The organism is Pseudomonas sp. FG47 (assembly GCF_057809115.1).
Genome location: NZ_JBMDJI010000005.1, coordinates 114,438 through 171,584 on the forward strand (window position 1 = coordinate 114,438; position 57,147 = coordinate 171,584).

At 64.7% G+C, this 57,147-nt stretch carries 50 protein-coding genes and 1 pseudogene (2 of these 51 running past the window's edge); 33 read left to right on the top strand and 18 right to left on the bottom strand.

What is annotated here, in order from left to right:
• Positions 1 to 521, top strand: partial view of a tRNA uracil 4-sulfurtransferase ThiI gene (gene thiI, locus ACODS5_RS06895; protein WP_489108278.1) — the 3' portion only. 934 nt of this gene lie to the left of the window's left edge; the window shows 521 of its 1,455 coding nt (coding positions 935–1,455); the start codon falls outside the window, past its left edge; the stop codon is at positions 519 to 521.
• A gap of 127 nt (positions 522 to 648) precedes the next feature.
• On the top strand, positions 649 to 2,469 hold the full coding sequence (gene typA / locus ACODS5_RS06900) for a translational GTPase TypA (RefSeq protein WP_134691390.1): 1,821 nt from the start codon (positions 649 to 651) through the stop codon (positions 2,467 to 2,469).
• Positions 2,470 to 2,664: 195 nt separating this feature from the next.
• On the opposite strand, the gene ACODS5_RS06905 is transcribed toward typA, so the two are convergent.
• Positions 2,665 to 3,123: a YkgJ family cysteine cluster protein gene (locus ACODS5_RS06905; protein WP_489108279.1), complete on the bottom strand. Its 459-nt coding sequence runs from the start codon at positions 3,121 to 3,123 to the stop codon at positions 2,665 to 2,667.
• 131 nt (positions 3,124 to 3,254) lie between these two features.
• On the opposite strand from ACODS5_RS06905, the gene ACODS5_RS06910 reads away from it, so the two are divergent.
• The 5 genes from ACODS5_RS06910 (at position 3,255) to ACODS5_RS06930 (ending at position 8,633) form a co-directional block, all read left to right on the top strand.
• Positions 3,255 to 5,720, top strand: coding sequence for a glycogen/starch/alpha-glucan phosphorylase (locus ACODS5_RS06910; RefSeq protein WP_134691393.1), 2,466 nt, complete (start codon positions 3,255 to 3,257; stop codon positions 5,718 to 5,720).
• A 279-nt stretch (positions 5,721 to 5,999) separates the two neighbouring features.
• On the top strand, positions 6,000 to 7,010 hold the full coding sequence (locus ACODS5_RS06915; protein ID WP_489108280.1) for a class 1 fructose-bisphosphatase: 1,011 nt from the start codon (positions 6,000 to 6,002) through the stop codon (positions 7,008 to 7,010).
• 3 nt (positions 7,011 to 7,013) lie between these two features.
• Positions 7,014 to 7,610, top strand: coding sequence for a DUF924 family protein (locus tag ACODS5_RS06920; protein ID WP_489108281.1), 597 nt, complete (start codon positions 7,014 to 7,016; stop codon positions 7,608 to 7,610).
• Positions 7,611 to 7,809: 199 nt separating this feature from the next.
• Positions 7,810 to 8,064, top strand: coding sequence for an outer membrane protein assembly factor BamE domain-containing protein (gene bamE / locus ACODS5_RS06925; protein WP_011536093.1), 255 nt, complete (start codon positions 7,810 to 7,812; stop codon positions 8,062 to 8,064).
• Positions 8,061 to 8,633: a lipocalin family protein gene (locus tag ACODS5_RS06930; RefSeq protein ID WP_489108282.1), complete on the top strand. Its 573-nt coding sequence runs from the start codon at positions 8,061 to 8,063 to the stop codon at positions 8,631 to 8,633. The genes bamE and ACODS5_RS06930 overlap by 4 nt, the downstream gene beginning before the upstream one ends.
• 146 nt (positions 8,634 to 8,779) lie before the next feature.
• On the opposite strand, the gene ACODS5_RS06935 is transcribed toward ACODS5_RS06930, so the two are convergent.
• Positions 8,780 to 10,144 (bottom strand): formimidoylglutamate deiminase, encoded by a 1,365-nt coding sequence (locus ACODS5_RS06935; RefSeq protein ID WP_489108283.1) that lies wholly within the window; start codon positions 10,142 to 10,144, stop codon positions 8,780 to 8,782.
• Between the two features lie 144 nt (positions 10,145 to 10,288).
• On the opposite strand from ACODS5_RS06935, the gene hutC reads away from it, so the two are divergent.
• The 7 genes from hutC (at position 10,289) to hutG (ending at position 18,581) form a co-directional block, all read left to right on the top strand.
• Positions 10,289 to 10,999, top strand: a complete 711-nt coding sequence (gene hutC, locus ACODS5_RS06940) for a histidine utilization transcriptional repressor HutC (RefSeq protein ID WP_167659468.1) — start codon at positions 10,289 to 10,291, stop codon at positions 10,997 to 10,999.
• Positions 10,996 to 11,568 carry a HutD/Ves family protein gene (locus ACODS5_RS06945; protein ID WP_134691398.1) on the top strand — a complete coding sequence of 191 codons (573 nt, stop codon included), beginning with the start codon at positions 10,996 to 10,998 and terminating at the stop codon, positions 11,566 to 11,568. Before hutC ends, ACODS5_RS06945 begins: the two co-directional genes overlap by 4 nt.
• 150 nt (positions 11,569 to 11,718) lie before the next feature.
• Positions 11,719 to 13,413 (top strand): urocanate hydratase, encoded by a 1,695-nt coding sequence (hutU, locus tag ACODS5_RS06950; protein WP_489108284.1) that lies wholly within the window; start codon positions 11,719 to 11,721, stop codon positions 13,411 to 13,413.
• An 87-nt stretch (positions 13,414 to 13,500) separates the two neighbouring features.
• Entirely contained in the window at positions 13,501 to 15,033 is a 1,533-nt protein-coding gene (hutH, locus tag ACODS5_RS06955) for a histidine ammonia-lyase (RefSeq protein WP_134691400.1), read from the top strand.
• Between the two features lie 105 nt (positions 15,034 to 15,138).
• Complete coding sequence (locus tag ACODS5_RS06960) at positions 15,139 to 16,542, top strand: amino acid permease (RefSeq protein ID WP_134691401.1); 1,404 nt, start codon at positions 15,139 to 15,141, stop codon at positions 16,540 to 16,542.
• 19 nt (positions 16,543 to 16,561) lie between these two features.
• Positions 16,562 to 17,767 (top strand): imidazolonepropionase, encoded by a 1,206-nt coding sequence (hutI, locus tag ACODS5_RS06965; RefSeq protein WP_489108285.1) that lies wholly within the window; start codon positions 16,562 to 16,564, stop codon positions 17,765 to 17,767.
• A 10-nt stretch (positions 17,768 to 17,777) separates the two neighbouring features.
• Positions 17,778 to 18,581 carry an N-formylglutamate deformylase gene (gene hutG / locus ACODS5_RS06970; RefSeq protein WP_489108286.1) on the top strand — a complete coding sequence of 268 codons (804 nt, stop codon included), beginning with the start codon at positions 17,778 to 17,780 and terminating at the stop codon, positions 18,579 to 18,581.
• An 81-nt stretch (positions 18,582 to 18,662) separates the two neighbouring features.
• Here the strand turns inward: hutG and ACODS5_RS06975 are convergent, their stop codons facing one another.
• A complete protein-coding gene (locus ACODS5_RS06975) occupies positions 18,663 to 24,233 on the bottom strand; it encodes an NEL-type E3 ubiquitin ligase domain-containing protein (RefSeq protein ID WP_489108287.1) in 5,571 nt (1,856 codons plus the stop codon).
• 156 nt (positions 24,234 to 24,389) lie between these two features.
• Between ACODS5_RS06975 and pip the strand changes: the two genes are divergently transcribed.
• The 7 genes from pip to ACODS5_RS07010 all read left to right on the top strand — a co-directional run bounded on the left by pip (position 24,390) and on the right by ACODS5_RS07010 (position 33,153).
• Positions 24,390 to 25,361, top strand: coding sequence for a prolyl aminopeptidase (gene pip, locus ACODS5_RS06980; RefSeq protein WP_489108288.1), 972 nt, complete (start codon positions 24,390 to 24,392; stop codon positions 25,359 to 25,361).
• Positions 25,358 to 25,795 (top strand): D-aminoacyl-tRNA deacylase, encoded by a 438-nt coding sequence (gene dtd / locus ACODS5_RS06985; RefSeq protein WP_489108289.1) that lies wholly within the window; start codon positions 25,358 to 25,360, stop codon positions 25,793 to 25,795. Before pip ends, dtd begins: the two co-directional genes overlap by 4 nt.
• Before the next feature lie 262 nt (positions 25,796 to 26,057).
• Positions 26,058 to 27,791 (top strand): glucan biosynthesis protein G, encoded by a 1,734-nt coding sequence (locus ACODS5_RS06990; protein ID WP_134691407.1) that lies wholly within the window; start codon positions 26,058 to 26,060, stop codon positions 27,789 to 27,791.
• Complete coding sequence (gene mdoH, locus ACODS5_RS06995; protein ID WP_489108290.1) at positions 27,784 to 30,351, top strand: glucans biosynthesis glucosyltransferase MdoH; 2,568 nt, start codon at positions 27,784 to 27,786, stop codon at positions 30,349 to 30,351. The genes ACODS5_RS06990 and mdoH overlap by 8 nt, the downstream gene beginning before the upstream one ends.
• A gap of 236 nt (positions 30,352 to 30,587) precedes the next feature.
• Entirely contained in the window at positions 30,588 to 31,385 is a 798-nt protein-coding gene (locus ACODS5_RS07000) for a transporter substrate-binding domain-containing protein (RefSeq protein WP_167659469.1), read from the top strand.
• A 78-nt stretch (positions 31,386 to 31,463) separates the two neighbouring features.
• Entirely contained in the window at positions 31,464 to 32,426 is a 963-nt protein-coding gene (locus ACODS5_RS07005; protein WP_134691410.1) for an amino acid ABC transporter permease, read from the top strand.
• The gene (locus tag ACODS5_RS07010) at positions 32,419 to 33,153 is read left to right on the top strand and encodes an amino acid ABC transporter ATP-binding protein (RefSeq protein ID WP_134691414.1); all 735 of its coding nucleotides are present in this window, start codon (positions 32,419 to 32,421) and stop codon (positions 33,151 to 33,153) included. The genes ACODS5_RS07005 and ACODS5_RS07010 overlap by 8 nt, the downstream gene beginning before the upstream one ends.
• Before the next feature lie 88 nt (positions 33,154 to 33,241).
• Here the strand turns inward: ACODS5_RS07010 and ACODS5_RS07015 are convergent, their stop codons facing one another.
• The 3 genes from ACODS5_RS07015 to ACODS5_RS07025 form a co-directional block, all read right to left on the bottom strand.
• Positions 33,242 to 33,961 carry a phasin family protein gene (locus ACODS5_RS07015; RefSeq protein WP_489108291.1) on the bottom strand — a complete coding sequence of 240 codons (720 nt, stop codon included), beginning with the start codon at positions 33,959 to 33,961 and terminating at the stop codon, positions 33,242 to 33,244.
• Between the two features lie 10 nt (positions 33,962 to 33,971).
• The gene (locus ACODS5_RS07020) at positions 33,972 to 34,394 is read right to left on the bottom strand and encodes a phasin family protein (protein ID WP_134691412.1); all 423 of its coding nucleotides are present in this window, start codon (positions 34,392 to 34,394) and stop codon (positions 33,972 to 33,974) included.
• A 169-nt stretch (positions 34,395 to 34,563) separates the two neighbouring features.
• Entirely contained in the window at positions 34,564 to 34,839 is a 276-nt protein-coding gene (locus tag ACODS5_RS07025) for a polyhydroxyalkanoic acid system family protein (RefSeq protein ID WP_134691415.1), read from the bottom strand.
• A gap of 125 nt (positions 34,840 to 34,964) precedes the next feature.
• On the opposite strand from ACODS5_RS07025, the gene ubiE reads away from it, so the two are divergent.
• The 12 genes and pseudogenes from ubiE to ACODS5_RS07085 all read left to right on the top strand — a co-directional run bounded on the left by ubiE (position 34,965) and on the right by ACODS5_RS07085 (position 45,152).
• Complete coding sequence (gene ubiE / locus ACODS5_RS07030; RefSeq protein WP_134690476.1) at positions 34,965 to 35,735, top strand: bifunctional demethylmenaquinone methyltransferase/2-methoxy-6-polyprenyl-1,4-benzoquinol methylase UbiE; 771 nt, start codon at positions 34,965 to 34,967, stop codon at positions 35,733 to 35,735.
• Positions 35,735 to 36,361 (top strand): ubiquinone biosynthesis accessory factor UbiJ, encoded by a 627-nt coding sequence (locus ACODS5_RS07035; RefSeq protein ID WP_489108292.1) that lies wholly within the window; start codon positions 35,735 to 35,737, stop codon positions 36,359 to 36,361. Before ubiE ends, ACODS5_RS07035 begins: the two co-directional genes overlap by 1 nt.
• Positions 36,358 to 37,971, top strand: coding sequence for a ubiquinone biosynthesis regulatory protein kinase UbiB (gene ubiB, locus ACODS5_RS07040; RefSeq protein ID WP_134690472.1), 1,614 nt, complete (start codon positions 36,358 to 36,360; stop codon positions 37,969 to 37,971). The genes ACODS5_RS07035 and ubiB overlap by 4 nt, the downstream gene beginning before the upstream one ends.
• 72 nt (positions 37,972 to 38,043) lie before the next feature.
• Positions 38,044 to 38,436: a phosphoribosyl-AMP cyclohydrolase gene (gene hisI / locus ACODS5_RS07045; RefSeq protein ID WP_134690470.1), complete on the top strand. Its 393-nt coding sequence runs from the start codon at positions 38,044 to 38,046 to the stop codon at positions 38,434 to 38,436.
• 2 nt (positions 38,437 to 38,438) lie between these two features.
• Entirely contained in the window at positions 38,439 to 38,774 is a 336-nt protein-coding gene (locus tag ACODS5_RS07050; protein ID WP_134690468.1) for a phosphoribosyl-ATP diphosphatase, read from the top strand.
• 128 nt (positions 38,775 to 38,902) lie between these two features.
• Positions 38,903 to 39,175: a twin-arginine translocase TatA/TatE family subunit gene (locus ACODS5_RS07055; RefSeq protein ID WP_110994127.1), complete on the top strand. Its 273-nt coding sequence runs from the start codon at positions 38,903 to 38,905 to the stop codon at positions 39,173 to 39,175.
• A 3-nt stretch (positions 39,176 to 39,178) separates the two neighbouring features.
• Positions 39,179 to 39,544 (top strand): Sec-independent protein translocase protein TatB, encoded by a 366-nt coding sequence (gene tatB / locus ACODS5_RS07060; protein ID WP_134690466.1) that lies wholly within the window; start codon positions 39,179 to 39,181, stop codon positions 39,542 to 39,544.
• Positions 39,541 to 40,332 carry a twin-arginine translocase subunit TatC gene (tatC, locus tag ACODS5_RS07065; protein ID WP_134690464.1) on the top strand — a complete coding sequence of 264 codons (792 nt, stop codon included), beginning with the start codon at positions 39,541 to 39,543 and terminating at the stop codon, positions 40,330 to 40,332. The genes tatB and tatC overlap by 4 nt, the downstream gene beginning before the upstream one ends.
• A complete protein-coding gene (locus tag ACODS5_RS07070; protein WP_134690462.1) occupies positions 40,329 to 41,036 on the top strand; it encodes a 16S rRNA (uracil(1498)-N(3))-methyltransferase in 708 nt (235 codons plus the stop codon). Before tatC ends, ACODS5_RS07070 begins: the two co-directional genes overlap by 4 nt.
• Positions 41,037 to 41,135: 99 nt before the next feature.
• Positions 41,136 to 43,052: a HAMP domain-containing methyl-accepting chemotaxis protein gene (locus ACODS5_RS07075; protein WP_489108293.1), complete on the top strand. Its 1,917-nt coding sequence runs from the start codon at positions 41,136 to 41,138 to the stop codon at positions 43,050 to 43,052.
• 156 nt (positions 43,053 to 43,208) lie between these two features.
• A pseudogene (locus tag ACODS5_RS07080) lies at positions 43,209 to 44,297 on the top strand (methyl-accepting chemotaxis protein); the annotation flags it as partial.
• The gene (locus ACODS5_RS07085; RefSeq protein WP_489108311.1) at positions 44,289 to 45,152 is read left to right on the top strand and encodes a methyl-accepting chemotaxis protein; all 864 of its coding nucleotides are present in this window, start codon (positions 44,289 to 44,291) and stop codon (positions 45,150 to 45,152) included. The pseudogene ACODS5_RS07080 and the gene ACODS5_RS07085, both read left to right, overlap by 9 nt.
• Before the next feature lie 219 nt (positions 45,153 to 45,371).
• On the opposite strand, the gene ACODS5_RS07090 is transcribed toward ACODS5_RS07085, so the two are convergent.
• From ACODS5_RS07090 to ACODS5_RS07145, 12 genes are all read right to left on the bottom strand, one after another.
• On the bottom strand, positions 45,372 to 45,986 hold the full coding sequence (locus ACODS5_RS07090) for a TetR/AcrR family transcriptional regulator (RefSeq protein WP_134690456.1): 615 nt from the start codon (positions 45,984 to 45,986) through the stop codon (positions 45,372 to 45,374).
• A gap of 4 nt (positions 45,987 to 45,990) precedes the next feature.
• Positions 45,991 to 47,655 carry a class II poly(R)-hydroxyalkanoic acid synthase gene (gene phaC, locus ACODS5_RS07095; protein WP_134690454.1) on the bottom strand — a complete coding sequence of 555 codons (1,665 nt, stop codon included), beginning with the start codon at positions 47,653 to 47,655 and terminating at the stop codon, positions 45,991 to 45,993.
• A 64-nt stretch (positions 47,656 to 47,719) separates the two neighbouring features.
• On the bottom strand, positions 47,720 to 48,571 hold the full coding sequence (gene phaZ / locus ACODS5_RS07100) for a poly(3-hydroxyalkanoate) depolymerase (RefSeq protein WP_134690452.1): 852 nt from the start codon (positions 48,569 to 48,571) through the stop codon (positions 47,720 to 47,722).
• 62 nt (positions 48,572 to 48,633) lie between these two features.
• Positions 48,634 to 50,313, bottom strand: a complete 1,680-nt coding sequence (gene phaC, locus ACODS5_RS07105) for a class II poly(R)-hydroxyalkanoic acid synthase (RefSeq protein WP_134690450.1) — start codon at positions 50,311 to 50,313, stop codon at positions 48,634 to 48,636.
• Positions 50,314 to 50,649: 336 nt separating this feature from the next.
• Positions 50,650 to 51,027, bottom strand: a complete 378-nt coding sequence (locus ACODS5_RS07110) for a gamma-butyrobetaine hydroxylase family protein (protein ID WP_134690448.1) — start codon at positions 51,025 to 51,027, stop codon at positions 50,650 to 50,652.
• A 142-nt stretch (positions 51,028 to 51,169) separates the two neighbouring features.
• Entirely contained in the window at positions 51,170 to 52,513 is a 1,344-nt protein-coding gene (hslU, locus tag ACODS5_RS07115) for an ATP-dependent protease ATPase subunit HslU (protein ID WP_134690447.1), read from the bottom strand.
• A gap of 76 nt (positions 52,514 to 52,589) precedes the next feature.
• The gene (hslV, locus tag ACODS5_RS07120) at positions 52,590 to 53,120 is read right to left on the bottom strand and encodes an ATP-dependent protease subunit HslV (protein WP_134690445.1); all 531 of its coding nucleotides are present in this window, start codon (positions 53,118 to 53,120) and stop codon (positions 52,590 to 52,592) included.
• A 255-nt stretch (positions 53,121 to 53,375) separates the two neighbouring features.
• A complete protein-coding gene (locus tag ACODS5_RS07125; protein WP_489108294.1) occupies positions 53,376 to 54,647 on the bottom strand; it encodes a dihydroorotase in 1,272 nt (423 codons plus the stop codon).
• A complete protein-coding gene (locus tag ACODS5_RS07130) occupies positions 54,644 to 55,648 on the bottom strand; it encodes an aspartate carbamoyltransferase catalytic subunit (RefSeq protein ID WP_134690441.1) in 1,005 nt (334 codons plus the stop codon). The genes ACODS5_RS07125 and ACODS5_RS07130 overlap by 4 nt, the downstream gene beginning before the upstream one ends.
• Before the next feature lie 12 nt (positions 55,649 to 55,660).
• Entirely contained in the window at positions 55,661 to 56,179 is a 519-nt protein-coding gene (gene pyrR, locus ACODS5_RS07135) for a bifunctional pyr operon transcriptional regulator/uracil phosphoribosyltransferase PyrR (RefSeq protein ID WP_489108295.1), read from the bottom strand.
• 53 nt (positions 56,180 to 56,232) lie between these two features.
• Positions 56,233 to 56,658, bottom strand: coding sequence for a Holliday junction resolvase RuvX (gene ruvX / locus ACODS5_RS07140; protein ID WP_134690437.1), 426 nt, complete (start codon positions 56,656 to 56,658; stop codon positions 56,233 to 56,235).
• Positions 56,658 to 57,147 carry the 3' portion of a YqgE/AlgH family protein gene (locus ACODS5_RS07145; RefSeq protein WP_134690435.1) on the bottom strand. Its footprint extends 80 nt past the window's final position, so 490 of the gene's 570 nt are visible here — the last part of the coding sequence; its start codon lies beyond the right edge, outside the window — the gene reads right to left on this strand; it ends in the stop codon at positions 56,658 to 56,660. The genes ruvX and ACODS5_RS07145 overlap by 1 nt, the downstream gene beginning before the upstream one ends.

The window sequence follows — 57,147 nt, forward strand, 5'->3', positions numbered from 1 at the left end:
AGTTGGTGCTGCGCCCGCTGCTGGCTAGCCACAAGCAGGACATTATCGACCAGGCCAGCGAAATCGGTACCGCCGACTTCGCCAAGCACATGCCCGAATATTGCGGCGTGATCTCGGTGAACCCGACTACCCATGCCAAGCGTCACCGCATGGAGCACGAAGAAAAGCAGTTCGACATGGCCGTGCTGGAGCGCGCCCTGGAGCGTGCCAAGTTCATCTCCATCGACCATGTGATCGACGAGCTGGGCAAGGACATCGAAATCGAGGAAGTGGCCGAGGCGCTGCCAGGCCAGATCGTCATCGACATTCGTCACCCCGACGCCCAGGAAGACGAACCTCTGGTGCTGGAAGGCATCGAAGTCCAGGCCATGCCGTTCTACGCCATCAACAGCAAGTTCAAGCACCTGGACCCCACGCGCCAGTACTTGCTGTATTGCGACAAGGGTGTGATGAGCCGTCTGCACGCACACCACCTGCTCAGTGAGGGACATGCCAATGTGCGTGTTTATCGTCCGACATAAGACGCCAGGGCTGTATGGCGGCAGCATCCGCCATCGCCCTCCCGACCACCGGGCCCGCTGAGCCGCAAACCGTACATATTCGCCGCCTACACTGGTGGCAACCGAATCCTCTGCTCGAGATACAGTTGTGATCGAAAATCTGCGTAACATCGCCATCATCGCCCACGTTGACCATGGTAAAACCACCCTGGTCGACAAACTCCTGCGCCAGTCCGGCACCCTGGAGCGTAACGAGCTCAACGACGAGCGCGTCATGGACTCCAACGACCAGGAAAAAGAGCGCGGCATTACCATTCTGGCGAAGAACACCGCCATCAACTGGAACGGCTACCACATCAACATCGTCGACACCCCCGGCCACGCCGACTTCGGTGGCGAGGTCGAGCGTGTAATGTCGATGGTCGACTCCGTGCTGCTGCTGGTCGACGCCCAGGACGGCCCGATGCCGCAAACCCGCTTCGTGACCAAGAAGGCTTTCGAAGCTGGCCTCAAGCCGATCGTCGTGATCAACAAGGTCGACCGTCCGGGCGCACGTCCTGACTGGGTTCTGGACCAGATCTTCGACCTGTTCGACAACCTCGGCGCCACCGACGAACAGCTGGACTTCAAAGTCGTCTACGCCTCGGCCCTGAACGGCATCGCCGGTCTGGACCACACCGAAATGGGTGAGGACATGACCGCGCTGTACCAGTCGATCATCGACAACGTACCAGCACCGTCTGTTGACCGTGACGGCCCGTTCCAGATGCAGATCTCGGCACTGGACTACAACAGCTTCCTCGGCGTTATCGGCGTTGGCCGTATTGCCCGTGGCCGCGTCAAGCCGAACACCCCGGTTGTCGCCATCGACACCGAAGGCAAGAAGCGCAACGGTCGTATCCTCAAGCTGATGGGCCACCACGGTCTGCACCGTGTCGACGTCGAAGAAGCCCAGGCTGGCGACATCGTCTGCATCAGCGGTTTCGACGAGCTGTTCATCTCCGACACCCTGTGCGCTCCGGATACCGTCGAGGCGATGAAGCCGCTGACCGTTGACGAGCCAACCGTTTCGATGACCTTCCAGGTCAACGACTCGCCGTTCTGCGGTAAAGAAGGCAAGTTCGTCACCAGCCGTAACATCAAGGACCGCCTGGACAAAGAGCTGCTGTACAACGTTGCCCTGCGCGTCCAGGAAACCGACTCCCCAGACAAGTTCAAGGTCTCGGGCCGTGGTGAGCTGCACCTGTCCGTTCTGATCGAAACCATGCGCCGTGAAGGCTTCGAGATGGCCGTGGGCCGTCCTGAAGTGATCATCCGCGAAGTAGACGGCGTCAAGCAGGAACCGTTCGAGAACGTCACCATCGATATCCCTGAAGAATCCCAGGGCAAGGTCATGGAAGAGATGGGTCTGCGTAAGGGCGACCTGACCAACATGGTTCCGGATGGCAAGGGCCGTGTGCGCCTGGAGTACAACATTCCAGCCCGTGGTCTGATCGGCTTCCGTAACCAGTTCCTGACCCTGACCAACGGTGCAGGCATCCTGACCTCGATCTTCGATCGCTACGACACCATGAAGTCGGGCCAGATGTCTGGCCGTCTGAACGGTGTTCTGGTTTCGGTCGAGACCGGCAAGGCGCTGACCTACTCGCTGGAAACCCTGCAGGCTCGCGGCAAGCTGTTCGTCGAGCACGGCCAGGAGATCTACAACGGTCAGATCATCGGCCTGAACAGCCGTGACAACGACCTGGGCGTGAACCCGACCAAAGGCAAGAAGCTCGACAACATGCGTGCTTCGGGCAAGGACGAAGTCATCGCCCTGGTACCGCCAGTTCGCCACACCCTCGAGCAGGCCCTGGAATTCATCCAGGACGACGAGCTGTGCGAAGTGACGCCGAAGTCGATCCGTCTGCGCAAGAAGATCCTCGACGAAGGCGAGCGTACCCGCGCTGCCAAGAAAGCCAAGAACTGATTGAGTTCAGGCTGAAATGAAAACGCCCCCGGTCGCAAGGCCGGGGGCGTTTTTGTTTGCCTTGAGAATGTGGGGCCGCTTTGCGGCCCATCGCGACGCAAGGCCGCTCCTACAGGAGATCGCGGCCCCCTGTAGGAGCGGCCTTGCGTCGCGATGGGCTGCACAGCAGCCCCAGGATTTCAAGCAAAAACAGCTTCAGCGCCCGACCATCTTGGGCTTATAGGCGCAATACCCCGGCCGCGGCCCGACCTTGGGGTGGTTGCGGCAGGTATCCGGACGCTTGTCGTAAATGGTGCACAGCCGGCTCTTGCGATCCAGGTACATGCAGTCGTCGTTGCTCATCCGGGTCAGGGTGAAGATCCCTGACTTCTGGTTGAAGCGCTCGATGATGCCTTCCTTCTGCAGGCGCTTGGCCACGTTCTTCGGCGGTTCGTCTTTCTCGAACTCGTCCACCACGCCAATGCGGATCAGATCCTTGATCTTCACCTCCACCGGCAGGGTGCAGCAGGTCGAGTGGCAGCCACCGCACATATGGCTGGCATAGCGCTGCCAGGTCTCCAGGCGGTCGACTTCGGCGGCGGCGATCAGGGTCGTTTTCATGGTTATGGGGTGAATCACGGTCTTGGGGCGCGCGATCATACCGGAGTTGTTCATTTTGTGAACAACCTTTTGCCCGATTCCCCTGGCGGTTGATGAAAAGCGCGAACGCTCGCTGTCGCTGTGTGTCAGAGCGTCTAGGCTGAACACTCTCCCTGCGCTTTCGCCTACTTGCCCGAGGATGCCGCATGTCCCAGGAAAACAAGGCCCGTGAGGCCAAAGCTCATACCGACGAGGTGGCCGCGTTCCGCGCCGCCGTGCTGGCCAAACTGACCTACGCCGTTGGCAAGGACCCGGAGCACGCCTTTGATCATGACTGGTTCGAGGCCATTGCCCTGGCGGCCCGTGACCATATGGTCGATCACTGGATGGATCACACCCGCCAGGCCTATCGACGCAGCCAGAAGCGGGTCTACTACCTCTCCCTCGAATTCCTCATCGGCCGGCTGCTGTACGACAGCCTGAGCAACCTCGGCTATCTGGAGATCGCCCGCGAAGCCCTCGAAGGCCTGGACGTGGACCTGGAGCGCATTCGCCTGCTCGAGCCCGACGCGGCGTTGGGCAATGGCGGCCTCGGGCGCCTGGCCGCGTGCTTCATGGAGAGCATGTCTACCCTGGGCATTGCCGCCCATGGCTACGGCATCCGCTACGAGCATGGTCTGTTCCGCCAGGCGCTGGTCGACGGTTGGCAGCAGGAGCAGACCGAGAACTGGCTGGATTTCGGCAACCCCTGGGAGTTCGAGCGGGCCGAGGTGATCTACCCGATCAGCTTCGGCGGCAGCGTCGAGACCGTGCACGAAAGCAACGGCCAGCAGCGCCAGGTGTGGTGGCCGGGCGAAACGGTGCGGGCGGTGGCCTATGACACGCCAGTGGTCGGCTGGCGCGGTGCCAGTGTCAACACCCTGCGCCTGTGGCGGGCCCGGGCCCTGGAAGAGCTGCACCTGGAGCGCTTCAACGCCGGCGATCACCTGGGCGCCGTGGCCGAGGTGGCGCGGGCCGAGAGCATCTCGCGGGTGCTGTACCCGGCCGACAGCACCGAGGCCGGCCAGGAGCTGCGCCTGCGCCAGGAGTACTTCTTCGTCTCGGCCTCGTTGCAGGACCTGCTGCGCCGTCACCTGAACATGCACGACAACCTGCTCAACCTGCCGGACGCCGCGGCCATACAGCTCAACGACACCCATCCGTCGATCGCCGTGGCCGAGCTGATGCGCCTGCTGGTCGACCAGCACGAGATCCCGTGGGATACCGCCTGGCAACTGACTGTCGGCACCTTGGCTTACACCAACCACACACTGTTGCCCGAAGCCCTGGAAACCTGGCCGGTGGCGCTGATGGAGCGCATGTTGCCGCGGCACATGCAGATCATCTACCTGATCAACGCCTATCACATCGACGCTCTACGTGCCAAAGGCCTGCATGACTTCGACGTGCTGCGCGCGGTGTCGCTGATCGAGGAAGACAACGGCCGTCGGGTACGCATGGGCAACCTGGCGTTCCTCGGCTCGCACAGCGTCAACGGCGTGTCGGCGCTGCACAGCAAGCTGATGAAAAGCACGGTGTTCGCCGATCTGCACAAGCTCTACCCGCAGCGGATCAACAACAAGACCAACGGCATCACCTTCCGCCGCTGGCTGTACCAGGCCAACCCGGCGCTTACCGCGATGCTGGTCGAAGCCCTCGGCCCCGACGTGTTGGACAACCCCGAAGGCAGGCTCAAGGCGCTGGCGCCGTTCGCCGACAAGGCCAGCTTTCGCAAGCAGTTCGCCGCCCAGCGGCTGCACAGCAAGCGGGCCCTGGCCAGCATCATCCAGGACCGCCTGGGCGTCACGGTCAACCCTGAGGCGCTGTTCGACGTGCAGGTCAAGCGCATCCACGAGTACAAGCGCCAGTTGCTCAACCTGTTGCATACCGTGGCGCTGTACCAGGCGATCCGCAACGACCCGAGCACCGACTGGGTGCCGCGGGTGAAGATTTTTGCCGGCAAGGCGGCGGCCAGCTACCACCAGGCCAAACTGATCATCAAGCTGGCCAACGACATTGCCCGGGTGGTCAACAACGACCCCACCGTGCGCGGCCTGCTCAAGGTGGTGTTCCTGCCTAACTACAACGTCAGCCTGGCCGAGAGCATCATCCCGGCGGCCGATCTTTCGGAGCAGATCTCCACCGCCGGCTACGAAGCCTCCGGCACCAGCAACATGAAGTTCGGTCTCAACGGCGCGCTGACCATCGGCACCCTGGATGGCGCCAATGTCGAGATGTGCGAGCAGGTGGGGGCCGAGAACATGTTCATCTTCGGCCTGACCGCTCAGCAGGTGGAGGCCCGCGGGCGCGCCGGCGATTTTGGCGCCAGTGCGGCGATCGCGGCTTCCAGTCGCCTGGGCGATGTGCTGCAAGCGATCCGCAGCGGGGTGTTCTCGCCGGACGATCCGGCGCGCTACGCCGGGCTGGTGGACGGCCTGGTCGGCCATGACCGCTTCCTGGTGTGCGCCGACTTCGACGCCTACTGGGACGCCCAGCGGCGGGTCGAGGAGCTGTGGCATGCGCCCCAGGACTGGTGGCGCATGGCGGTGCTCAATACCGCGCGGATGGGCTGGTTCTCGTCGGACCGGACCATTCGTGAATATGCCGGCGAGATCTGGAAGGCGCTGGATTGATGTAGATGCTTGCGCAATCGTTGTAGGAGCGGCCTTGTGTCGCGAAAGGGCCGCAGAGCGGCCCCATCAATATGTGCTTGATGCGCAAATCATGGGGGCGCTTCGCACCCCTTTCGCGACACAAGGCCGCTCCTACAAAGTCCGCGAAGCGTATGGGAGAACCGACCATCGGCCGGGCGCTGGCTGAACTCAAGCCCGGAAGTCGAGTCTCTTTGCTCGCTAGCCCGCAACTCTCCCTGTAAACTGCGGGGGTTTTTCCTATCCCTTTCGGAGCCACACATGTCCCGCGTTACCCTGAGTCGCTATCTGATTGAGCAGACCCGCAGCAACAATACCCCTGCCGATCTGCGCTTCCTGATCGAGGTGGTGGCGCGCGCGTGCAAGGAAATCAGCCACCACGTGTCCAAAGGCGCCCTCGGCGGCGTGCTGGGCAGCATGGGCACCGAGAACGTCCAGGGCGAAGTGCAGAAGAAGCTCGACGTGATCTCCAACGACATCCTGCTCGAGGCCAACGAGTGGGGCGGCCACCTGGCCGGCATGGCATCCGAGGAAATGGACAACGCCTACCAGATCCCGGGCAAGTACCCCAAGGGTGCCTACCTGCTGGTCTTCGACCCGCTGGACGGTTCGTCGAACATCGACGTCAACGTCTCGGTCGGCACCATCTTCTCGGTACTGCGTTGCCCTAACGAGTACCTGAGCCAGAACGAAACCCTGAACGAAAAAGCCTTCCTGCAGCCCGGCACCGAGCAGGTCGCCGCCGGCTATGCCATCTACGGCCCGCAGACCATGCTGATCCTGACCCTGGGCAACGGCGTCAAGGGCTTCACCCTGGACCGCGAGCTGGGTAGCTTCGTGCTCACCCACGAGAACATCCGCGTGCCGGAGAGCACCGCCGAGTTCGCCATCAACATGTCCAACCAGCGCCACTGGGAAGCCCCGGTACAGCGCTACGTGGGCGAACTGCTGGCCGGTGAGACCGGGCCGCTGAAGAAGAACTACAACATGCGCTGGATCGCCTCTATGGTGGCCGACGTGCACCGCATCCTGACCCGTGGCGGCCTGTTCATGTACCCACGCGATGCTCGCGAGCCGAGCAAGCCGGGCAAGCTGCGCCTGATGTACGAGGCCAACCCGATGTCGTTCATCATCGAGCAGGCCGGCGGCGCTTCCACCAACGGTTACGAGCGGATCCTCGACATCAAGCCGGAGAGCCTGCACCAGCGCGTGTCGGTGATCCTCGGCTCGAAGGAAGAGGTCGAGCGCGTCACCGCCTACCACAAGGAGTAAGTCATGCTCGCACCTTGGCAGCCGTTGCTGGAGTGGTGGTTCGGTTGGGGCAAAAGTGCCCAGGCCGTGGCTGACGAGAAGAACACGCTGTGGTTCGGCAAGCATCACGACGCCGATGCCCAGGCGCTGTTCGGCGATCTGGTCGAGCAAGCCCTGGCGGGTGGGCTCGACGAGTGGCAGCAGAGCCCGCAGGGCTGGCTTGGCCTGCTGATCCTGCTCGACCAGCTGCCGCGCATGATCCACCGCGACACGCCGCGCGCCTTCGAGGGCGATCGGCGGGCGCAGGTGGTGGCCATGCAGGGCCTGCAGAAGGGCTGGGACTACCAGCTGCTGCCGATCCAGCGGGTGTTCGTGCTGCTGGTGCTGGAGCACGCCGAGGTGCTGGACTGGCAAAACCTGTGCGTCGAGCGTTACCAGACCTTGCTGGACGAGCAGCCCGAGGCCAACCGTCGGTTGTTCGAAGGCTTCCTCGACTATGCCGAGCAGCACCAGCGGGTGATCGCCCGCTTCGGGCGCTTCCCGCACCGCAACCTGGTGCTGAGTCGCCCGAGCACCAGTGAAGAGATGGACTTCCTGCTGGAGCCCGGTTCGCGGTTCTGATGCCCGATCCGCCGTGCAGGGGCATGCGCTCCTGCACGGCCTGCCTGGCGCGCCAGCGCCGCACGTTCCTGGCTGGCGGGCCACCCGACCAATGGCGTACAGGGAAAGCACCTGCGCCAGGGAACCGAAACGGCTTTTTTCCTTCTAAGCTCCTGGCAGGTCCTCGCGCCTGTGTATCCCTCTCCAGGAGTGTCCCTTCATGTCGTTGCGTTCTCTCGCCCTGTTGTCCTTGTGCGTCGTCCTGACCGCTTGCAGCAAGATCAACCAGGAAAACTATTCCAAGCTCAAGGCCGGCATGAACAAGGCCGAAGTCGAGCAACTGCTCGGCACGCCGAAGGAGTGCTCCGGCGCCCTGGGCATGAGCAGTTGCACCTGGGGTGATGAGAAGAGCTTCATCAGCGTGCAATATGCCGCGGACAAGGTGCTGATGTATTCCGGGCAGGGCCTCAAATGAGGCGTCTGCACCTGCTGCTGGGCGTGTGCCTGGTGATGCTGCTCGGTGGCTGCGCCACTTCGGCCACCGACCCGCTGGCGCCGAAGACCGCAGGTGCGGTCGACCTCAAGCGTTACCAAGGCAAGTGGTTCGAGCTGGCGCGCCTGCCGATGAAGTACCAGGACGGCTGCGCCCAGTCCGAGGCCCACTACAACCTCAAGCCCGACGGCACGGTCGGCGTGCTCAACCGCTGCCGCACCCTGGGTGACGAGTGGTTGCGCGCCGAAGGGCACGCGTCGGCGCAGGAACCTGGGCATGCCGACAAGCTGTGGGTGGAGTTCGACAATTGGTTCACCCGCCTGGTGCCGGGAGTGGCCAAGGGCGACTACTGGATCCTGTTCGTCGACGAACGCTATCGCACGGCCATCGTCGGCAGCCCGGACCGCAAGTACCTGTGGATTCTTTCGCGCACGCCGTCGTTGCCGGCGTGGGAGCGCGAGAACCTGCTGGCCAAGGCGCGGCAGCAGGGCTATGACACCAATCGACTGATCTGGCGCACGCCCGACAAGCAGATCGTGGTTCGGCATTGAGCTTCAGGCCGGCGCGATACCTGTAGGAGCGGCCTTGTGTCGCGAAAGGGGTGCGAAGCGCCCCCAGGATTTCAGCATTTGCACATATCGCCGGGGCCGCTATGCGGCCCTTTCGCGGCGCAAGGCCGCTCCTGCAGGGGCCGCGTTCAGGCTAGGAGCTGGCGCAATACCTCGACAAACGCCACCGCGCTTTCCTCTTCCTGCCCATGCCGCCCCTGGCGCACCACCCACTGCCCATTGACCATCACATCGCGCACCTGGCGATCGCTACCGGCGAACAGCCAACGGTTCAGGATCGCATCGCCGTCGGCCACGGCCAGGTAGGGATCCTGCCCGTTCAGCACCAGCCAGTCCGCGCGCTGGCCGACCGCCAGTTCACCGATCGGCTGGCCCAGGGCCTGGGCGCCGCCGCGCAGGGCCGCGTCATACAAGGTTCGCCCGACCATCGGCTGATCGGTCCGATATAGCCGGTTACGTCGTTGGTCGCGCAGGCGCTGACCGTATTCCAGCCAGCGCAGTTCCTCGACTACGCTCAATGACACATGGCTGTCCGAGCCAATCCCCATGTGCCCGCCCTGAGCCAGGTAATCCACCGCCGGGAAGATACCGTCGCCAAGGTTGGCTTCGGTGGTCAGGCATAGCCCGGCCACGGCGCCACTGCGGGCCATGGCGCTGACCTCGTCGGCTTCGGCGTGGGTGGCATGGACCAGGCACCAGCGCTGATCTACATCGACATGCTCGTACAGCCACTGCAGCGGACGGCGGCCACTCCAGGCCAGGCAATCGTCGACTTCCTTCTGCTGTTCGGCGATATGGATATGGATCGGGCAGGCCTTGTCGCTGGCGCCCAGCACGTCGGCGATCTGCCCGGGGGTGACCGCGCGCAGGGAGTGGAAGCACAAGCCCAACCGTTGCGCCGGCTGGTGTGCCAGCAGCGGTTGCAACTGCTGCTGCAGGCGCAGGTACTGCTCGGTGCTGTTGATGAAGCGGCGTTGCCCGTCGTTGGGCGCCTGGCCGCCAAAGCCCGAATGGCTGTAGAGCACCGGCAGCAGGGTCAGGCCGATGCCGCTGGCGGCGGCGGCGGCGCTGATGCGCCGTGACAGCTCGGCGGGGTCGGCGTAGGCCTGGCCGCCCTGATCGTGGTGCACATAGTGGAACTCGGCCACCGAGGTGTAGCCGGCCTTGAGCATCTCGATGTACAGCTGGCGGGTGATCACCTGCAACTGCTCGGGGGTGATCCGGCCGACCAGGCGGTACATCAGGTCGCGCCAGGTCCAGAAGCTGTCGTTGGGGTTGCCGGCCACTTCCGCCAATCCCGCCATGGCCCGCTGGAACGCATGCGAGTGCAGGTTGGGCATGCCTGGCAGCAGCGGGCCGGCCAGGCGCTCGGCGCCAGTGGCGTCGGCATCGGCCATGACCGCGGCCAGTCGGCCATTGGCGCTGACCTCCAGGCGGACATTGCGGGCCCAGCCCGAAGGGAGCAGGGCGCGTTCGGCGAAGTAGGCGGGCATCGGTGAAATCCTGTTATTGTTAACTTGTATATACATATACAGCCGTTTGCCTGCCGGGTAAACTCCGGCAAGCTACCGTTCACTCCAACCGCACAAGGATTAAACGCCGTGCCGACACTTCCTGTCTCCGCGCTGGTTGCCCAGATGGGCGAAGGGCCGGCGCCGCTCTACGCCCGGGTGAAACAGATGATCATCCAGCAGATCGAGAGCGGCAGCTGGCCGCCCCATCACCGGGTGCCATCGGAAAGCGAGCTGGTCAGCGAGCTGGGCTTCAGCCGCATGACCATCAACCGCGCCCTGCGCGAACTCACCGCCGAAGGCTTGCTGGTGCGCATGCAGGGCGTCGGCACCTTCGTCGCCGAACCCAAGAGCCGCTCGGCGCTGTTCGAGGTCAACAACATCGCCGACGAGATTGCCGGACGTGGCCACCAGCATAGCTGCCAGGTGATCAAACTCGCCGAGGAAGCCGCCGGCTCCGAGCGCGCCCTGGCCCTGGACATGCGCGAAGGCCAGCGGGTTTTCCACTCGCTGATCGTGCATTACGAAAATGGCGTGCCGGTACAGATCGAGGACCGCTACGTCAACGCTGCCATCGCTCCGGATTACCTCAAGCAGGATTTCACCCGGCAGACGCCCTACGCCTACCTGTCGCAGGTGGCGCCACTCACTGAAGGCGAGCACGTGGTCGAGGCGATCCTTGCCGAACCTGAGGAATGCAAGCTGCTGCAGATCGAGCGAGGCGAGCCGTGTCTGTTGATCCGCCGTCGTACCTGGTCGGGGCGCCAGCCGGTCACCGCTGCGCGCCTGATCCACCCCGGTTCCCGTCACCGTCTGGAAGGACGATTCAGCAAATGACCCAGTTGCAGCTGTTGCGTGCCCAGGATTATCCGCGCATGCCCTGGAAAAACGGTGGCGGTTTCACCGAAGAGATCACCCGCGACGCAGGCGATAGCCTGGACGGTTTCGGCTGGCGCCTGTCGATCGCCGATATCGAGGAGTCTGGTGGTTTTTCCAGCTTCGCCGGGTACCAGCGGATCATCACCGTGTTGCAGGGCGATGGCATGCGCCTGCTGGTCGATGGCCAGGCCAGCCGGCCGTTGCTGCCGTTCGACGCCTTTGCCTTCAATGGCGAAAGCCAGGTGAGCTGCAAGCTGTTGGGCGGGGCGATTCGCGATTTCAACCTGATCTATGCGCCGCAGCGGTATCGGGCGCGGTTGCAGTGGTTCGATGGCACCAGCCGGCTGTTCAGCTCGGCCTCGACGGTGTTGTTGTTTGCGGCGAGCAGCCATGTAGAAGTCGGGCTGGTGGGGCGGGAGACCCAGCAGCTGGGCCGGTATGACTGCTTGCGCCTGGAAGGTAACGAAGGATTGTTGGAGCTGGATGTGCAGGGGCGGTTCTGCCTGATCGAGCTGATGCCACGCTGAATTGGAGTTCTGTGAATAGGGGGCGCGCAGCGGCCCCTTCTGCTTTCTGAAATCTTCTGAGGAACGGTCTGATTATTTTGGTTGTCCATGCTTGTACATACAAGTAAAGATGTGTTTGTATAGCACCACGACACAAACACACGCCGTCGCATGACCGCAGAGGACATCCCCGTGACTGACAACAACAAGTACCGTGACGTAGAAATCCGTGCCCCGCGTGGCAACAAGCTGACCGCCAAGAGCTGGCTGACCGAAGCGCCGCTGCGCATGCTGATGAACAACCTCGACCCACAGGTCGCCGAAAACCCGAAAGAGCTGGTGGTGTACGGTGGCATCGGCCGCGCCGCGCGCAACTGGGAGTGCTACGACAAGATCGTCGAAACCCTGACCCGCCTGGAAGACGACGAAACCCTGCTGGTGCAGTCGGGCAAGCCGGTCGGCGTGTTCAAGACCCACAGCAACGCCCCGCGTGTGCTGATCGCCAACTCCAACCTGGTGCCGCACTGGGCCAACTGGGAACACTTCAACGAACTGGATGCCAAGGGCCTGGCCATGTACGGCCAGATGACCGCCGGCAGCTGGATCTACATCGGCAGCCAGGGCATCGTCCAGGGCACCTACGAAACCTTCGTCGAAGCCGGCCGCCAGCACTACAACGGCAGCCTCAAGGGCAAGTGGGTACTGACTGCCGGGCTCGGTGGCATGGGCGGCGCCCAGCCACTGGCGGCAACGCTTGCCGGCGCCTGCTCGCTGAACATCGAGTGCCAGCAGAGCCGCATCGACTTCCGCCTCGAGACCCGCTACGTCGACGAGCAGGCCACTGACCTGGACGACGCCCTGGCGCGCATCGCCAAATACACCTCCGAAGGCAAGGCCATCTCCATCGCCCTGCACGGCAACGCCGCCGAGATTCTGCCTGAGCTGGTCAAGCGTGGCGTGCGCCCGGACATGGTCACCGACCAGACCAGCGCCCACGACCCGCTCAACGGCTACCTGCCGGCCGGCTGGACCTGGGAGCAGTACCGCGACCGTGCTGTGACCGACCCGGCAGGCGTGGTCAAGGCCGCCAAGCAGTCGATGGCCGTACATGTACAAGCCATGCTCGACTTCCAGAAGCAGGGCATCCCGACCTTCGACTATGGCAACAACATCCGCCAGATGGCCAAGGAAGAAGGCGTGGCCAACGCGTTCGACTTCCCAGGCTTCGTCCCGGCCTATATCCGCCCGCTGTTCTGCCGCGGCGTCGGCCCATTCCGCTGGGCCGCGCTGTCCGGCGATGCCGAGGACATCTACAAGACCGATGCCAAGGTCAAGGAGCTGATCCCCGACGACGCCCACCTGCACCGCTGGTTGGACATGGCCCGCGAGCGCATCAGCTTCCAGGGCCTGCCGGCGCGTATCTGCTGGGTTGGCCTGGGCCTGCGCGCCAAGCTCGGCCTGGCCTTCAACGAAATGGTGCGCAGCGGCGAGCTGTCGGCACCGGTCGTCATCGGCCGTGACCACCTGGACTCGGGCTCGGTATCCAGCCCCAACCGTGAAACCGAAGCCATGCGCGACGGCTCCGACGCGGTCTCCGACTGGCCGCTGCTCAACGCCCTGCTCAACACCGCAGGCGGCGCCACCTGGGTTTCGCTGCACCACGGCGGTGGCGTGGGCATGGGCTTCTCCCAGCATTCGGGCATGGTCATCGTCTGTGACGGTACCGATGAAGCCGCCGAGCGCATCGCCCGCGTATTGACCAACGACCCGGGCACCGGCGTGATGCGCCACGCCGACGCCGGCTACCAGATCGCCATCGACTGCGCCAAGGAGCAGGGCCTGGACCTGCCGATGATCACCGGCTGACCGCCGCGCTTTGGATCGCACCCGCCAAGGGTGATACTGAACAACAAGAAGGGGCCCCGCGTGGCCCCAAGCGATTGGAGTAGCGAAGTGACCGAATTGACCCTCAAGCCCGGCACCCTGACCTTGGCCCAGCTGCGTGCCATCCACGCCGCCCCGGTGCACCTGCAACTGGACGCCAGCGCCGCGCCGGCCATCGACGCCAGCGTCGCCTGCGTCGAGCAGATCATCGCCGAAGACCGTACCGCCTACGGCATCAACACCGGTTTCGGCCTGCTGGCCTCGACCCGCATCGCCAGCCATGACCTGGAGAACCTGCAGCGTTCGCTGGTGCTGTCCCACGCCGCCGGTATCGGCGCGCCGCTGGACGACGACCTGGTGCGGCTGATCATGGTGCTCAAGATCAACAGCCTCAGCCGTGGTTTCTCCGGCATCCGCCGCAAGGTCATCGACGCGCTGATCGCCCTGGTCAACGCCCAAGTCTATCCACATATTCCGCTCAAGGGCTCGGTCGGCGCCTCCGGCGACCTCGCGCCGCTGGCGCACATGTCGCTGGTGCTACTGGGCGAAGGCAAGGCCCGCTACAAGGGGCAGTGGCTGTCGGCCACCGAAGCCCTGGCCGTCGCTGGCCTGGAGCCGCTGACTCTGGCCGCCAAGGAGGGCCTGGCCCTGCTCAACGGCACCCAGGCCTCCACCGCCTATGCCCTGCGTGGCCTGTTCCAGGCCGAAGACCTGTACGCCGCGGCCATCGCCTGTGGCGGCCTGAGCGTCGAGGCGGCGCTGGGCTCGCGTTCGCCGTTCGATGCGCGCATCCATGCCGTGCGTGGCCAGCGCGGCCAGATCGACACCGCCGCCTGCTTCCGCGACCTGCTGGGTGATTCCAGCGAAGTGTCGCTGTCGCACAAGAACTGCGACAAGGTCCAGGACCCGTACTCGCTGCGCTGCCAGCCGCAAGTCATGGGTGCGTGCCTGACCCAGATCCGCCAGGCCGCCGAAGTGCTGGGCATCGAGGCCAACGCGGTGTCGGACAACCCGCTGGTGTTCGCCGCCGAAGGCGACGTCATCTCTGGTGGTAACTTCCACGCAGAACCCGTGGCCATGGCAGCCGACAACCTGGCCCTGGCCATCGCCGAGATCGGCTCGCTGAGCGAGCGCCGCATCTCGCTGATGATGGACAAGCACATGTCCCAGCTGCCGCCGTTCCTGGTGGAAAACGGCGGGGTCAACTCCGGCTTCATGATCGCCCAGGTCACCGCCGCCGCGCTGGCCAGCGAGAACAAGGCGCTGTCGCACCCGCACAGCGTCGACAGCCTGCCGACCTCGGCCAACCAGGAAGACCACGTGTCGATGGCCCCGGCCGCTGGCAAGCGTCTGTGGGAAATGGCCGAGAACACCCGTGGCGTGCTGGCCATCGAATGGCTGGGCGCCTGCCAGGGCCTGGACCTGCGCAAGGGCCTGAAGACCTCCGCCAAGCTGGAGCAGGCGCGCCAGGCGCTGCGTCGTGAAGTGCCGCACTATGACCGCGACCGCTTCTTCGCCCCGGATATCGAGGCAGCCTCGTCGCTGCTGGCCAAAGGCACGCTGACCGGCCTGCTGCCGGCTGGGGTCCTGCCTAGCCTGTGATACCGCATTCGCCGGCAAGCCGGCTCCTACGGGGTTATCTGTAGGAGCCGGCTTGCCGGCGAACGGCCCCCATACTCACGACCAGAACAACAATAAGGACGTGACATGCAACAAGCTCAAGGTCTCAAGCGCGGGCTATCGGCCCGGCACATCCGTTTCATGGCGCTCGGTTCGGCAATCGGTACCGGGCTTTTCTACGGTTCGGCCTCGGCCATCCAGATGGCCGGCCCGGCCGTGCTGCTGGCCTACCTGATCGGCGGCGCCGCGGTATTCATGGTCATGCGCGCCCTCGGCGAAATGGCCGTGCACAATCCGGTGTCCGGTTCCTTCGGCCACTACGCCAGCACCTACCTCGGCCCCATGGCCGGCTTCATCCTCGGCTGGACCTACGCCTTCGAGATGGTCATCGTCGCCATCGCCGACGTCACCGCTTTCGGCATCTACATGGGCTTCTGGTTCCCGGAGGTCGCCCGCTGGATCTGGGTACTCGGCATCGTGTTCCTGATCGGCGGCCTGAACCTGTGCAACGTGCGGGTGTTCGGCGAGATGGAGTTCTGGCTGTCGCTGCTAAAGGTCGGCGCCATCGTCGCGATGATTCTCGCCGGCCTCGGCATCATGGCTTTCGGTTTCAGCCAGGTTGGCAGCGGGCACGCGGTCGGGGTGAGCAACTTGTTCGACCACGGCGGCTTCATGCCCAACGGTGTCAGCGGCCTGATCGCTTCGTTCGCGGTGGTGATGTTTGCCTTTGGTGGCATCGAGATCATCGGTGTCACCGCCGGTGAGGCGAAAGACCCGCAGCGGGTGATCCCCAAGGCGATCAACGCCGTGCCGCTGCGCATCCTGCTGTTCTACGTGCTCACCCTGTTCGTGCTGATGTGCCTGTATCCCTGGCCGCAGATCGGCAGCCAGGGCAGCCCGTTCGTGCAGATCTTCAGCAACCTGGGGATTGGTTCGGCGGCGGCGGTACTTAACATCGTTGTGATTTCAGCAGCCATTTCCGCGATCAACAGCGACATTTTCGGCGCTGGCCGGATGATGTACGGTCTGTCCCAGCACGGCCAGGCACCGCGCGGCTTCGGCAAGCTGTCGAAACACGGCGTACCGTGGATGACCGTGGTGGTGATGGGCGCGGCGCTGCTGATCGGCGTGCTGCTCAACTACCTGATCCCGGAGAACGTATTCCTGCTGATCGCGTCGATCGCCACCTTCGCTACCGTGTGGGTGTGGCTGATGATCCTGGTCACCCAGGTGGCCATGCGTCGCAGCATGAGCCGCGAACAAGTCGCCCAGCTCAAGTTCCCCGTGCCGTTCTGGCCTTATGGTCCGGCGATGGCCATTGCTTTCATGTTGTTCATCTTCGGTGTGCTGGGTTACTTCCCGGATACCCAGGCGGCGTTGATCGTCGGCGTTATCTGGGTCGTGTTCCTGGTCGCTTCCTACCTGCTGTGGTGCAAACCGCGCGCAGGCGACGGCGAGCCGGTCCGCGAGCCTGCCGAGCTGCACCGTTGAGTCTTACAAGGAGATCCTGATGAGAACCCTCTGGCAGCACTGCCATGCGGCAACCATGGCCGAGGGCCGCTACTCGATCATCGAGGACGCGGCGATCGTCACCAGCGCAGGCCTGATCGAATGGATCGGCCCGCGTGACGAGGTGCCGCCAGTGGCGGCTGATCGCATCGTCGACTTGGGCGGCGCCTGGGTCACCCCGGGGCTGATCGACTGCCACACCCACGCGGTGTTCGGCGGCAACCGCAGCGGCGAGTTCGAGCAGCGCCTGCAAGGCGTCAGCTATGCCGAGATCGCGGCTCAGGGCGGCGGCATCGCCAGCACCGTGCGGGCTACCCGTGCCGCCAGCGAGGACGAACTGCTGGTCAGTGCCCGTCAGCGCGTCCAGGCGCTGATGCGCGACGGCGTGACCATGATCGAGATCAAGTCCGGCTACGGCCTGGACCTCGAAAGCGAGCGCAAGATGTTGCGTGTCGCCCGGCGCCTGGGCGAGGAACTCCCCGTGACCGTGCGCAGCACCTGCCTGGCGGCCCATGCCCTGCCGCCGGAATATGCGGGGCGGGCAGACGACTACATCGCCCATATCTGCGACGTCATGCTCCCGGCGTTGGCCGCCGAAGGCCTGGTGGATGCAGTGGATGCCTTCTGCGAACACCTGGCATTCTCCCCGGCCCAGGTCGAGCGCCTGTTCATCAAGGCGCGTGAGCTGGGCCTGCCGGTCAAGCTGCATGCCGAACAGCTGTCGTCGCTGCATGGCTCGAGCCTGGCAGCCCGCTACCAGGCGCTGTCGGCTGATCACCTGGAATTCATGACCGAAGAGGACGCCGTTGCAATGGCCGAGGCTGGCACGGTCGCCGTGCTACTGCCGGGGGCGTTTTACTTCCTGCGCGAAACCCAGCTGCCGCCGATGGATGCCTTGCGCCGGCATGGGGTGAAGATCGCCCTGGCCAGCGACCTCAACCCCGGCACTTCGCCTGGGCTGTCGCTGCGCCTGATGTTGAACATGGGCTGCACGATGTTCCGCATGACCCCGGAAGAAACCCTGGCCGGCGTCACCGTGCATGCCGCCACGGCGCTGGGCCTGGGCGATAGCCATGGCTCGCTGGAAGAGGGCAAGGTCGCGGACTTCATCGCCTGGCAGATCGAACGCCCCGCCGACCTCAGCTACTGGCTCGGCGGCGACCTGCCCAAGCGCGTGGTGCGCCTGGGCCATGAGATATCCAACTGAGCGAGGGCATATGGACAAGGTATTGAGTTTCCACCAGGGCCGCCTGCCACTGCTGATCAGCATGCCCCATGCCGGGCTGGGCCTGACCGACGCGGTGCGCGACGGGCTGGTGGACCAGGCGCGCAGCCTGCCGGACACCGACTGGCACATCCCGCGCCTGTACGACTTCGCCCGCGACCTGGGCGCCAGCGTGGTGGCGGCGGAGTATTCGCGTTTCGTCATCGACCTGAACCGGCCGGATGACGACAAGCCACTGTATGCCGGTGCCACCACCGGTCTGTACCCGGCCACGCTGTTCGAGGGCGAGCCGCTGTTCAAGGACGGGCTGGAACCGACTGGCGAGCAGCGCAAACAGTACCTGGAGCAAATCTGGCGTCCTTACCACGACACCATCCGCAACGAGCTGGAGCGTCTGCGCGAGCACTTCGGCTACGCCCTGTTGTGGGATGCCCACTCGATCCGCTCGCTGATCCCGCACCTGTTCGACGGCAAGTTGCCGGACTTCAACCTTGGCACCTTCAACGGTGCAAGTTGCGACCCGGAGCTGGCTCAACGGCTGCAGGGCGCATGCGCTGAGGCGCAGGGCTACAGCCATGTGCTCAATGGCCGCTTCAAGGGCGGGCATATCACCCGGCATTACGGCGATCCGGCGAACGACATCCATGCGGTGCAACTGGAGCTGGCGCAGAGCACCTACATGGATGAAGTGGAGCCTTTCACCTATCGCGAGCAACTGGCACAGCCCACCCAGTCGGTCTTGCGCCGCCTGTTGGAAGCCACCTTGCAATGGGGGCGTGAGCGTTACGGGCGCTAGCCCCAGCACCTGGAGCGATCCTTCGTGGCAGCCAGCAAGGCTGGCTCCCACGGTTTGCAGGCGTGCCAGATCCAAGGTCAACTAGCGGTGATCGGCGCGAATGCGGAAGGTCAGTTCGGCAATCAGGTTTTCGATCTGCTTGTCGCGCTGGGCCTGCAGTGCTCGGGTGGGTGTCTCCAATTCATCCAGGCTGGCCTGGGGCTGGTCGTACTGCAGGTTGTTGACCGCGTGCTGGAACTTGCTCTCGATCTGGGCGAAGGCATCGGCATAGGCCTCTCGTAGATAGTCGGACCAGAACGGTGTATGACCGGCAAATTCGATGAAGTCCTCCCCATCCTCGGCCTCCCAGATGCGCAACGCCGCGTCGGTGGCGTCCGTCGAGCTCACGTCGGCACCGAACATCATTTCATCCGCCGGGCTCAGCAGGTCGAGGCGATCGGCCAGCAGGCGCCGATAGGCCAGGCGAACTTCAGCGGCATCCTGGTGCGCCGACCTGGCGCTGGCGATCTCATCGAGTCGCTGCTGGCGGAACAAGCGGCGTAGCAGGCGATACAAAGCGGATTCCCGGCTCTCGCCTGAAGTCTGCAGCAGCGCCTGGGCAACCAGGTGTTTCTGCTCGATCTGCTGGAATTGCAGGAGCATGCCGTCCGGGCAGGTGCCTTCGGCAATCGCGTCCTCGGCGATGGCATCGAACAGCTCACGCTCTGCCGGATGGTTCGCGGCCATCGCCAATACGCGCCAGACCCGCTCGATGAAGGCGGGCCGGGAGTCGGTATTGCGATAAGGCACCGAGGTCGTGAGCTGGGCCACCAGCTGCAGCAGGTTCTGCGCCTGCGCGCCTTCGCGCAGTTGTTGCCACTGGGCGCTGCGTGTTTGGCGCAAACCAGCGCTGCCTTCGAGCCAGGGTTTGCTGTCCAGCTCGAGCAATGCCGTCCAGGGCGCGTAGCCATGGCTGTGGGCACTGCCACTGCTGGTTGTGCTGCCCAGGCTGCCGACCGAGCTGCCAAAGGCACTGCCTGCTTCGGTGCCCTGCGGCGAGGCCATGAGGATATCCAAGGGTAGGTCCATGTCGAAGGTGAAGCTGCGGTCGTAACGCTGCGACAGGTGCGCGGTGCGCATCGTTTCGCTGGACAGGGGGTTGTCGGTCAGCAGCAGCGCGGTACTGCCATGGACGCTGCGAGGGTTGTCCAGTACTGCCCTTGGCAGTGTGCTCAAGCGGTTCTCCCGCAGGTCCAGGGTGAACCTTGGCATCAGGTTGAATAGCCAGTCTGGCCAGCGCTCCAGCCCCAGGTTGCGCAGGACCAGGCGGTCGAGGCGGGTGGGCGGCGCGCTGAGCGTGCGCAACTGCGCGCTCAGCGAGTTGCCGGAGAGGTCCAGCTCCCGTAGCGCGGGGATGCGTGCAATCAGGCTCATCGCCTGGTTATCGATTTCCAATCCCTGGTCCACCAGGCTGAGTCGATTGAGCGATTGCAGGTGGGTCAGGGCCTCGGGAAGGCTCAGCAAGGGGTGGATATGGCCCTCGAGGACCAGGTGGGTGAGATGCGGGAAACGTCGCAGCCACTGATCGAGTTGCACTGTTGTCAGTTGCACGCGCTCCAGCCTGACGATGTCGACATAAGGCGCGAAGAACGCAGGCAATGAGGGTGGGAAGTCCTCCTGGCGGAACGTTTCCAGCCGCCAGGGCGACAGTGTGTCATCGCGGACCCGGCGCTCCCAGAACACCAGTATCGACTGGGCAATGGCCGCTCTGGCGCGGACCGCCTGCTCGTTCAACGGCTCGGCTGGGCTGGTCCACGGCTCGAGGGCATCGTTCAGGCCCTGGTACTCCTCGATGATGCGCGCGGTCCCGAGGCTGAAGTCAAACCGGTGTAGCGGTCGGTTTTGACTGCGGTACAGGTCCAGGAGTTGGGGCGGGCGCAGCGCGTTGCCATCGAGGTAAACCAAGGTGCGTTCGGCGGTCGCCTCGACGTTGGCCGTCAACGCGTCGGGGACTCGGACCAGGTGGTTGTCACGCAACGACAAGGTGCCGATTCGCAACAGTGCCGGCTCGTCCAGCCAGGCTGGCCATTGATCGAGGCCCATGCGGTCCAGGCCAAGGTGGTCAAGGTACAGGTCGGGGAGGCGGAACGTGGCGAGCGGGGCGAGTCTATTCCCGCTGAGGTCAAGGTGGCGCAGGTGTTCGCGGGTAGCGAAGCGTTCCAGGTCCAGGGGATACAGCGTGAGGTTCTGGTTGACCAGCCTCAGTTCGCTGAGGCGTGGGAAGCGGCTGACGATCAGTGGCAGGCTGTTGGCCAGTTCCGATGTCGCGGCGAGTGCATCATAGTCGCGCTCTATCTCCAGGGCCGACAGCGAGGGGAAGTGCTGGAACAGATTGTTCAGTTGCGCTTCGTACTGTGTCCAGCTCAGGGTGCCGTTGGTTGCGTAGTCGAGCGAGAGGTTGTGCAGTTGCAGGCGGTCGACCCGATCAGCGATAAAGTCTGGTAGCCGCCGGGGGAATTCGGCGATGAACATCCTGGAGAGCCGCAGCGTGCCCGCTGCTTCGCCAAGCTCCGGTACCGCGCTGTGAATCCAGTGCTGCCAGAGCGCCATTTCGATTTCTTGCCGGTTGGCGGTCCGCGCGCCCAATCCTGGTATCTGGCCGGGACCGGAGAACGCCGCATCCAGGCTTTGGCGCAATTCCTGACGCTCGGCGAGTAGTTGCTCGATGCGTGACTGGATCTGCTCGGCTGAGCGTTCGGCGTTTTCCAGCGCGGCCAGGATCCGCTCCGACGATACAGGCAACACCATGTCGTCGAGCTGCGCCAACAGGGCGCTCCTGTTTGGCGTCTCAGGGAGCTTGCCGGCCCCGCTCAGGCGATAGCCCAGGCGGCCATCGGCCAGGCGCATGGGCGAGCGCGGGCCAGGACGTTGCATCTTCAGGGCCTTGCGCAGGGCCCAGCGCGGTAGCAGGGGCGCTTGCTTGATACGTGCGGCCAGGGTGTGACCGTCGCTGATTCCGCTGGGCGCCAGTGCCTGGCGCTGTGTTTCGGGGAGGGCGGCGAACACGGCCTCCGGCAAGGTGTTGTGGGTAGTGTCCGGCCAGTAGGCGGCTTCGGCCGTCAAACGGTAGCCCTGTGGGGTACGGGTGATGATCCTGGCAGGAGTGCCCTGGGCGCCGATGGCGTCGACACGGTTGGCCGGCAGCGTGCCGCGACGCAGCTCGATGGCCGTGGCGTCGGACCAGCCCGGCAAGCGTGAGAGAGAGTGCAGGATCAGGCGATCGGTGTCAGGGTTGTCGACCGATTGCAGATACAAGCCCTCGTAGGCGCGCATGAGACGGACTTGTTGCTGTATGAGGCGGATCTCCTCAGCGATGCGCCTGGGGATTTTCCCCGTGCTCAGGGCGTTCACTTCGCTGGTTGTGGCGTGACGAAGCAGCTCGTCGACAAAGGCGTTGGGCAGATCCTTGTACACCTGCCGCAGTACGGCAGCGCCTGGCGCCTGGGTTACCGGCAACTGGCGGTAACGCGCGGTGAATGTCGACTGGCGCAGGGAGGAGGGCGTATCGCTTGAGAGGTCCGCTGCCGCGCGGTCCAGTCGGAAACGTTCCAGGGTATCGGCGAGCGAGGCTGGGAGCGGGTGGCTGTCACTCACGACCTGACGCAGGGCGGTGTCGTCGGTGCCACTGACGTCAAGAATCCGTATGGCATCCTGATCATCGAACGGCGCCGCGCGATATCCCAGGCGGCGGAACAGTTGCAGGGTTTGCCACTCCCGGGGGCGGTCCAGTGGGTGCAGCCAGGCCCCGTTGCCGTTATGGCGTAGCGTGGGGGCATAAGCGCTTGGTCGGCTGGGATGTTCGATCCTGTAGGTTCCGGTTTCCGGGGCCTGCCTGAGTGAATAGGTCTTGCCTTCAAGCTGTAGCCAGATCTTGCTCTCCTGGCGGTATAGCCCCAGTTCATCGGCATCGACCGATGACGGCGGCCCGGACGGCTGCTCGAAGGGCGTCAGGTCGGGGTTCCACAGGCGGGTGCTGCCATCGGGTAGTTCGACTTCCAGCAACTCTTCGATGAACGACGGCGTCTCGATGGTCGCGGGCGCAGGCACAGGCTGCTGTGGCTCGGGCGCGGCGGCCTCGCGCGCAACGCCCAGCTCGGCCTTGATGGCCTGTCCCGCCGCGGTGCTGGCCACGATGAGCGCGACGTTTTCCGCGACATCCAGCAGATAGGCGAACGCCTGCTCCCGGTCATCGTTGGCCCAGCTTTCGATACCTTCATAGACTTCGTTGCCCAGGTGCAGGATGGTCGCCGCCAGCAGCAGGCTACCGACCTCGGGCACAGCAAACCCCACGATGTTCAGCGCGGCAAGGGCGATCGACTCGAAGTAGGCCAGGCGTTCATGCCGGGACTTGGCGTCCATGGCCAAGGTCGGGACAGCATGGAACCTGGCATCGTCGCGCAGCCTGGTGAAGTTCTGATAGAGCACTTCGGCACGCAATGGCCGTTCGAACGCTCGGGTTTTCAAAGGCAGTTGCGCCTGTGGATCGGGTACCCGTTCGTAGGTGTTTTTCAGGGTGAAGGTCAGGGGTGTCAGACGATCCTGGAGCTTGCCGAGCAGGAGTGTCTTGTGCGCGTCGGGCACGTGCCGGGTGATGACGGTGAGGTCTTTTTGCGCGGCGTCGCGCAGGTGGGTGTTGAGTGCGTCGAGTGACGGGTATTCCTGCAACGACGGCTCGGCGGCCCGGGGGCTGTACAGCACGACACACGGGAGCGACTGGAACTGGATGAGTACCAGCCCGGTCAGCTCGATCTGCCACAGTGTCAGGAAGCTGAACCTGGCGACGGGTGACGAAAGCCGCTCCACGGTTGCCAGCGCGGTGGCCTGAATGGCGTCATAGGCGGCTTTGCCGATCTGCCCCAGTAGAAAGGCGCAGTGCAGGCTCTGTCTGAAGGCCGATAGTTCCACCTGACCCAGGGTCTCCAGCACTGGGGCCTGGATGGCAAAGCGATCTGGCCAGGCCGCTTCGAGGCCCGGTGGTGTTTCTGACGAGGGGTAATAGATGTTGTCGATCAATGCCTGGTACTGGCCGCCGATATCGAGTTTCCGGCTCAGTGCGGCAAAATCGGTAGGGTCTATGGCTATGAAGTTGTCGAACGGAGGACCGTTCCCATAGCCATGGGCGTCGAGAATCACCGACCGCATGTGTGGCGTCTGCACGTCCATCCCACCCGCTTCGGTAGCGCTGCGCTCGAAGTTTTGTAGCGCATGGTGCTTCAGCGATCGGCTGAATTTGCTCGGCTCTGCCGCGCCCAACTGGCGTTGCCGGGCATAACCGACGGCGTCGAACAGGTACGTGGTGTTCACGTCGAGTTGCAGGTCGAACCGCTGCTTGATGGCCGCGCTCAGTTGCTGTGTGGCGAACGCGTCCAAGTCGGGCAGGTTGGCGAACAGCGTGCGTGCCGCCTGGGTGCTGGCGCGGTAGCGCTCATGCTCGCGGGCCAATGCCGCCGCCACCTCGGGGTGTTGCCGGCAGGCCGCGCCTAGCATCGCTGGCGCGTCGCGCAGTGCCGTGCGCAGTTGGTCGAGGGTAGTCGTGGATGCTGTCTTCATCCAGGCGGGCAGTTGGCGCGCGATCAAATTGTAGTGTGCAGGGTGCTTCGATTTCGTCGCCATGTGCAGGTCCTTGCTTGGGTTGAGGCTGCCTGCACTATCTCCGGCGTGGCGCCGGGCAAGTGGTATCTATGTGTGATGGGCGAGACGGGGCATGCTCAAAGCGTGATTCAGGTTTATGATGCCAGCGGCAGATTAAATCCTCACACGGAGTGCGCGATGCAGACCCTCTACCCGCAGATCAAACCCTACGCCCGGCACGATCTGGCCGTGGAAGCGCCGCATGTGCTGTATGTCGACGAAAGCGGCTCGCCGGAAGGTCTGCCGGTGGTGTTCATCCACGGGGGGCCTGGCGCCGGTTGCGACGCCCAGAGCCGCTGCTACTTCGACCCCAACCTGTACCGCATCATCACCTTCGACCAGCGCGGCTGTGGCCGTTCCACGCCCCACGCGAGCCTGGAGAACAACACCACCTGGCACCTGGTCGAGGACCTGGAGCGCATCCGCGAGCACCTGGGCATCGATAAATGGGTGCTGTTCGGCGGCTCGTGGGGCTCGACCCTGGCCCTGGCATACGCCCAGGCCCACCCCGAGCGCGTGCACGGCCTGATCTTGCGCGGTATCTTCTTGTGCCGCCCGCAGGAGATCAGCTGGTTCTACCAGGAGGGCGCCAGCCGTCTGTTCCCCGACTACTGGCAAGACTACATCGCGCCGATCCCTGCGGAGGAGCGCGGCGACCTGGTGCAGGCCTTCCACAAGCGCCTGACCGGCAATGACCAGATCGCCCAGATGCACGCGGCCAAGGCCTGGTCGACCTGGGAGGGCCGCACCGCCACCTTGCGCCCCAACCCGCTGGTGGTCGATCGCTTCTCCGAACCGCAGCGGGCGCTGTCGATCGCCCGCATCGAGTGCCACTACTTCACCAACAATGCCTTCCTCGAAGAAAACCAGCTGATCCGCGACATCCCCAAGATCGCCCACCTGCCGGCGGTGATCGTGCATGGCCGTTATGACGTGATCTGCCCGCTGGACAACGCCTGGGAGCTGCACCAGGCCTGGCCGAACAGCGAGCTTAAGGTGATCCGCGACGCCGGCCACGCCGCGTCCGAGCCGGGCATCACCGATGCCCTGGTGCGCGCCGCCGACCAGATGGCCCGGCGCCTGCTCGACCTGCCCCTGGAAGAAGCATGAAAGGCCTGATCCAGCGCGTGCGTGGCGCCAGGGTGGAGGTCGCGGGCGAAATCGTCGGCGCCATCGACCAGGGGTTGCTGGCGCTGGTGGCGGTCGAGCCTGAAGATTCGCTGGAACATGCCGACAAGCTGTTGCACAAGCTGCTCAACTACCGGGTGTTCAGCGACGAGCAGGGCAAGATGAACCGCTCGCTCAAGGACGTCGGTGGTGGGCTGTTGCTGGTGTCTCAGTTCACCCTCGCGGCCGATACCCGCAGCGGCATGCGCCCGAGCTTCTCGACGGCGGCACCGCCTGCGCTCGGTGCCGAGCTTTTCGACTATCTTCTGTTGCAGGCACGGCGCCAGCACCCGCAGGTAGCGAGCGGTCGCTTCGGTGCTGACATGCAAGTGCATCTGGTCAATGATGGCCCCGTAACATTTATGTTACAAATATGAGGTCAAAAACCCGTTGTTTGTCGAAAAACAAGGGGTTTTGTACGATAAATAGTTTGTTCAGCCTGATGCGTTGTAACGCGACCTGCTGGATAATCGCGCGCTGCATGGGCCTGCGTTCGCAGGCTCGTTTCACTTTGACTCGAGCATTGTCTGGATCCGTTTGGGGAATCATTACGCCCTCACGGGGTCCGAACAGTGCTCGCCAACCCGGCATTGGTCGCTGGCCGTTGGTTTCATGATCTGTTTTCGGCGAGGATTGCTCGTGATTGTAAGCCCCTGTATTGCACCAAGAATCCCAGTTACCCGGCTGCGCAAGGCCCTGTTGGCCGGCGTGGCGCTGGTCGGCCTGATGAGCGCTGGCCAGCTGTGGGCATTCAATCTGGATGATGTTGCAGCCAAGGCAAAGGATCTGGCCGGTCAGAAGTTCGAAGCACCGAAGAGCAACCTGCCACCGGTGTTCCGCGACATGAAGTACGCCGACTACCAGAAAATCCGCTTCCTCCAGGAAAAGGCCGAGTGGGCCAAGGACAAGACGCCGTTCAAACTGTCGTTCTACCACCAGGGGATGCACTTCGACACGCCGGTGAAGATCAGCGAGATCACCGCCAACAAGGTCGAAGAGATCAAGTACGATCCGAGCCGCTTCGACTTCGGTGACGTGCCGCATGACGCCGACACCACCAAGGACCTCGGCTACGCCGGCTTCCGCGTGCTCTACCCGATCAACAAGGCCGACAAGCAGGATGAGATCATGACCCTGCTTGGCGCCAGCTATTTCCGCGTGGTCGGCAAGGGCCACCGCTATGGCCTGTCGGCCCGTGGCCTGGCCATCGACACCGCGCTGCCATCGGGCGAGGAATTCCCGCGTTTCCGCGAGTTCTGGATCGAGAAGCCCAAGCCCAACGACAAGCACCTGGTGATCTACGCGCTGCTCGACTCGCCGCGCTCCACCGGCGCCTACAAGCTGACCCTGCGTCCGGGCGAAGACACCCTGGTCGACGTCAAGTCGCGGGTCTACCTGCGTGACCACGTCAGCCGCCTGGGTATCGCGCCGCTGACCAGCATGTACCTGTTTGGCCCCAACCAGCCGTCGAAGGTGATGAACTACCGCCCGGCCCTGCACGACTCCGAAGGCCTGTCGATCCATGCCGGCAACGGCGAGTGGCTGTGGCGCCCGCTGAACAACCCGAAACACCTGGCCGTGAGCAACTTCAGCGTCGAGAACCCACGCGGTTTCGGCTTGCTGCAGCGTCAGCGCGCCTTCAGCGACTACGAAGACCTCGACGACGAATACGAAAAGCGCCCAAGCGCCTGGATCGAGCCCAAAGGTGACTGGGGCAAGGGCACCGTCGACCTGGTCGAGATCCCGACCGCCGACGAGACCAACGACAACATCGTTGCCTTCTGGAGCCCGGAAAAACTGCCGGAGCCAGGCAAGCCGTTCGAGTACGACTACCGCCTGCGCTGGACCATCAAGGAAGACCAACTGCACTCGCCGGAGCTGGCTTGGGTCAAGCAGACCCTGCGTTCCACCGGTGACGTCAAGCAGTCCAACCTGATCCGCCAGGCCGATGGCACCGTGGCCTTCCTGGTCGACTTCATCGGCCCGAATCTGGCCGCCCTGCCGGCCGATACTGCCGTGCGCAGCCAGGTCAGCGTCGGCGACAACGCCGAGCTGGTCGAGAACAACCTGCGCTACAACCCGGAAACCAAGGGCTGGCGCCTGACCCTGCGGTTGAAGGTGCAGGATCCGAAGAAATCCACCGAGATGCGCGCCGCGCTGCTGCGCGACGTACCGGTCGAGCAGCCCAAGCCTGCCAAGGAAACCAAGCAGGACAAGGCCGCCAAGCACGCCCACGCCAAGGCCGAGAAAGCCAAGGCGGAAAAAGCTGCCGAGCAACCTGCCGCCGATGCGGCATCCACCAACGGGACCCCGGCCACCACCGAGAAAGTGTTGACCGAGACCTGGAGCTATCAGTTGCCTGCCGATGAGTAACTCAAGCGCAAGGCCGGAATCGCTGCGCGAATACCTGGCCCACCTCCCCCTGAGCGACGAGCAGCGCGCGGAACTCGCCAGCTGCGCCTCGTTCAGCGAGCTGCACCAACGTCTGGCGGCCCAACCGGCCGCCGGCACCGCCGAGGCCGTTCAGGCCTCGGTGGGCACCCGTCTGACCGTCGGCAGCGCCGCCGAGCTGGAAGAGGCCGAGATGCTCGGCGTCGATGCCGGTGGGCGGCTGTGCCTGAAGATCGCGCCGCCGATCAAGCGCACCAAGGTGGTGCCCGAGCCGTGGCGCACCAATATCCTGATCCGCATGTGGCGGCGCATGACCGGCCGCACCAATGCCCCGCAGCCGCCCAAGCGCGAACTGCCGCCGGCGCGCTGGCGCACGGTCGGCTCGATCCGCCGCTACATCCTGCTGACCCTGATGATCGGCCAGACCCTCGTCGCCGGCTGGTACATGAAAGGCATCCTGCCGTACCAGGGCTGGTCGTTCGTCGACCTCGACGAAGTCCTCAACCAGCCGCTGTGGGACACCGTGGTGCAGGTGTGGCCGTATGCGCTGCAGACTTCCATCCTGGTCCTGTTCGGCATCCTGTTCTGCTGGGTGTCGGCGGGTTTCTGGACCGCGTTGATGGGCTTCCTCGAGCTGCTCACCGGGCGTGACAAGTACAAGATTTCCGGTAGCAGCGCCGGCAACGAGCCGATCGCGCCCGAAGCGCGCACCGCGCTGGTGATGCCGATCTGCAACGAAGACGTGCCGCGGGTGTTCGCCGGTCTGCGCGCGACCTTCGAGTCGGTGGCCGCCAGCGGCAACCTCGACCGCTTCGACTTTTTCGTGCTCAGCGACACCAACGACACCGACATCGCCGTGGCCGAGCAACAGGCCTGGCTTGACGTGTGCCGCGAGACCAAGGGCTTCGGCCGTATCTTCTACCGCCGTCGTCGCCGTCGGGTGAAGCGCAAGAGCGGCAACCTTGACGACTTCTGCCGTCGTTGGGGTGGCGAATACAAGTACATGGTCGTGCTCGACGCCGACAGCGTCATGAGCGGCGAGTGCCTGAGCAGCCTGGTGCGCCTGATGGAGGCCAACCCGGACGCCGGTATCATCCAGACCGGGCCGAAAGCCTCGGGCATGGATACCCTCTATGCACGCATGCAGCAGTTCGCCACCCGCGTGTACGGCCCGCTGTTCACCGCCGGCCTGCACTTCTGGCAGCTGGGCGAGTCGCACTACTGGGGTCACAACGCGATCATCCGCATGAAACCGTTCATCGAGCACTGCGCCCTGGCGCCGTTGCCGGGCAAGGGCGCCTTCGCCGGTGCGATCCTCTCCCACGACTTCGTCGAAGCCGCGCTGATGCGCCGCGCCGGCTGGGGCGTGTGGATCGCCTATGACCTGCCGGGTAGCTACGAGGAACTGCCGCCGAACCTGCTCGATGAGCTCAAGCGCGACCGCCGCTGGTGCCACGGCAACCTGATGAACTTCCGCCTGTTCCTGGTCAAGGGCATGCACCCGGTGCACCGCGCGGTGTTCCTCACCGGGGTGATGTCGTACCTGTCGGCGCCGTTGTGGTTCCTGTTCCTGGTGCTGTCCACTGCGTTGCTGGCGACCAACACCTTGATGGAGCCGCAGTATTTCATCGAGCCGTTCCAGCTCTATCCGCTGTGGCCGCAATGGCACCCGGAAAAGGCCATCGCGCTGTTCTCCACCACCATCGTGCTGCTGTTCCTGCCCAAGCTGCTCAGCGTCATCCTGATCTGGGCCAAGGGCGCCACCGAGTTCGGTGGGCGCATCAAGGTCACCTTGTCGATGCTGATGGAGATGCTGTTCTCCATGCTGCTGGCGCCGGTGCGGATGATCTTCCACACCCGTTTCGTGCTGGCCGCGTTCCTCGGCTGGGCGGCGACCTGGAACTCGCCGCAGCGTGACGACGACTCCACCCCGTGGAGCGAAGCGGTGCGCCGTCACGGCCCGCAGACCCTGCTGGGCATCGCCTGGGCCGGGCTGGTGGCCTGGCTGAACCCGAGCTTCCTGTGGTGGCTGGCGCCGATCGTCGGCTCGCTGGTGCTGTCGATCCCGGTGTCGGTGATTTCCAGCCGTACGCGCCTGGGCCTGGCGGCCAAGGACGAGAAGCTGTTCCTCATCCCCGAGGAGTACGCCACGCCGCAGGAGCTGCTGGCCACCGATCAGTACACCCACGAGAACCGTTGGCACGCGCTGCACGACGGCTTCGTGCGCGCCGTGGTCGACCCACGGCAGAACGCCCTGGCCTGCGCCATGGCCACCGCGCGTCACGGCCAGGCCGCGCCGATCGAGGCCTTGCGTGTCGAGCGCGTGGCCAAGGCGCTGGAGCTCGGGCCCAAGGGCCTGGATCTGAACACCCGCCTGGCGCTGCTTAGCGACCCGGTGGCGTTGTCGCGCCTGCACGATCGTGTGTGGAGCGAGCACAACGCGGCGTGGATCGATGTATGGCGCGCCTCCATCGACAACGACCCGCACTCGCCGTTGTTGCCGCTGCATCCGCAGAACGAGGCTCAGCCAGCCCTGGCTTGAGCCTGATGCGCCGATAATCGCGGGGCAAGCCCGTTCCCATGCACCGTTGATACGGCGTGGGAACGGGCTTGTCCCGCGATTGTTTTGTCCGCATCGATTTTTGGCCAACAAAGTCCCCACCGGCTCTAGGTCCCGGCCTTCGCATGCGTTAGCATCCCACCCGACATTACGCCTCGGCCCGCCGGGCCGTGCGAACAATAAAATCTGCGTATTTCTTGCTAGGGGACTTGGTGATGATGAAGAAACTCCTGTCGCGACTGCTGGTCGGCGCGACTGCCCTGATCGCGGTATCCGCCGCCCAGGCTGGCGCCATCGATGACGCGGTCAAGCGCGGCACCCTGCGGGTCGGCATGGACCCAACCTACATGCCGTTCGAAATGACCAACAAACGCGGCGAAATCATCGGCTTCGAAGTCGACATCCTCAAGGCGATGGCCAAGTCCATGGGCGTCAAGCTGGAGATGGTCTCCACCGCCTACGACGGCATCATCCCGGCCCTGATGACCGACAAGTTCGATTTCATTGGCAGCGGCATGACCCTGACCCAGGAACGCAACCTGCGCCTTAACTTCAGCGAGCCCTTCATCGTCGTCGGCCAGACCTTGCTGATCCGCAAGGAGCTGGCGGGCGAGATCAAGTCGTACAAGGACCTGAACAACGAGAAGTACCGCCTCACCTCCAAGCTCGGCACCACCGGCGAGATGGTCGCGAAGAAACTGATCGGCAAGGCCAAGTATCACGGCTACGACAACGAGCAGGAAGGCGTGATGGACGTGGTCAACGGCAAGGCCGACGCCTTCGTCTACGACTCGCCCTACAACGTGGTGGCGGTGGAGAAGGCCGGCGCCGGCAAGCTGCTGTTCCTCGAAGAACCCTTCACCTACGAGCCGCTGGCCTTCGGCCTGAAGAAAGGCGACTACGACAGCATCAACTACATCAACAACTTCCTGCACCAGATCAAGCATGACGGGACCTACGATCGTATTCACGACAAGTGGTTCAAGAACAAGGACTGGCTGAAGGAAATGGAATAAGGCCTGGGCCAAAAAACCAAGCGCTGACCTCGACGCGCAGGCAAGCCCTGCGCGTTCGCATTTACGGAAGTACCCCACGTGATCAAACACAAGAAAGCACAGTGGCCCTGGCACGGGCTGACCGCGCTGGTCCTGGTGGGCCTGGCGATCAGCCTGTACCTGGCCACCTCGATGATTTCCTACGAGTGGCGCTGGAACCGCGTTCCGCAATACTTCGCCTACAAGGCCGAGGAAACCCAGCGTGCCGCCAACCCTGGCACGGTCGAGGAGATCGTGGTGTCCGGCAACAACGCCCGGGTCACCCTGAAGGACGAGAGCGGCGACACCCAAGTCGTCGAAGTGGCCAAGGACAGCATGCTGCTGGCCCGCGGCGACGACGTCGCCGAGGGCGATGCCATCGGCGTCACCCGTCACTGGGCCGCTGGCCCTTTGGCCTGGGGCCTGTGGACCACGCTGTGGATCTCGGTCATATCCGGTGCCCTGGGCCTGGTGATCGGCCTGTTCGCCGGGCTTTGCCGGCTGTCGAGCAACCCCACCCTGCGTGACCTGTCCACGGTCTATGTCGAACTGGTGCGCGGCACGCCGCTGCTGGTGCAGATCTTCATCTTCTACTTCTTCATCGGCACCGTGCTCAACCTGTCCCGCGAGTTTGCCGGGGTAGCGGCGCTGGCACTGTTCACCGGCGCCTACGTCGCCGAGATCGTCCGCGCCGGGGTGCAGTCGATCGCCAAGGGCCAGAACGAGGCGGCGCGCTCGCTGGGCCTGAACGCAAGCCAGTCGATGCGCCATGTGATCCTGCCGCAGGCCTTCAAACGCGTGCTGCCACCCTTGGCCGGGCAGTTCATCAGCCTGGTCAAGGACACCTCCCTGGTGTCGGTGATTGCCATCACCGAGCTGACCAAGAGCGGTCGCGAGGCCATCACCACGTCCTTCTCGACCTTCGAGATCTGGTTCTGCGTGGCGGGCCTGTACCTGCTGATCAACCTGCCGCTGTCGCACATCGCCAGCCGGCTCGAGCGGAGGCTTGCGCAAAGTGATTGAAGTCCGTGATCTGCTGAAAGTCTTCGATACCCGTGGCATGGTGGTGCGCGCGGTGGACAACGTCACCACCCAGGTCGCCAAGGGCGAAGTGGTGGTGGTGCTCGGCCCGTCGGGTTCGGGCAAGTCGACCTTCCTGCGCTGTCTGAATGGCCTGGAGCATTTCGACGAGGGCCATGTGTCCATCGACGGCTTGCAACTGGACGACCCGAAGACCGATATCAATGCCTATCGCCGCGAAGTCGGCATGGTGTTCCAGCACTTCAACCTGTTCCCGCACATGACCGTGCTGGAAAACCTGTGCCTGGCGCAGAAGGTGGTGCGCAAGCGCAACAAGGCCGAGCGCGAGGCCAAGGCGCGGGCGTTGCTGGAAAAGGTCGGTATCGCGCAAAAGGCCAACGAGTACCCATCGCGGTTGTCCGGTGGCCAGCAGCAACGGGTGGCTATCGCCCGGGCGCTGGCGATGGAACCGAAGGTGATGCTGTTCGACGAGCCGACTTCGGCGCTCGATCCGGAAATGGTCGGCGAGGTGCTGGACGTGATGAAGACCTTGGCCCAGGAAGGCATGACCATGGTCTGCGTGACCCACGAGATGGGCTTTGCCCGGGAAGTGGCGGACCGGGTGCTGTTCTTCGATCACGGCAAGTTGCTGGAAGACTCGCCGCCAGCGCAGTTCTTCGCCGCGCCGAAGGACCCACGGGCCCAGGCGTTCCTGCGCCAGGTGCTGTGATCCCGACGGCAAGGCCGGCTCCTACCTCTGATCTCAGTTCATTTCGATCCGTAGGAGCCAGCCTTGCTGGCGAACCAGGCGACGCGGTTCAGCCCTGGGTGGCGGCGTTCACCGGTGCCGATGGCGTGTTGCTGGCCGGCGCTGCGCTCGGTGCCGGTGCTGCGGTGGCCGCTGGCGCCGCAGTGGCAGGCTTGGCCGCTGCCGTTTTGGCCGGCGCTTTCTTCACGGGTGGCTTTTTCGCCGCGGCTGGTTTGCTGGCGGGCTTGGCTGCTACCGGCTTGGCCGCAGGCTTGGCCGCCGCGGTTTTCGCCGCAGGTTTGGCGGCGGGCTTGGTCGCAGCCTTGGCCAGTGGCTTGGCCGCCGGTTTGCTCGCGCTCGCCTTGGCCTTGGAGATCGGGGTCACCGACGCACCGGTCAGTTTCTCGATCTGCTTGGTCAGCGAATCGACCTGCTGGTGCAGGGCCTTGATCTCATTGCGGCTGGGCACGCCCAGGCGTGAGATGGCGCTGTTCAGGCGCTTGTCGAAGGCCTCTTCGAGTTCGCTCCATTTGCCCAGCGCACGGTCCTTGACCCCCGACACTCGCGAGTTGGTCGACGACTTGGCGGTTTCGGCCACGTCTTCGGCAGTCTTCTTCGCCTGCTTCTCGGCCTTTTCGCCATCCTTCACCAGCGAATCGAACAGCTTCGGACCGTCCTGGTCGATCTTGGAGTAGATGCCCAGGCCAGCCAACCAGATCTTGCGTGAGTACTTCTCGACGCCGCCGATCCAGGAACTGCCTTCTTTCTCGGTGTTCTTCTTGCCAGCCATCCTGCTCTCCTTATGGTTTGTGCGCGACGCGCTCGAGCAGCTCGTGCAGCTGTTCAAGCTTGATGGACAACGCCTCAACGTCATGTTTAGACGGAATGCCGAGGCGATTCAAGGCGCGACCTACCCGTGCGTCGAAGGCCCGCTCGATTTTATCCAGCTGCGCCTCGACCCGGCCGGGCACGCGGGTGACTTCCTGGGTGGCTTCGTCGAGCTGGGTGTTGGCCGCGTCGACGGCCTTGCCGATGCGCTTCTTGCCGCGTTTCTCGACGCCTTCGCCGGCTTTGACCAGCTCCTTGAAGTAGTCGGAACCTTCCTGGCCGACGCGGGCGTAGGCACCGATGCCTGCCAGCCAGATCTTGCGCGCGTAGCCGCGCACCTCGCCCAGGGTACTGCCTTGGGCGTCGTCTTTTTGCTTGAGATTCACTTTGGCCATGCTCTGCACCTCATGCTCATTTAAGGGAGGGAGGAACTGCCCAGGGTGGTAGGGCTTGAGCGTGAAGGTAGGCGAAAAAATTAGAATCCTCACCCTAAGGTACAGGGTGAGGGCTGTGCGCCGGCATCGTTGCGACCCGTAGGAGCCGGCTTGCCGGCGAACCGTCGTTTCAGGCCAGCGCCTTGTCCAGCGCCCGCTCGATCTCGCCCTTGATGGTGCCGCTCATCATCGACAGCATCATGCCTAGCTTCAATTCGACCCGGATGGTGTCGTCACCGATGTGCACGCTGCCGTTGGCGCCACTGCGTTTCACATCGACACGATCACCGTTCCAGCTGGCCTTGAGGTCGTATTCACGGGTCAGTTTGTCGACCAGCGCTTCGGCCTTGGCGCGGGCGGCCTCGCGGCCGAGGGAGTGTTTGCGTTCGACGCTGATCTGGGTCATGCGGGTGTTCCTGGATATGAAGACAATGGCCGCATTATGCCCCCACCCGCCCGGCGGCACACCCTGCCAAGACAAAACCGCCCATTGCCCATAGAATGGCGGTAATTTTTTTCTGGTGAAGCGAAATGACCGACCAGCGCAAAGGCGACCACGCCGAACCCACCACCCACTTTGGTTACCAGGACGTGCCGGAAAGCCAGAAGGCGAAGAAAGTCGCCGAGGTCTTCCACTCGGTGGCCGCCAAATACGACCTGATGAACGACGTGCTCTCCGGCGGCATGCACCGCCTGTGGAAGCGCTTCACCATCGAACTGTCCGGTGTGCGCAGCGGCAACCGCGTGCTGGACATCGCCGGCGGTACCGGAGACCTGGCGGCCAAGTTCTCGCGTCTCGTAGGCCCGAGCGGACAAGTGGTGCTCGCCGACATCAACGAGTCGATGCTCAAGGTCGGCCGTGACCGCCTGCTCGACCGCGGGGTGTCCGGCAACATCGAGTTCGTCCAGGCCGACGCCGAGAAGCTGCCGTTCCCGGACAATCACTTCGACTGCGTGACCATCGCCTTCGGCCTGCGCAACGTGACGCACAAGGACGCGGCCATCCGCTCCATGCTGCGCGTGCTCAAGCCCGGCGGCCGGCTGTTGATCCTGGAGTTCTCCAAACCGACCAACAAGCTGATGTCCAAGGCCTACGACGCCTACTCGTTCGCCTTCATGCCGCTGGCCGGCAAGCTGATCACCAACGACTCGGAAAGCTACCGCTACCTGGCCGAATCGATCCGCATGCACCCCGATCAGGAAACGCTCAAGAGCATGATGGTCGAGGCCGGTTTCGACCGCGTCAGCTACCACAACATGACCAGCGGCATCGTCGCCGTGCACCGGGGAATCAAGCCCTGATGCTGCTCGCCGGCCTGCTTGCCAGCGTCGAGCACGGGCTCAACCGTGTGCTGCGCATGGACAGCACCGCGTTGCCGCGCCTGGCCGCGCTGGAAGGCAAGGTCATCGAGATCGACTGTGTGCAGCCAGCGCTCAAGCTGTTCGTGCTGCCCGACGACGAGGGCCTGATGCTCGCCGCCCATTGGGAGGGCGAGGTCGACTGCACCCTGCGCGCCCCCGCCGGGCGCCTGGCGCAGTTGGCCCTGGCACAGGACAAGACCGCGGTGCTGCACAGCCCCCAGGTGGCGTTGCATGGCGACAGTGCCGTGCTGCTCGACCTGGTCGGCGTGCTGCAGGATCTCGAGCTGGACTGGGAGTACGAGCTGTCGCGCTGGCTAGGCCCGGTGGCCACCGCGTTGATCGCCGGCCACGTGCGCCTGCGCACGCGCTGGACCCGGCAGGGCTTGAGCCGCTTCAGCCAGAACCTCTCCGAGTACCTGGCCGAAGAATCCCGTACCCTGGTCGGCAAGCGCGAGGCCGAAGCCGCCTTCAGCGAGCTCGACGCCCTCAAGATCGACATCGAACGCCTCGAGGCGCGCCTGCGCCGCCTCGCCGCCCATTCTCCTGATACCAGCGATAACGCATGAAGCTGCTCGCCGTCCGCCGTCTGTTGCGCATCCAGCGCGTCGTGATCCGCTACCGCCTCGATGACCTGCTGTTCGAACAACCCCTGCTGCCCTGGTGGCTGGCCAGCCTGCGCCTGCTGATGCCCTGGCGCTGGTTGCCGCGCAAGCCCTCCGCACTCAGCCGTGGCGCTCGGCTGCGCCTGGCCTTGCAGGACCTGGGGCCGATCTTCATCAAGTTCGGCCAGTTGCTCTCTACCCGCCGTGACCTGCTGCCCACCGACATCGCCGACGAGCTGATGCTGCTGCAGGACCGCGTGCCGCCGTTCGACCCACAACGGGCCGTGGCGCTGATCGAGGAGCAACTCGGCGCCAAGGTCGGTGAAGTGTTCAGCCGCTTCGATGTCGAGCCGCTGGCCTCGGCCTCGGTGGCCCAGGTGCACGCCGCGCGGCTCAAGAGCGGTGAAGAGGTGGTGGTCAAGGTGGTGCGCCCCGGCCTGAAGCCAGTGATCGCCCAGGACCTGGCCTGGCTGTTCCTGATCGCCAAGGCCGCCGAGCGCGCCTCGGCCGACGCCCGCCGCCTGCACCCGGTGGAAATCGTCGGCGATTACGAGAAGACCATCTACGACGAGCTCGACCTGCTGCGCGAGGCGGCCAACGCCAGCCAGCTGCGGCGCAACTTCGAAGGCTCCGAGCTGATGTACGTGCCTCAGGTGTACTGGGACTTCTGTCGGCCCAAGGTGCTGGTGATGGAGCGTATCTATGGCGTGCCGGTCACCGACATGGCCACCTTGGCCGACCAGCGCACCGACATGAAGATGCTCGCCGAGCGTGGCGTCGAGGTGTTCTTCACCCAGGTCTTCCGCGACAGCTTCTTCCACGCCGACATGCATCCGGGCAACATCTTCGTCAGCACGGTCAAGCCGTGGAGCCCGCAGTACATCGCCATCGACTGCGGCATCGTCGGTAGCCTGACGGCCGAGGACCAGGACTACCTGGCGCGCAACCTGATTGCCTTCTTCAAGCGTGACTATCGCCGTGTCGCCCAGTTGCACATCGATTCTGGCTGGGTACCGGCACAGACCAAGGTCAACGAGTTCGAGGCGGCGATCCGCACTGTGTGCGAGCCGATCTTCGAGAAACCGCTCAAGGATATTTCCTTTGGCCAGGTGCTGATGCGCCTGTTCCAGACCGCGCGGCGCTTCAACATGGAAGTCCAGCCGCAGCTGGTGCTACTGCAAAAGACCCTGCTCAACATCGAGGGCCTAGGTCGCCAGTTATATCCCGACCTGGACCTGTGGAGCACCGCCAAGCCGTTCCTGGAGCGCTGGATGCGCGAGCGCATGAGCCCCAAGGCGGTGATCGGCAACCTGTACAGCCAGGCCGAGCAACTGCCGCACCTGGCCGACATGACCCGCGACCTGCTCGAGCGCCTGTCGCAGCCGCACCTGCACGACCCGCAACTGCCCGAGCGCCGCCGCGCCGGTGACAACTGGGCGCTACGCCTGCTCGGCGCCGGCCTGCTTGGTGGTGGCGCGACTCTGGCCGCCGGTGCCGCCAGCCTCAGCGCCCCGGCCGCCTGGCCCGCCTGGTTGATGCTGGCTGCCGGCCTTTACCTGATCGTGCGCCGATAGCCAGCCGCGCGGCTGGCTGGCACACTAGCGCACAGGGGCCCGGTACGGGAGCGGGCCCGTTTGGAGTCGACGATGAAAGACTGGCTGGACGAGATCAAGTGGAACAGCGAGGGCCTGGTACCGGCCATCGCCCAGGACCACAAGACCGGGCGCGTGCTGATGATGGCCTGGATGAACCGTGAATCCCTGGCCCTGACCGCCGCCGAGCATCGCGCCATCTACTGGTCGCGCTCGCGGGGTAAGCTATGGCGCAAGGGCGAGGAGTCCGGCCATGTGCAGAAACTGCACGAAATGCGCCTGGACTGCGACGCCGACGTGATCATCCTGATGGTCGAGCAACTGGGCCATATCGCCTGCCATACCGGCCGTGAAAGCTGCTTCTACCGGGTCTTCGAGGACGGCCAGTGGAAAACCGTCGATCCGGTCCTGAAGGATCCGCACGCCATCTACAGCGCAGGGCACTGAACATGAGCGACACGCTAAATCGCCTCGCCGAGGTGCTCGAGGAACGCAAACACGCGGCGCCAGACAGCAGCTACGTGGCCAGTCTCTATCACAAGGGCCTGAACAAGATCCTCGAGAAGCTCGGCGAAGAGTCCATCGAGACCATCATCGCCGCCAAGGATGCCGCCGCCAGCCAGGATTACCGCGATGTCATCTATGAAACCGCGGACCTGTGGTTTCATAGCCTGGTCATGCTCAGCGCGCTGGGCCAGCATCCGCAGGCGGTGCTCGATGAGCTGGAGCGCCGCTTCGGGCTTTCCGGGCATGACGAGAAGGCGGCGCGGCAGCCGTCTGCCTGAATGATTGCAGGGGCGCGCGTTGCGCCCCTTTCGCGGCGCAAGGCCGCTCCTACAGGGGCCGTGCCGCGATGGGCTGCACAGCAGCCCCAGGGCCCGATAGACCGACACATATTTTTCAGGAGTACGAAATGGGCATTTTTGACTGGAAACACTGGATCGTCCTGCTGGTCGTCGTGGTACTGGTGTTCGGCACCAAGAAGCTGAAGAACTTCGGCAGCGACCTGGGCGAGTCGATCAAGGGCTTTCGCAAGGCCATGAACGAAGAAGAAACCAAGCCGGCCGAGCAGACCCCGCCGCCAGCCCAGCCAGTGCCGCCGGTGCAGAACACCGCGCAACAGGCTCAGGGCCAGACCATCGAGGGCCAGGCCCAGCCGGTCCAAGAGCCGCAGCGGAAAGACTGAGCCATGTTCGGCATCAGTTTCAGCGAGCTGCTGCTGGTCGGCCTGGTCGCCCTGCTGGTGCTCGGCCCCGAGCGCCTGCCGGGGGCCGCGCGCACCGCCGGGCTGTGGATCGGCCGCCTCAAGCGCAGCTTCAACGCGATCAAGATGGAGGTCGAGCGCGAGATCGGTGCCGACGACATCCGCCGCCAGCTGCATAACGAGCACATCCTGCAGATGGAGCAGGAGGCCAAGCGCATCCTCAACCCTCTGGCGCCCGCTCAGCCCCCGGCCAGCACCGAGACGCCCGCCACACCTGCCGCCGAGTCTGCGCCCACGCAGCCAAGCGCAACGCCATCCTCCGAACCGTCACCACCGCCGCGAGCCCCATGAGCGAGAATCCGGAACATGACCAGCCAATGCCGCTGGTCTCGCACCTGACCGAACTGCGCACCCGCCTGCTGCGTTGCGTCGCCGCCATCTTCCTGATCTTCGCTGGGCTGTTCTCCTTCGCTCAGCAGATCTACACCCTGGTCTCGGCGCCGCTGCGCGCGCACTTGCCGGCCAATGCGACGATGATCGCCACCGACGTGGCCTCGCCGTTCCTGACACCGTTCAAGTTGACCATGATCGTTTCGCTGTTCCTGGCGATTCCGTTCATCCTGCAGCAGATCTGGGGCTTCATCGCGCCGGGCCTGTACCGCCACGAAAAGCGCATCGCCATCCCGTTGCTGGTGTCGAGCATCTTCCTGTTCTATGCCGGCATGGCCTTCGCCTACTTCCTGGTGTTCCCGCTGATCTTCGGTTTCTTCGCCAGCGCCACCCCTGAAGGCGTGTCGATGATGACCGATATCGCCAGTTACCTGGACTTCGTCATGACCTTGTTCTTCGCCTTCGGGGTCGCTTTCGAGATCCCGGTGGCGGTGGTGCTGTTGGTGTGGATCGGCGTGGTCGATGTGCAGTACCTGAAAAAGATCCGCCCGTACGTGATCATCGGTTGCTTTGTGGTCGGCATGATCCTCACCCCACCGGATATCTTCTCCCAGACCCTGCTGGCCGTGCCGATGTGGATGCTGTTCGAGGTCGGCGTGCTGTGTGGCAGCCTGATCCGCAAACGCAGCCATGCGCGCGAAGAAGCCGGTAACGACCATAACGACCAGCCGCCAGCGACCCAATCGTGAACCTGTTGCTCCTCGAAGAGGCCGACTTCGTGTCGGCCGACCGCGTCATCCTGGCCGATCGCCGTTTCACCCACATGCAGGAAATCCACCGCGTGGCGGTGGGTGACAGCCTGCGCGTGGGGCGTATTGGCGGGCTCATGGGCAAGGCCGAGGTGGTGCGCCTTGCAGGTCATGAAGCCGAATTGCAGGTGGCTTTCGACCAGCCCCCTCCGGCCAAGTTGCCACTGACCTTGGTGTTGGCCGTGCCACGGCCGAAGATGTTGCGCCGGCTGTTTCAGACGGTCGCCACCCTGGGCGTGCCGCGGCTGATCCTGGTCAACAGCTACAAAGTGGAAAAGAGCTTCTGGCAGACGCCGTTCCTCAACCCCGAGAGCATCCGCGAAAACCTGATCCTCGGCCTTGAGCAGGCGCGTGACACGGTGCTGCCTGAGGTGATCATCGAGAAGCGCTTCAAGCCGTTCGTCGAAGACCGCCTGCCCGCGATCGCCGCCGGCACCCTTGGCCTGGTCGGCCACCCCGGGCCTTATCCCGCCTGTCCGCGCGCTGTTGAGCAAGCGGTGACCCTGGCGATTGGCCCGGAAGGCGGCTGGATTCCCTATGAAATCGACCTGCTGGGCAAGGCAGGGCTGGCGCCGGTACAGCTAGGCGACCGAATCCTGCGAGTAGAAACGGCTGTGACCGCCTTGCTTTCGCGAATTTTCTGACAAGCAGGTCAGCTTTTTCTCATCAAGTTTCCCCGACGCGCGCCGATGGCCTGTGCAAGAAAACAATAATCCGCACTGCCACGCGTCGGGGAGTCGTCTATGTACCGTTGGTTCGCCCAGTCTCTGGGAAATATGAGCGTCAACCGCAAGCTGGGGATAGGTTTCGGCCTGGTCCTGCTGCTGACCCTTGCCATCACCTTCACCGGCTGGCTGGGCCTGGACAGCGTAACCAGCCGTGGCGACAAGCTCGGCAATATATCGGTGATCCACCAGTACACCCAGGACCTGCGCATCGCCCGCCAGCACTATGAGCGTAACCGCGACCAGGCCGGCGTCACCGAGCTGGAGAAGGCCCTGGCCAACCTCGAGCGTCAGGTGCAGTCCATGCTCGACCAGATCGAACTGCCCGCCGACCGCCAGCGCCTGGAGCAGCAGCGCGATGCCGTGCGCCAGTACCAGCAGGCGTTCAACGACCTCAAGCAGGCCGACCAGCGGCGCAGTGCCAGCCGCCAGGTGCTGGGCGACAGCGCCGACCAGGCCGCCGAGCTGATCGACAAGGTCCAGCAGCGCCTGCTGCAGGCCGGCGATATCAGCCAGTACCAGCCCGCCGTGGAAGTCAGCACGCAGTTGCAGCAGGCGCGCTTCCAGGTGCGCGGATACACCTACAGTGGCAAGGCCGAGTTCCAGCAGACCGCGCTGCAGGCCATCGACCAGGCGCTGGCGGTGCTCAAGGCGTTGCCAACCAAGCTACCCGCCGAGTACGCCGCCGGCCTCGACGACGCCGCCAGTGCCTTGGCCGCGTACCGTGATGCCGTGTTGCAGGTGGGTAACGCGCAGGCTGCCAGTGAACAGGCGCTTGCGCATATGGCTGCGCAGGGCACCGTGCTGCTGGACACCAGCCTGCAAATGAGCGCTTCGCAGACCCAGGTTCGCGACCAGGGTACCCAGCAAGCCAAGACCCTGCTCGCCGGTGCCACCGCCCTGGCCCTGCTGCTCGGCGTGCTGGCCGCCTTCGCTATCACCCGGCAGATCATCGTGCCGTTGCGCCAGACCCTCGCCGCCGCCGAGCGGGTGGCCGGCGGTGACTTGCGCCAGGACCTCAAGGCCGAGCGCCGCGACGAACTGGGTCAGTTGCAAGCGAGCATGCAACGCATGACCCAGAGCCTGCGCGAGCTGATCGGTGGCATCGGTGACGGCGTCACGCAGATCGCCAGCGCGGCCGAGGAGCTGTCGGCGGTGACCGAACAGACTAGCGCCGGGGTCAACAACCAGAAGGTCGAGACCGACCAGGTGGCCACCGCCATGAACGAGATGGCCGCCACCGTGCAGGAAGTGGCGCGCAATGCCGAGCAAGCCTCGGAGGCGGCGTTGGCGGCTGACCAGCAGGCCCGTGAGGGCGACAAGGTGGTCGGCCAGGCCATCGCCCAGATCGAGCGCCTGGCAAGCGAAGTGGTGAACTCCAGCGAGGCGATGAATCAGCTCAAGGCCGAAAGCGACAAGATCGGCAGTGTGCTCGACGTGATCAAGGCGGTGGCCCAGCAGACCAACCTGTTGGCACTCAACGCCGCCATCGAGGCGGCCCGGGCCGGCGAGGCCGGGCGCGGCTTCGCCGTGGTCGCCGACGAGGTGCGTAGCCTGGCCCAGCGCACCCAGCAGTCCACCGAGGAGATCGAGGAACTGATCGCCGGTCTGCAGAGCGGCACCGAGCGGGTGGCCAACGTCATGGACAGCAGTCGCGCGTTGACCGACAGCAGCGTCGAACTGACCCGTCGCGCCGGTGGTTCGCTGGCCACCATCACCCACACCGTGTCGTCGATCCAGGCGATGAACCAACAGATCGCCACTGCCGCCGAGCAGCAGAGCGCGGTGGCCGAGGAGATCAACCGCAGCGTGATGAACGTGCGCGATATCTCCGACCAGACCTCGGCGGCCAGCGAGGAGACCGCCAGCTCCAGCGTCGAGCTCGCGCGCCTGGGCACCCACCTGCAAGGCCTGGTCGGGCGCTTCCGTCTGTAAACCGCGCCGTTGCGGGCCGCAGGAATTTTCCTTCAGCCCGCAACGACTTTTCCTACCCGAATTGCAGGCCCCGTCCGGCAGCTTCTCTGTCGATGAGCGATGACCATAGCGGCAAAGTGCCGCTATGGCCTTCTCTCAACTGGACGGAGACCCGCCATGTTCACTTATCTCGACCGCAAACTCGGCAACCTCGGCGTCAGGCACAAGCTCGCCCTGGGCTTCGCCGTGGTGCTGCTGCTCACCCTGGCCACTACCATCAGTGGTTGGCGCGCGCTGGATGGCTCCATCAGCCGCTCGGTACAGCTCAGCGAGATCGGTGCGATCAACGATCTGACCAAGGACCTGCGGGCTGAGCGCATCACCTTTCGCGTGCTCAACGACAACAACAGCAAGGCCCGTATCAGCAGCGTGCTCGACCAGATGCAAAGCCGCCTGAGCACGTTGCATCAACGCAGCAATGTCGACGAGTCACGCCAGTTGCTGGACCAGATGATCGAGCTGTTGCAGCGGCTGCAGGACGACTTCAGCGCCCTGCAGCGCGCCGTCGACAGCCGCGAGGGCCTGCGCACGGCAATGCTGGAGCACCTCGAGACCCTGCAGAAGGTCGTCGACGACCTGCAAACCCAGGCGCTGTTGAAAATGCCTGGCGATGGCCAGCAGGGTAGCGTCCTGGGGTTGATGGACACCCTGAGCCGCCATGTCGAAACGGCTAGCCAGCAGAGCAAGGTGCCGGCTTACTCCTTCGGCCCACGTGAAAGCTTCGCCAAGGTAGGCGATGCCGCGCTGGAAGCGGCGGACACCAGTCTCGAACAGTTGTTGCGCGGTGTCGCGCCGCTGGAGTTATCGACGCAGTTGACCCAACGTCCCGGCACCGAACTTGGCCGTTATCGCACCAGTCTGCAACGCTATCGCACGGTCGCGCTGGAGGTGGAGCGGCTGCAGGACGACATGGAGAAGATGGGCGAGCAATTGCGCGCTGCCAGCCTGCAGCTGGGCGATCGCAAGATCAAGCAACGCGATAGCGAGGCCGTGGCCGACCGCTCGCTACTGACCGGCGTTGCGGTATTGGCATTGCTGGTGGGCGTGATTGCCGGTTGGGTCATCACCCGTCAGATCACCGGCCCGCTGCACCAGGTGCTGGCACAGGCTGCGCGCATTGCCCGGGGCGACCTCAGCAAGGTGGAGACGGTCGAACGCCGCGATGAGATGGGCCAATTGCAGGCCAGCATGCGGGAAATGACCCTGAGCCTGCGCGATCTGCTCGGCGGCATCGACCAGGGCGTTGGCCACCTGTCGCGGGCCGCCGCGGAGCTGGCGACTTCCAGCGTCGACACCCGCGAGCGGATCAACCAGCAGCGTGAAGAAACCGACCAGGTGGCCACGGCGATGAACCAGATGAGCGCCACGGTGCAGGAGGTGGCGCAAAATGCCGAGCAGGCGTCGATGGCCGCGACCACCGCCGATAGCCAGGCACAGTTGGGTGACCAGGTGGTGGCCGAGGCAATCTCACGCATCGAGCAACTGGCCGGGCAGATGGACCACTGTCTCGAGGCCATGGGCCACCTGTCGGGCGAGAGCCAGCGGATCGGCTCGATTCTCGATGTGATCAAGTCGGTATCGGAACAGACCAACTTGCTGGCGCTCAACGCCGCCATCGAGGCGGCGCGGGCCGGTGAGGCCGGGCGGGGGTTCGCCGTGGTCGCCGACGAGGTGCGCGGGCTGGCCCAGCGTACGCAGCAGTCGACCGAGGAAATCGAGCAACTGATCGACAACCTGCATCGCGGTACTGACGAAGTGACCCGCTTGCTCGACAACAGCAAGGACCTCACCAGCAAGAGCGTCGAGCTCAGCCGCAAAGCCGGCGACGCGCTGGGGCAGATCACCGCGACGGTGTCGACCATCCAGGGCATGAACCAGCAGATTGCGACGGCCAGCGAGCAACAGAGCGTGGTGGCCGAGCAGATCAACCGCAGCGTGATCAATGTGCGCGATGTGTCCGATCGAACCAGCGTGGCCAGTGAGCAGACCGCGGTGTCGAGTGGCGAGTTGGAGCAGTTGGGGCAGCAATTACGCGGGATGGTGGGTCGGTTCAGCCTGTGATGCCCGCATCGCATCGCATCGCATCGCGCCGCGGTGATGGGCAGCGGCTGAGCTGGCGCGCCGGCTTGTAGGAGCCAGCCGTGCTGGCGAACCAGACGCTGCGGTGGATGGCACCGACTATGCCGGTGTTCGCCGGCAAGCCGGCTCCTACGCATCTGCGACCTGCCTGCCCGTAGGAGCCAGCCTTGCTGGCGAACCAGGCGCCGCGAAGGCCGCTTGCTACGCCTCCAGGTAGCGCATCGCCAGTTGCTCCGCAGCCTTGCGCGCCGGGGCGTGCAGATGTGGTGCCACCAGCATCATCACCTGGTACACCACCACCCCCACGTCACCCTCGCGGCCCAGTACCCGCTGGTAATCCAGCGAGCACATCAAGGTCAGGGTGATCTGTTCCACCAACTGCCCCAGCGCCTGGGTTTCGCTGGTCACCTGGCCTTGGCTCTTGAGGCTGGCCAACAGCGCGGCGAGGGTGCGCTTGAGCGCGTTGATCAGGCTGCGCATGCCCCGGGCCAGCTTGGGCAGGCGCCCGGTGAGGTTGGACAGGTCCTGGAACAGGAAGCGGTACTGCGCCATGCGCTCGACGATCAGGTGCAGGAACAGCCAGTAGTCCTCGGCGTCCAGGCGCACGTCCAGCGGCGGATCGAGCAGCGGCATCAGCTGCTCCTCGAAGCGCTCGAACAGGCCTATCACCAGCGGCTCCTTGCCGTGAAAGTGGTAATACAGGTTGCCGGGGCTTATGCCCAGTTCATTGGCGATCTCCAGGGTCGAAACATTTGGCTCGCCTTGGCGGTTGAACAGTTGCAAGGCACATTCGAGGATTCGGTCGCGGGTCTTCATCCGGTCAGCGGGCCAGTACGTAGGTGCCTGGCGCGGGGCCCAGCGGTGGATAGGTGGCGTTGCCCAATTCGGGGCGCGGCGCCTTGAGCGTGCCGGAGCGCTGGCTGATCCAGTCCAGCCACAGCGGCCACCAACTGCCGTCGCGCCGCTCGGCGTCGTGGAACCAGGCGCGCGGGTCGCTGGAAAGCTTGGGGTTGTGCAGATAGTAGGCCTTGGGGTTGCCGGGCGGGTTGATGATGCTCTGGATATGTCCGCTGTTGGCCAGGATGAAGCGCCGCTCGCCACCCAGCAGCAGTGCCGAGCGGTACACCGCGTCCCACGGGGTTATGTGGTCGTTGCTACCGGCAACGGTGAAGCTGTCCAGGGCGACCTGCTTGAGGTCGATCGGCGTGCCGCACACCTCCAGCCCGGCAGGGAAGGTCAGCGGGTTGAGCTTGAAGAAGTCCAGCAGGTCGCCGTGCAAGGCCGCCGGCAGGCGGGTGTTGTCGGCGTTCCAGTAGAGGATGTCGAAGGCCGGCGGGGTCTTGCCCATCAGGTAGTTGTTGACCCAGTAGTTCCAGATCAGGTCGTTGGGCCGCATCCAGGCGAAGATCCGCGCCACCTCGCCGCCGTCCAGCACGCCACGCTGGTAGGAGCGGCGCTTGGCCGCCTCGATGGTCTGCTCGTCGGCGAACAGGCTGGCGGGGCTGTCGAACTGGCTGTCGAGCAGGCTCACCAGGTAGGTGGCGCTGCGCACCTTGCGCAGTTGCTTTTTCGCCTGCAGGTGGCCTTGCAGCGCGGCCATGGTCAAGCCACCAGCGCAGGCGCCCATCAGGTTGGGATCGCGGCTGCCGCTGATGCTGCGGCAGGCGTTGAGCGCCTCTTCCAGGGCCTGTACATAGCTCGACAGCCCCCATTCGCGGTGGCGCGGGTCGGGGTTGCGCCAGCTGACCATGAACACCTGCAAGCCCTGCTTGAGCATGTATTGGACAAAGCTGTTGGTCGAGCCCAGGTCGAAGATATAGAACTTGTTGATCTGCGGCGGCACCACCAGCAGCGGGCGGGCATATTGCTTCTCGCTCATGGGTTTGTACTGGATCAGCTCCAGCAGCTCGTTGCGAAACACTACCGCGCCGGGGGTGGCGGCCAGGTTGCCGCCGACCTCGAAGGCGCGCTCGTCCACCTGGCGCGGCAGGCCATCGTTGTGGCGCAAGTCGTCGAGCAGGTGGCTGGCGCCGCGCAGCAGGCTCTGCCCGCCGCTGTTGAACAGCTCCTTGATCGCCAGCGGGTTGAGCAGCGAGTTGCTCGGCGACACGGCATCGCTGACCAGGTTGAACAGAAACTGCGCGCGGGCGCGGTCGTCGTCGCCCAGGCTGCTTTCCTCGATCCACTGGCGGGTCTGCCGCTGCCAGGCCAGGTAGGCTTGCAGGCCACGGCGGTAGAGCGGGTTGTGCTGCCAGGTCGGGTCGCTGAAGCGAGCGTCCCGCGGGTGTGGCTGCAGCGAAGAGTCGCCGATCAGCACCCGGCCCAACTGGCCGCCCAGGCTCAGCAGGTGATGCGCGGTGTGCAGCGGGTTGCGCAGGCCGATCCGGCCGACCTGGCGCAAGGTCGAGATCAGGTCACGACCACGCAGGCCGGTGATGGCGTTCTGCACGTTCATGCTGGTGGCGGGCACCGGTTTGTCTTTCATGCCAACACTCCATCGTTTAGCAATCCGGCCGATCGCGGGGCAAGCCCGCTCCCACGCCAGCTCCTCAGGTGCGCGCAGCGGGTCGTGGGTGCATGACCGCGCGTTGGCGCTCCTGCTGGAGGAATTTCATGATGATCGGGGCGACGGCCTCGGCTCGGGTGATCAGGAACAGGTGGCCGTCGTCGATTATGTGTAGCTGGGCATTGGGAATTCGCCAGGCCAGCAGGCGCATGTTGATCAGCGGGATCAGCGGGTCGTCGTCGCCGGCCAGCACCAGGGTTGGCTGGTGGATCTTGTGCAGCCAATGGATGCTGGTCCAGCCCAGGCCTGCGAACAGCTGCCAGTAGTAGCCCAGCTTGCCGCCGGAGCGCACCTTCGAGGCATGGTGCATGGCCAGGTCCGGGTCGCGGCGAAAGCCTCCACCGTAGATCAGCGGGGCGATGCGGATCACGTGGGAAGGCTGGATATAGCGTCGGGGGCTGGCCATCATCCACAGCACCTTGGGTTTGCCCGGCACCATCACAGCGCCGGCGGCGGTGGCGGCCAGCACCAGCTTCTTGCAGCGCTCGGGGTAGTCGTGGGCGAACTGCTGGGCCAGGGCGCCGCCCCAGGATACGCCGATGACATTGACCTGGCCGTAGTCCAGGTAGTCGAGCATGCGCGCGGTCAGTTTGGCCAGGCCAGGAAAGCGGTAGGGGTGGCGCGGGGTGGACGAGCCACCGACCCCGGGCACGTCGAAGGCGATGACCTCCAGGTCCGGGTCCAGGGCCTCGATGAACGGGAACACCAGTTCGAGGTTGGCGCCGATGCCGTTGAAAATCAGCAGCGGCGTCAGGTGTGGCTTGCCCGGGCGGACCGCGGTACGGATGGACTGCTGGTCCAGCTCGACGGTCCTGAAAATGTACGGTTCCGGCATGCGCGTGACTCTGGGGTGAAAGTAGCGCCGCGCGAGGCCGGTAGGCTGCGCGGCGGTTCAGCTCAACGTTCGTGGACGTAGGTACCGGGTGCGGCTTCGCCTGCGCCATAGGCGCGATTGCCCAGCCGTGCCGGCGCTTTTTTCAGCTCGCCAGCGCGCTCGCCCAGCCAGGTTTGCCAGTGCAGCCACCAGGAGTCGGCGTGCTTGACCGCGTTCTCCTGCCAGGACAGCGGGTCGTCAGGGCGGTCCTCGCCGGTCATGAAGCGCGCCTTGGGGTTGCCCGGTGGGTTGAGGATGCTCTGGATATGCCCGCTGTTGGACAGCACGAACTCGATCTTGCCACCGAACAGGTGCGCCGAGCGGTAGCACGACTGCCAGGGCGTGATGTGGTCGGCGGTGCCGGCCACGCTGTAGATGTCGCACTCGACTTTCTTCAGGTCGATGGCGGTGCCACAGACTTCCAGGGCATCGGAGCGGGTCAGCGGGTTGTTCTTGAACATCTCGATCAGGTCGCCGTGGAAGGCGGCCGGCAGGCGGGTGGTGTCGTTGTTCCAGAACAGGATGTCGAACACCGGCGGTTCGTTGCCCAGCAGGTAGTTGTTGACCCAGTAGTTCCAGATCAGGTCGTTGGGGCGCATCCAGGCGAACACCTTGGCCATGTCGCTCCCTTCGAGCACCCCGGCCTGGTAGGAGTGGCGCTTGGCCGCTTCGAGGGTCTGCTCGTCGACGAACAGCGCCACCTGGGTGTCGACCGTGGTATCGAGCACGCTGACCAGCAGGGTCAGGGCATTGACCTTTTTCTCGCCCAGCGCGGCGTAATGGCCCACCAGCGCGGTGCAGGTGATGCCGCCGGAGCAGGCGCCGAGCATGTTCAGGTCCTTGCTGCCGGTGATCGCCAACACCGCGTCGACCGCTTCCTTGAGGGCGTCGATGTAGGTGGACAGGCCCCACTCGCGCTGGGCCTTGGTCGGGTTGCGCCAACTGATGATGAAGGTCTGCTGCTGCGAGCGCAGGCAGAAGCGCGCCAGGCTCTTCTCCGGACTCAGGTCGAAGACGTAGAACTTGTTGATCTGCGGCGGCACCACCAGCAGCGGGCGGCTGTGCACCTGCTCGGTGATGGGCTTGTACTGGATCAGCTCCAGCACATCGTTGCGGTACACCACCGCGCCTTCGCTGGTGCCCAGGTTCTTGCCCACCTCGAAGGCTTCCATGTTGACCTGGCTGGGCATGCCGCCATTGTTGACCATGTCCTTGGCCAGGTGGGATAGGCCATCGAGCAGGCTCTTGCCGCCGGTTTCGAAGAAGCGCTTGATCGCCGCCGGGTTGGACAAGGTGTTGGTGGGCGCCATGGCCTCGGTCAGCAGGTTGATGACGAACTGGCCGCGGCTGATGTCCTGCGGCGACAGGTCGCTGCTGCCGATCCAGTCGTTGAGCTCCTTGCGCCAGGCCAGGTAGGTTTGCAGGTAGCGGCGATACAGGGGGTTCTGGCTCCAGGCCGGGTCGCTGAAGCGACGGTCGTCGCCCTCCGGTTGCAGGGCCGACTTGCCCAGCAGCACGTTTTTCAGTTCCAGGCCGAAATGCGCCATGTGGCGGGCGCTGTGCAACGGCTGGCGAACGGCCTGGCGCAGCACCGTGCGCGCCGAGGTCAGCAGGTCCTTGCGGCGAATGCCGATGACCGGATTGAGCCCCAGGGTGTTTTCCGAGGCCTGCCGCTGCAACTCATCGTTGTTCTTGTTACTCATCTACGACGCTCCGTTGTCCTGAGACGAGTACCGGCGTGCTGTGACAGCCCGGTACTGCTACTCGGGTGACCAGTGATAAGGAACAGCGGTGCTGCGACCGGATGCGTGGCGGTGATGAGCTGCGGGGGTTGGTGCGTATGAAGACAACCTGCTTTCGCTCGCGACCTGTACATACCGGCCTGGCCCTGCCTGCGTGAAACACAATGCAGGGAACTTGCCAGCCCCATTGGTTACCCGACTTTCGTGTAATGCGCAAGACAGCCAGTCATTGGCTGCCATTTAGGCATTCAAGCAGATGAGATTAGAAAATGCGCTCTAAAGCCTGGTGGCCTTGCGCTAGAGCATCAGTTTAACCACGGATTCGGACGGGTCGCGGGACTTCCCGGCCTTGTGCAGTTCATCGAGATATTCGTCCCACAGCTGTTGCTGGCGCAGGCACAGTTGCTCGAGGTACTCCCAGGTGAACAATCCTGAGTCATGGCCATCGTCGAAGGTCAGTTTCAGTGCGTACTGACCGGCCGGTTCCAGGCCGTTGAGGCCGACGTTGATCTTGCCGAACTGCAGGATCGGGTTGCCGTGGCCCTGGACCTCGGCAGAGGGGGAATGCACGCGCAGGAATTCGGCAGGCAGGTGGTAGACCTCGCCGGGGGCGTAGGTGAGGGTGAGGGTCTTGGAGGCTTTGTGCAGGTTGATGGCGGTGGGCAGGCGGGCCATGGGTTATCTCTCTTGAGCGTCAAGCTGCAAGCTTCGAGTGATTCCAGGCATTGTGCAAGGGGGCTGCTCCTACAGGGAAACGCGATCCTCTGTAGGAGCGGCCTTGTGTCGCGAAAGGGCCGCAAAGCGGCTCTCTGCGGTCTTACAGGATGTAGCGCGACAGGTCTTCGTTCTGCGCCAGCTCACCGAGGTGGCTGTTCACGTACGCCGCGTCGATGTTGATCGGCGTCTCTTCGTGGGCGCTGGCCAGGTCACCGGCGCTGAACGACACCTCCTCGAGCAGGCGCTCGAGCAGGGTGTGCAGGCGGCGGGCACCGATGTTCTCGGTTTTCTCGTTGACCTGGTAGGCGATCTCGGCCAGGCGCTTGAGGCCCTCGTCGGCGAACTCGATGTGCAGGCCCTCGGTCTTGAGCAGTTCGCGGTACTGTTCGGTCAGCGAGGCGTGCGGCTCCTTGAGGATGCGCTCGAAGTCTTCCGGGGTCAGGGCCTTGAGCTCGACACGGATCGGCAGGCGACCCTGCAGCTCGGGCACCAGGTCGCTCGGCTTGCTCAGGTGGAACGCGCCGGAAGCGATGAACAGGATATGGTCGGTCTTGACCATGCCCAGCTTGGTATTGACGGTGCAGCCTTCGATCAGCGGCAGCAGGTCGCGTTGCACGCCTTCACGGGATACATCGGCGCCGCCGACGTTGCCACGCTTGGCCACCTTGTCGATCTCGTCGATGAACACGATGCCGTGCTGCTCGACCGCTTCCAGGGCCTTGGCCTTGAGGTCTTCGTCGTTGACCAGGCGGCTGGCTTCTTCGTCGCGGACCATCTTCAGGGCATCCTTGACCTTCAGCTTGCGCGCCTTGCGCTTGCCCTTGCCCATGTTGGCGAACAGGCTCTGCAGCTGGTTGGTCATCTCTTCCATGCCGGGCGGCGCGGCGATCTCGACGCCCACGGCATCGGCGACTTCGATCTCGATTTCCTTGTCATCCAGCTGGCCTTCGCGCAGGCGCTTGCGGAACAGCTGGCGGGTGTTGGAGTCGCTGCTCGACTGCTGGGCTTCCTCGCTGAAGCTGCTGACCCGCGCCTGCGGCAGCAGGACGTCGAGGATGCGGTCTTCGGCGGCGTCCTCGGCGCGGTGGCGCACGCGCACGATCTCCTGCTCGCGTAGCATCTTCAGCGCGGCATCGGCCAGGTCGCGGATGATCGATTCGACATCACGGCCGACATAGCCGACTTCGGTGAACTTGGTCGCTTCGACCTTGATGAACGGTGCGTTGGCCAGCTTGGCCAGGCGCCGGGCGATTTCGGTCTTGCCGACCCCGGTGGGGCCGATCATCAGGATGTTCTTCGGGGTCACCTCGGCGCGCAGCTCGGCCGGCAGCTGCATGCGCCGCCAGCGGTTGCGCAGGGCGATGGCCACGGCGCGCTTGGCGTCGTCCTGGCCGATGATGTGACGGTTGAGTTCGTGGACGATCTCGCGGGGGGTCATGGACATGATGAAAATGGTCCTCGAGCAGAGTGATTCAGCGTGGGAAGGCCCCATCACCGGGATGGGGCGCCAGAACAGCTGATCACTCGGCCAGGTCCTGCTCCTCGATGGTCAGGTTGTGGTTGGTGAACACGCAGATGTCGCCGGCGATGTTCAGGGCAGTCTCGGCGATTTCGCGGGCTGAGAGGTCGGTCTTGTTCAGCAGGGCGCGGGCCGCGGCCTGGGCGTAGGCACCACCGGAGCCCATGGCGATCAGGCCATCCTCGGGCTCGACCACGTCGCCGTTGCCGGTGATGATCAGGGACGCGTCCTTGTTGGCCACCGCCAGCATCGCTTCCAGGCGGCTCAGGGAACGGTCGGTACGCCATTCCTTGGCCAGCTCGACGGCGGCGCGCACCAGGTGGCCGGAGTGTTTCTGCAGCTGGGCTTCGAAGCGCTCGAACAGGGTGAAGGCGTCGGCGGTGGCACCGGCGAAGCCAGCGATGACCTGGCCGTTGTACAGGCGCCGGACTTTCTTGGCGTTGCCTTTCATCACGGTGTTGCCGAGGGAAACCTGGCCGTCGCCGCCCATGACGACTTTGCCGTTACGGCGGACAGAAACGATGGTAGTCAAGGGAGAGTCTCCACGCAGCGGGGCGAAAATGCCTGATGCAGACTCATATGGGGGGAGGGGGGAAGGATTTCAACCACAGTGGATGAATGGTTGCTCCCGTCTGGGCTGGACGCGGTCACTGTAGGAGCGGCCTTGTGTCGCGAAAGGGCTGCAGAGCGGCCCCGGCGATTTCCGCATGATGCCGAGATCCGGGGGCCGCTACGCAGCCCTTTCGCGACACAAGGCCGCTCCTACAAGAGCAGGTTGTGAGCTTTGTCAGGCCTCGTGGCAGACGTGCCCATCGACCAAGGTATAACGCACCGCGCCCGGCAGGCAGTGGCCGATGAACGGGCAGTTCTCGCCGCGCGATAACCACTGCTCGCCGGCCACGGTCGAGGCCTTGGGATCGAACAGCACCAGGTCCGCCGCACCGCCCACCTTCAGCTCACCCGCCGGCAGGCGCATGGCCGCCGCCGGGCCGCTGCTCAAACGTGCCAGCAGCGTCGGCAGGTCGAGCAGGCCGTCCTCCACCAGGGTCATGGCCAGCGGCAACAGCAGCTCGACACTGCTGATGCCTGGCTCGGTGGCACCGAACGGCGCCAGCTTGGCATCGCGCTCGTGGGGCTGGTGGTGGGTGGAAATGGCCTGGATCACCCCCGACTTCACCGCCTCGCGCAGGCCGTCGCGGTCGGCGGCGGTGCGCAGCGGCGGTTGCACGTGGTAGAGGCTGGAGAAGTCACGCAGGGCTTCGTCGGTGAGGATCAGCTGGTACAGCGCCACGTCGGCGGTCACCGGCAGCCCCAGTTGCTGGGCCTGGGCGATCAGCCGGGCACCACGGGCGCTGGTGATCTGGGTGAAGTGGGCACGCACCCCGGTCTGCTCGACCAGCAGCAGGTTGCGGGCCAAGGCCACGGTCTCTGCGGTCTCGGGGATGCCGGGCAGGCCCAGGAAGCTGGCCATCGGGCCTTCGTGGGCCAGACCGCCCTGGGCCAGGTCGCGGTCTTGGGAGTGGAACACCACGGTCAGGTCGAAGGTGGCCGCGTACTCCAGCGCACGGGCCAGGGTCCGGTGGTTGGGGATTTCCTTGAGGCCGTTGCCGAAGGCCACGCAGCCGGTGTCGCGCAGGGCCACCAGCTCTGCCAGTTGCTCGCCGTCCAGGCCCTTGGTCAGGGCGCCGATCGGGTAGACCTTGCTGTTGGACGCTTCGCGCGCGCGGTCGAGGATCAGCTCGGCCACCGCCGAGGTATCCAGCACCGGCTTGGTCTGCGGCGGGCAGCACAGGCTGGTGACGCCGCCGGCGACCGCGGCGCGGGTCTCGCTGGCGATGCTGCCCTTGCGGCTGTAGCCCGGTTCGCGCAGCGACACGCCGAGGTCGACCAGGCCCGGGGCGGCCACCAGGCCGTCGGCCTGGATCACGCGGCTGGCGCTGAAACCGCTCGGGGCCGCGCCGATGGCGGCAATGCGCCCGCCGTCCAGGTGCAGGTCGGTGACCTGGTCCAGGCCGCTGGCAGGATCGATGACCCGGGCGCCGATGATGCTGATGGTCACTGGGCGTTCTCCTGCTCGAATTGACGTTGCGCGTTCTGCCCGCTCATGGCCATGGACAGCACGGCCATGCGCACGGCGATGCCGTAGGTGACCTGGTTGAGGATCACCGAATGCTTGCCGTCGGCCACTGCCGACTCGATCTCGACGCCACGGTTGATCGGCCCCGGGTGCATGACGATGGCGTCAGGCTTGGCCCCGGCCAGGCGCGCGGTGGTCAGGCCGAACAGGCGGTAGAACTCGCCCTCGCTGGGCAGCAGGCCGCCGGCCATGCGTTCGCGCTGCAGGCGCAGCATGATCACCACGTCGACATCTTTCAGGCCTTCGGCGAGGTCGGTGTAGACCTTCACGCCGTATTGCTCGATGCCCACCGGGATCAGCGTCTTCGGGCCAATCACGCGGATGTCCGGGCAGCCGAGGGCCTTGAGCGCGAGCATGTCGGAGCGGGCCACGCGCGAGTGCAGGATATCGCCGACGATGGCCACCGACAGGTTCTCGAAGCTGCCCTTGTGCCGACGAATGGTGAGCATGTCGAGCATGCCCTGGGTCGGGTGGGCGTGGCGGCCGTCACCGCCGTTGATCACGGCCACGTCCGGGCATACGTGCTCGGCGATGAAATGTGCGGCACCGGAGTCGGAATGGCGCACGACGAACATGTCGGCGGCCATGGCCTCGAGGTTGCGCAGGGTGTCGAACAGGGTCTCGCCCTTGCTGGTCGAGGAGGTCGACACGTTCAGGCTGATCACGTCCGCCGACAGGCGCTGGGCGGCCAGCTCGAAGGTGGTGCGGGTACGGGTGGAGTTCTCGAAGAACACGTTGCACACGGTCTTGCCGCGTAGCAGCGGGACTTTCTTCACGGCCCGGGCGCCGACTTCGAGGAACGAGTCGGCGGTGTCGAGGATCTCGGTGAGCAGTTCGCGGGGCAAACCGTCGAGCGAGAGAAAATGGCGTAGCTGGCCCTGATCATTGAGCTGCAGCGGGCGCTTGGCGTCGAATGGCGTCATCGCGGGGGACTCTTAAAGGGCTGGTGCAAAAGCGAGGTCCTGGCGCTCGAGGGCGAGCGGCGTGGGTCCGGTCAATTTTACCCGTTCATGGGCCGCCAGGGACAGGGTGGCGCCCAGCACGTTGGGGCGAATCGGTAGTTCGCCGGCATCCAGGTCGAGCAGGCACACCAGTGTGACACTGGCGGGGCGGCCGTAGTCGAACAGCTCGTTGAGGGCGGCGCGGATGGTGCGACCGCTCATCAATACGTCGTCCACCAGCACCAGGTGCTGGCCTTCGATCTCGAACGGCAGCTCTGATGGGCGCACCTGCGGGTGCAGGCCGTTCTGGCTGAAGTCGTCGCGGTAGAAGGACACGTCCAGGGTGCCCAGCAGGCTCTGCTCGCCGAGTTCGGCCTGCAGGGCCTGGGCCACCCACACGCCGCCGGTGCGGATGCCGATGAAGCGTGGCTCGGCGATGGCGCGGCGGGCCAGGTGGGCGCGAAGGTCGACGGCCATCTGCCGGATCAGCTCGGCGGGATTGGGTAGGCTCATTGCGTGCTCCTCGGGAAGGCGGGCGCCGGCAGGCCGCCGGCGGCAAAGCGGATTTAAGTGTTGGCCTCCAGCCAGCCTTGCAGCAGCAGGGCCGCGGCAATGGCGTCGACCGGGTTGTCGCGGTAGCTGCCGTGACGGCCGCCGCGGGCCATCTGCTCGCCCTTGGCTTCGAAGGTGGTGAGCCGTTCGTCGTGGGTGTGTACGGGCAGGTTGTAGCGGCCGTGCAGGCGACGGGCGAACTTTTCGGCGCGTTCGCTCATCTCGCTGGGCGTGCCGTCCATGTTCAGCGGCAGGCCGACGACGATGGCGTCGGGTTTCCATTCCTTGATCAGCTTCTCGACCTGGTTCCAGTCCGGCACGCCGTTCTGCGCCCTGAGCGTGCACAGTTCACGGGCCTGGCCGGTGATGACCTGGCCGACGGCCACGCCGATCTGCCGGGTGCCGTAGTCGAAGCCAAGCAGCAAGCGCAGTTCGGCCATCAGGCGTGGCCCGCCTGGCTGGTCAGCAGGCTGAGGTTTATCCCCAGGCTGGCGGCGGCGGCGTCCAGACGCATGTCGCTGGCCATGCCGAAGATGATCTCGGGGTCGAACGGGCAGTTGAGCCAGGCGTTGTCGGCAAGCTCTGCCTCCAGCTGGCCGGCTTCCCAGCCCGCGTAGCCCAGGGTGATCAGGCTCTTGCGCGGACCTTCGCCGGCGGCGATGGCGAACAGCACGTCCTGGGAGGTGGACAGCGACAGGTCCTCCAGCTCGACCGTGGCCTGGTAGCTGCGGTCGTTGCTGTGGAGCACGAAGCCGCGGTCGGTCTGCACCGGGCCGCCCTGGTAGATCGGGATGTGCAGGGTGCTGGCAGGCGGCTCATCGTCCGGGCGCAACTGCTCAAGGATGTCGGCCAGGTTCAGCTCCTGCGGGCGGTTGACCACCAGGCCCATGGCGCCGTTGGCGTTGTGCTCGACGATGTAGGTGAGGGTC

Coding starts and splice junctions, on each gene's coding strand:
- ACODS5_RS06905 (WP_489108279.1), bottom strand. CDS start 3,123: ATGAACAACTCCGGTATGATCGCGCGCCCCAAGACCGTGATTCACCCC.
- ACODS5_RS06910 (WP_134691393.1), top strand. CDS start 3,255: ATGTCCCAGGAAAACAAGGCCCGTGAGGCCAAAGCTCATACCGACGAG.
- ACODS5_RS06915 (WP_489108280.1), top strand. CDS start 6,000: ATGTCCCGCGTTACCCTGAGTCGCTATCTGATTGAGCAGACCCGCAGC.
- ACODS5_RS06920 (WP_489108281.1), top strand. CDS start 7,014: ATGCTCGCACCTTGGCAGCCGTTGCTGGAGTGGTGGTTCGGTTGGGGC.
- bamE (WP_011536093.1), top strand. CDS start 7,810: ATGTCGTTGCGTTCTCTCGCCCTGTTGTCCTTGTGCGTCGTCCTGACC.
- ACODS5_RS06930 (WP_489108282.1), top strand. CDS start 8,061: ATGAGGCGTCTGCACCTGCTGCTGGGCGTGTGCCTGGTGATGCTGCTC.
- ACODS5_RS06935 (WP_489108283.1), bottom strand. CDS start 10,144: ATGCCCGCCTACTTCGCCGAACGCGCCCTGCTCCCTTCGGGCTGGGCC.
- hutC (WP_167659468.1), top strand. CDS start 10,289: ATGGGCGAAGGGCCGGCGCCGCTCTACGCCCGGGTGAAACAGATGATC.
- ACODS5_RS06945 (WP_134691398.1), top strand. CDS start 10,996: ATGACCCAGTTGCAGCTGTTGCGTGCCCAGGATTATCCGCGCATGCCC.
- hutU (WP_489108284.1), top strand. CDS start 11,719: ATGACCGCAGAGGACATCCCCGTGACTGACAACAACAAGTACCGTGAC.
- ACODS5_RS06960 (WP_134691401.1), top strand. CDS start 15,139: ATGCAACAAGCTCAAGGTCTCAAGCGCGGGCTATCGGCCCGGCACATC.
- hutI (WP_489108285.1), top strand. CDS start 16,562: ATGAGAACCCTCTGGCAGCACTGCCATGCGGCAACCATGGCCGAGGGC.
- hutG (WP_489108286.1), top strand. CDS start 17,778: ATGGACAAGGTATTGAGTTTCCACCAGGGCCGCCTGCCACTGCTGATC.
- ACODS5_RS06975 (WP_489108287.1), bottom strand. CDS start 24,233: ATGGCGACGAAATCGAAGCACCCTGCACACTACAATTTGATCGCGCGC.
- pip (WP_489108288.1), top strand. CDS start 24,390: ATGCAGACCCTCTACCCGCAGATCAAACCCTACGCCCGGCACGATCTG.
- dtd (WP_489108289.1), top strand. CDS start 25,358: ATGAAAGGCCTGATCCAGCGCGTGCGTGGCGCCAGGGTGGAGGTCGCG.
- mdoH (WP_489108290.1), top strand. CDS start 27,784: ATGAGTAACTCAAGCGCAAGGCCGGAATCGCTGCGCGAATACCTGGCC.
- ACODS5_RS07000 (WP_167659469.1), top strand. CDS start 30,588: ATGAAGAAACTCCTGTCGCGACTGCTGGTCGGCGCGACTGCCCTGATC.
- ACODS5_RS07015 (WP_489108291.1), bottom strand. CDS start 33,961: ATGGCTGGCAAGAAGAACACCGAGAAAGAAGGCAGTTCCTGGATCGGC.
- ACODS5_RS07020 (WP_134691412.1), bottom strand. CDS start 34,394: ATGGCCAAAGTGAATCTCAAGCAAAAAGACGACGCCCAAGGCAGTACC.
- ACODS5_RS07025 (WP_134691415.1), bottom strand. CDS start 34,839: ATGACCCAGATCAGCGTCGAACGCAAACACTCCCTCGGCCGCGAGGCC.
- ubiE (WP_134690476.1), top strand. CDS start 34,965: ATGACCGACCAGCGCAAAGGCGACCACGCCGAACCCACCACCCACTTT.
- ACODS5_RS07035 (WP_489108292.1), top strand. CDS start 35,735: ATGCTGCTCGCCGGCCTGCTTGCCAGCGTCGAGCACGGGCTCAACCGT.
- ubiB (WP_134690472.1), top strand. CDS start 36,358: ATGAAGCTGCTCGCCGTCCGCCGTCTGTTGCGCATCCAGCGCGTCGTG.
- hisI (WP_134690470.1), top strand. CDS start 38,044: ATGAAAGACTGGCTGGACGAGATCAAGTGGAACAGCGAGGGCCTGGTA.
- ACODS5_RS07050 (WP_134690468.1), top strand. CDS start 38,439: ATGAGCGACACGCTAAATCGCCTCGCCGAGGTGCTCGAGGAACGCAAA.
- ACODS5_RS07055 (WP_110994127.1), top strand. CDS start 38,903: ATGGGCATTTTTGACTGGAAACACTGGATCGTCCTGCTGGTCGTCGTG.
- tatB (WP_134690466.1), top strand. CDS start 39,179: ATGTTCGGCATCAGTTTCAGCGAGCTGCTGCTGGTCGGCCTGGTCGCC.
- tatC (WP_134690464.1), top strand. CDS start 39,541: ATGAGCGAGAATCCGGAACATGACCAGCCAATGCCGCTGGTCTCGCAC.
- ACODS5_RS07075 (WP_489108293.1), top strand. CDS start 41,136: ATGTACCGTTGGTTCGCCCAGTCTCTGGGAAATATGAGCGTCAACCGC.
- ACODS5_RS07085 (WP_489108311.1), top strand. CDS start 44,289: ATGACCCTGAGCCTGCGCGATCTGCTCGGCGGCATCGACCAGGGCGTT.
- ACODS5_RS07090 (WP_134690456.1), bottom strand. CDS start 45,986: ATGAAGACCCGCGACCGAATCCTCGAATGTGCCTTGCAACTGTTCAAC.
- phaC (WP_134690454.1), bottom strand. CDS start 47,655: ATGAAAGACAAACCGGTGCCCGCCACCAGCATGAACGTGCAGAACGCC.
- phaZ (WP_134690452.1), bottom strand. CDS start 48,571: ATGCCGGAACCGTACATTTTCAGGACCGTCGAGCTGGACCAGCAGTCC.
- phaC (WP_134690450.1), bottom strand. CDS start 50,313: ATGAGTAACAAGAACAACGATGAGTTGCAGCGGCAGGCCTCGGAAAAC.
- ACODS5_RS07110 (WP_134690448.1), bottom strand. CDS start 51,027: ATGGCCCGCCTGCCCACCGCCATCAACCTGCACAAAGCCTCCAAGACC.
- hslU (WP_134690447.1), bottom strand. CDS start 52,513: ATGTCCATGACCCCCCGCGAGATCGTCCACGAACTCAACCGTCACATC.
- ACODS5_RS07130 (WP_134690441.1), bottom strand. CDS start 55,648: ATGACGCCATTCGACGCCAAGCGCCCGCTGCAGCTCAATGATCAGGGC.
- pyrR (WP_489108295.1), bottom strand. CDS start 56,179: ATGAGCCTACCCAATCCCGCCGAGCTGATCCGGCAGATGGCCGTCGAC.
- ruvX (WP_134690437.1), bottom strand. CDS start 56,658: ATGGCCGAACTGCGCTTGCTGCTTGGCTTCGACTACGGCACCCGGCAG.